Origin of the sequence: Treponema zioleckii, assembly GCF_014737315.1 — a bacterium.
Classification (GTDB): Bacteria; Spirochaetota; Spirochaetia; order Treponematales; family Treponemataceae; genus Treponema_D; species Treponema_D zioleckii.
Genome location: NZ_JPUF01000020.1, coordinates 1 through 55,897 on the forward strand (window position 1 = coordinate 1; position 55,897 = coordinate 55,897).

Here is a 55,897-nt window from a genome sequence, read left to right on the forward strand (position 1 = left end):
ATCCGCCCACCAAAGCGAAAGTTTTGCTTTGCAAAAGTTTCGGGAACCGCACAATCCAACTTAAATTTCAAAAGTCAACTTGCAACGGTTCCTTTTAAAACTATCTACAGATTTTGTTTACAATTCGGATTTGAGGGTATATAATTTGTCTTATGGCAGATTTATTAACTGATGCAGAATTTGATATGTTCCGTAAAGTCATTTATGACAAATCTGGAATCACATTTTCCGCTACAAACCGTTCTATACTTGATAGTCGCTTAAAAGAAAAGCTTCGTGAAAAGCAGCTCGGCTCCTTAGAGGAGTACTATCGTCTCATTATGTCAAACGAAGAGGAAATGAAGACGATGCTGGATTCCGTCACGACTAACTTGACGAGATTCTTTAGAAATCAGCCGCATTTTGATGCTCTCATAAATTACGTAATTCCTCATGTTCTTGAAAATAAAAAAAAGACTGGAGAAACAACAGTAAGAATTTGGAGTGCTGGTTGTTCGACTGGCGAAGAGCCTTATACAATTGCAATGATTTTGCAGGATATTCTTCCGCCGCCGTTTAAATTCCAGATTACGGCTTCTGATATTTCCTTAAAATCCTTAATGGTTGGTCAGCAGGGATTCTATCCAGAGTCAAGAATTTCTGGAATCCCGCAAAAATATTTGGACAGATATTTTACCAAAACCGATAAAGGATATCAGGTTACTAGTCAATTGATGTCTACTATAAAATTTGACTATCATAATCTGCGAAACGATTCTGGTGCAAGGAATCTTGATGTTGTATTCTGCCGAAACGTTTTGATTTATTTTGATGAGGCTGCTCAGAAAGCAACGATTGACCGATTCTGGAATTCGATGGCTCCTCATTCTTATCTTTTCATTGGGCACTCAGAGTCATTGTTTGGTATGGACACTAAATTTGAGTTCTTAAAGACGGACTGGGCTTGTCTTTATCAAAAAAATCTTTAGCCCTGAGTTCTAAAAAATTATTGAAAAATATTGCGAATATAGATGGCACTTGCGGGCTTTATTGTGTCAGCAAGTGCCATGTTTTTATATAAAGGTTTGCTTTCTTGTTGCTTGAATGTGGACTGTAAAAGGGAGGCTTTGAAATGTTAGATGGCAATGTAAACGGAAAAGAGGATATTTCGGTTCTTATTTGTGATGATTCCGCTTTGATGCGCAACTTGATTTCCCGCGTAATCGACGGTACCGAAGGAATGCACATTGTAGGAAAGGCCATGAACGGTCAGTTCCTCATTGATAAGATACCGTTGCTGAATCCTGATGTAATTATTCTTGATATTGAAATGCCAGTTATGAACGGTATTGAATTCTTAAAATACCGTAAAGAAAATCGAATTGACATTCCTGTAATCATCCTTTCAAGTATTGCAGAAAAAGGTGCTGCCGTTACTATGCAGTGTCTTGAGCTTGGTGCTGCCGATTTTATTACAAAACCGAACGGTTCTGTTTCTGCAGATATTAGTTCTGTTTCTGACACGCTCGTAGAGATGATTGCTTCGTATGGTGGTTCTTATGCGCGCCGTAAGCATCATAAAAATGTTTACGGAGAAGAATTTTTCCTTCATATCGTTTCTGACCGCGCAGAAGACCGAACAATCAGTAAAAAACTTGCGACTGTTATGGGCGAGGACAAGGCCAAGAAATTCCTTGAGTCTCAGCATCATGCGGCTCCTTCCGCTTCTTCTACTTTTGATCGCCCGCGATTTGATTTTAGCGCGCCTTCAAAACCGAAAGAGCCTGCTACGATTACGCCACTTCGTGAGCCTGGCCGAATCGAGGTTATCGCGATTGGAATTTCAACGGGAGGTCCTAATGCGCTTCGTGAAGTGTTCAAAAACATTGATCCGCACTTAAAACAGCCGATTCTTGTAGTTCAGCACATGCCTGCCGGATTTACAAAAGAGTTTGCGGGCAGTTTGAATAAGATTTGTGCGCTGTCTATAAAAGAAGCCGAAGATGGTGAGCCGATTGAGGATGGACACGTTTATATCGCTCCTGGAAACTATCATATTCTTGTTGAGCGCGGTGGGCTTGGAAAGAATGTCATCAGGCTTTCTCAGGAGCCTCAGAGAAACGGTCACAGACCTTCTGCCGACGTGCTTTTTGAGTCCGTCGCAAAGATTTACCAAAACAAGGCTCTTGGCGTAATTATGACAGGAATGGGTAAAGACGGTGCCGTGGAACTTGCAGAAATGCGAAAACAAGGCGCATGGACTTTGGGGCAGGATGAAAAATCTTCGATTGTTTACGGAATGCCTCGCGTTGCGTTCGAGCTTGGCGGTGTTCAAAAGCAAGTTAGCCTAGAAAATATGGCTGACGAAATTAGCAAAGCTGCCCGTGAGCATTTGAATTCATAAAATAAAGCGAAAAGCACCTTTTTGTAGCCTAAAAACGGCTGCGGAAAGGTGTTTTTTTATAGCACGCTTACTATTTCTGGTTTTGAAAGATTTAACGTGCTTCTGCTTAGAATAAAGACGATTAGCGATGAAAATAGAAAAAATCCTAACACGCAAACGAACCGACCTGTGTCGGAAAATCCAATTTTTAATTCACGGTGAATTTCCGGCGCAAAAAAGTAGCCAATAACCGAACTGACAATCGGGATGAGTAGCGAAAGAAATCCTTGAAAAAAATATTGGTACAGCGAGGGTTTTAGCTGAACTATGCAGCCTTCCTGGATTTGGATTCCGATTTTGTTCAGGACTTTGAACGGTTTTCCCTGTCGCGCGCACGAGTAAGTGCAATTGCTGCAAGCACTTGTAATCATCTGCACGGCATAGATTGTGCTTGTTTTTGAGTTCGTTGGTTTTTCGATTTTTACTATTTTTGCAAATTTATGCATTCTGTTTTCCGCTCTCTGAAACGTTTTTCATCTGCTCGATAATTTGGCGTTTTCCCACTTCATTTCCGAGTTCGTCGTAGGTGTCGCGCAGATTGTAAAGGGCATCGTAGTAATACGGATTGATTGTGATTGCGTGTTCAAAAGAATCAGCCGCCATTTCGTAATCATCCTGATTAAAAAAAATTACTCCAAGTGTGTTCCAAATATGGGCATTCATAAAATTTAGGCTAAGCCCTTCCTTGCAGTAGTAAAGGGCCTGTTCAATATCTCCGAGTGAAAAATAAACCAGAGCGATTGTCTCGATTACATCCTCATCTTCATCATTTATTTTATTTGCCTGCAAGAGTGCCGAAATTGATTCTTCGAGTTTTCCGGCATCGCGGTAAATAACGCCCAGATTGAACCAAAGAAGATAGTTGTATTTTTCGATTTCGATAGCTTTTTTTAAACAGGCAATCGCTTCGTCATATTCGCCACGGGATGCAAATTCAAAAGCCTGCCTGTTAAGTTTTTCTGGGGATTCTTCCATAATCTTCCTTTCAGTTTTTCAAAGTTGGCTTATTTTTTTGGAGCTTGCATTGAAGCAAAAAGTTCGTTTATGAGCGTTGCGCTTTCGCATTCGCCGTTGCCAAAAAAATCTGCCAGTTCGGAAGTTTTGTTGTGAATAATCATCACTCCGTAGCCTTTTGCCTTTTCAATCGCCCCGCTTTTTGTAAGAAGCTCGATACATTCTTCCACCGCAGGAGATTCGATTCCTTCTTTTTTGGCCTGTGCAAAATATTTGCAGATTACCTGAACGTCTTCTTTGTGGTCTTTTAGGTGCAAAAGGACAGGAAGACTTTTTTTGCCTTCAACAATGTCGTCTCCGCGTTTTTTTCCAGGATTTCCCGTTGTAAGGTTTGTAACGTCATCAAGAATTTGAAATCCTGTTCCAATGTCTTCGGCGATTTTTCCGCATTCATCGGCTTCTTGGGCAGTTCCGCCGCCCGCAAGAATTCCGGCTTTTACAGCGAGCCGTGCCAGCGTTCCTGTTTTATTTCTGACCATTGCGGTGTATTCTTCCTGATTCGGAATCAAATCCGCGTTTCGGTGCCAAAGAATGTCCATTGCCTGACCAAGGTGAAGTCTTCGGAGTTCCGTTGTAAAAAGCGTGTAGAATGTATTTTTGATTTTTGCTTTTTCTTCTTCCGTGCCTTCCAGCGGCAGATTTTCGATGCAGGCTGTTGCCTGAAAATAAAGCCACGAAGCTGCGTTTAGGGCAACGTCCAGTCCGTAGGAAAGATGTGCGGCCGGTTTTCCGCGCCGCGTGTCAGCGTTGTCTTCTATGTCATCGTGGATAAGGCTCGCGGTATGGGCAAATTCTACGAGCGGAGTGAGCGCGTAGGCGATTTCGCTTGAAGGCCTTTTTTTTGCGTCTGCGGCAAGTTCCGCACACAAAACCATGAGAAGAGGGCGCCAGCGTTTTCCGCCGAGAGAAACTAAAGTCTTGCAAGGTTTTATTAGGTTTGCAAAATGCGCGTCTTTTACGCAACTGTCAATGCTTCCGAACGAAAGGTTTTTCCATTCATCATTTGAGTTTTCTGGAAGAAATTGGTTTAGTGCTGATTCTATTTTTTCAAGTCTTGTCTGAAATTTGCTATTCATAAAAACTATTATAATGTAGAATTTTTGACTTTTCCATAACTATCTGCGACCAAGCACCTAAATCAGTTTGCAGATTTTTATACTGATTAAAAAACCTCGAAATTTGACCTAGGGATATATCAGCGTTCAATTTGCATTTGAAATCTGAATTTTACTTTTCGGAAATCAAAAAAAATTGTAGTATTTTTATGAAAATTATGAAAAAAATCTTTTTTCCGTTTTTGATTTTGTTTCTTGCTTTTCCGGCGTTCGCTTTTGATTGTTCTAAATTTTTTGAAAAACAATTCGTTCAGTTCGAATATTCATATTTTGCGGATTATGGAATTGAAGGAAATTCAGTGCTTTTTTCTGGAAATTATGGCATTTTTGGTGAAAATTATGATTTAAAAACCGGCATGCAGTTTTATGACGATGCTTTTGATTTTTCGCTCGGAGGAAATTATTTTTCTGCCAAAAAACTTAACTGGCGAAAAGCTCATAAAACTGTTCGACTTGGGCTTGGCGGAGTTTATCATTTTCAGGCGTACAAAAATATTTGCTCGGAGAATGATTTTTTGCTCGAAGCTGCGCTGGATTTTGTTCATGATTCTGGATTCAGGTTTACTTTTAAGCTGGGAGACGGATTTAAAATCTCGAACGTTTATGCACTCAATTCAGATTCCGGCTTGATAACTGACAATACGCTTTCTACGGTGATTCGTTTTTATAAAAAATGGCAGAGCGGCTGGGAAGCGTATTTTGAAACAGCATCGCACGATTTTTTTCGCTACCCGCTTTTTATGTCGCCCCAGCATGTGTTTGGCGTTGCCTATTATATAGAAGATTCTGTGCGTGTCGGCTTGGATTTTAAGCTTCGCATTTTTGACGAAATCATTACGGCTCCTATGGTCAGTTCGTTCGTAACAGCGATTTCTGTGGGATATTATTTTTGAAAAGCAAGTTTTAAGGAAAAATGAAAAAGTTATTTTTATTCAATCTGATTTTTTTGATTCTGATTCTTTATTCGTCTTGCTCGTTCGGCGCGTATTTTTTGCTTTTTGACGAGGATAATGTTGACACTCGTGCCGCGAGCGTTGAAAAACTTTCGGATTCACAATTGCCTTCGGTTTCGTTCGGAAACGTGTACAGCGGCGTTTTGATTACGGATGTTCATTTTGGAGCGCAGGAAAACGAGTGTGAAAAATTCCTTTCGTGGATTTCAGCTCAGTTTGAAAACGAAGATTCAACTTTGCGCCCGCGTTTTATTTTGTGTCTTGGCGATATTGCGAATTCCGGAAGTTCCAAAGAATATGATGAATTCAATTCTTTTTGCGAAGCCGTAAGAAAACTTGCCAGCGAAAAAATCGGGGATTCTGATTTTAAGATTTACTCGACAATCGGAAATCACGATTTGTACAATAATGGCTGGTCGAATTACAAGAAACAGGTTTTTCCGTATAAAACTGCGTATTATTTTGATTCGTCCAACTTTTCGCTCGGAAATTTTTCGTTTTATTTTTTGGATTCGGCGAACGGAACTTTTGGCGAGAAGCAGCGCGAGTCTTTTGCGAGTGTTGTAAAAAATGACCCGAATGCAAAAATCGTCTGCACGCATTATCCGATTTACGCTGGTGGCAACGCATTGATGACGATTCAGAACACGATGGAGCGGGCCACGTTTTTGACGATTTTTAAGAAAAACAACGTAAAGCAAGTTTTTGAAGGGCACGCCCACAGAACTTACGGCTTTGATTACAGCACGTTCAGGGAAGACGTGACCGCAAGCTTTGTAAGAAGATACACCTGGCGTCTCTTTACGGTTGACGAAGTGAATAAAACTGTGCATTCAACCGTGATTGAAAAGGAATAAGTTTTCTTTCTAAAAAATCTTAATAGCAGTCCCGTTTGTAAATGAGTTTGAGTTGCTTGCGGGAAGCGCCCAAAATCAACTTTCAGATTTGGAGTGGACTTTTCGCATTTTTACATGGTTTCTCGCGGTGCGCGAGAAACAAAATTTCCTTTACGAAACGTGGCTTTCCTTGTCGCCTCGTTTTGTGAGCCCCTGCAAGAGCGCCCACCAAAGCGCGAGTTTTTGGAAACGCGAAAAGCGGATTTTATGTTTTTTAAGCCAACCTGTACGTTTCCGAAAAGTCGCGGGAAACGCCAAAAATCAAGTTTCAGATTTGGAGTGGACTTTTCGCATTTTTACATGGTTTCTCGCGGTGCGCGAGAAACAAAACTTCCTTCACGAAACGTGGCTTTCCTTGTCGCCACGTTTTGTGAGCCCCTGCAAGCCGTCCTACCAAAGCGCGAGTTTTTGGAAACGCGAAAAGCGGATTTTATGGTTTTCAAACCAACCTGTGCGTTTCCGAAAACTCACGGGAAGCGCCCAAAATCACTTTCAGATTTAGAGTGAACTTGCGGCGCTTCCCTTTGCTCCCACACCACGTCCACCATGCGGTTCTCGATGTTCGGAATTCGCTGGAAGGTAAGGCACGTCGGTTTGTGAATCATAATTCCCTTGTTTTTGCTGGCGTATCCAACGATTGGGTCGCCTGGCTGCGGATGACAGCAACCTGCAAGCGTAAAGAGAACGTTTTTCGTGTTGTCGATTCGTACCTTTCCCGTAAAAAGTGAACTCTGAATGATTTCTGGGGAAACGCCTTTTTTTGAGCGGATTTTTCGTCTTTTTTCATCCTGAATCAGCTTTGACTTTTCGTTGTTTGCCGCTATGTCCGCCGCCCGTTGCATTTCTGCAGCTTTGTCCACAAAATTCGGGTCGTTCGCAATGAGCCAAGAGTGAATTTTTTGGCGGGCCTTTGAAGTTTTTACGATTTTTAGCTGATTTTCCGTCGGGTGCGCCTGTGGATTCGTAAGAATTTCGATAATTTCGGTATTTTTTAGCGGCACCGTAATCGGAATGATTTTTCCATCGGCCTTTGCGCCAACGATTTTCTCGCCGACCGCAGAGTGAACCTGATATGCAAAGTCAATCGCACACGCCCCGGCCGGAAGCTGAATAACGTCGCCGTTCGGAGTGAAGACAAAAATCTCGTCGCCCAAAATTTCGTCTTTGAGCTGGGCAAAAAATGCCTCGTTCGTAAGATTGTCGTTTTTGAGATTCTGGAGCTGATTGAAGATGCCTAAAGAATTCACATCAACAACGTCGTGATTCATGCCTTTTTTGTAAAGCCAGTGCGAAGCCACACCGTGCTCGGCCATGTCGTGCATCGCTTTTGTTCGAATCTGAATTTCAAGCGGTTTTCCTTCGCACACGACCGTGGTGTGCAGAGACTGATATCCGTTTGCTTTCGGCATTGCAATATAATCCTTAAAACGCCCGTCCATCGGCTTCCAAAGTCCGTGAACGATTCCAATCAGCGAGTAACATTCTGAAGTTCTGTTGCAGATGATTCTGAGCGCGAACAAGTCGTAAAGTTCGTCCGCTCCTTTGTTTCGCTTTCGCATTTTTTGATAAATCGAATAAAAATGCTTTGCCCGGCTCGAAATAGAAACGTTTAGCCCGATTTTTTCCGCCTCGTTTTTTATCGCATTAACGGCTTTTTCAAGATAAGCCGCGCGTTCGTCTTTTTTTTGCGCGACGATTTTTTTTATCTGCTGAAAAACGTCCGGGTTCGCATATTTTAGGCTCAAATCCTCAAGCTCGCTTTTTACGGACTGCATACCGAGCCTGTCTGCGAGCGGTGCCCAAATGTCGATTACTTCGTTTGCCACGAGACGCTGTTTTTTTTCGTCAATGTTTTTTAAGTTTCTCATGCGGTCAAGCCTGTCCGCAAGTTGCACGAGAATTACGCGAACGTCCTCGATCATTGCGAAGAGCATCTTTCGGATTGAGTCTGCCTGCTGAATCGTCTTTGAGTTGATTTTTAGGGAGTTGATTTTTGACGTGTCTTTTACGATTCGGTTTACGGCAGAACCAAACTGGCTTTCAATGTCAGTTTCCAAAACTCCGTCCACAGAATAAATTGAATGCAAAAGTCCGCAAATCACGCTGTCAATGTCAAGATTTGTGTCCGCAAGCAAAGCTGCTACACGCATTGGATGAAGGATATAAGGACGACCGCAGCTGCGTTTTAAGTCCCCGGCTTTTTGATTCAAGTAGTGCCATGCTTTTGAGAATTTTGCTTTTTCGTCATCAGTGAATCTTGGAAAAGTTTCAAAAAACGCCTGCTCAAGAATGTCTGGATTGAATTCCGTATTGTTTGTCCTTACATCAAACTCCATTACCTGCCTCCCAAAATGAATTTTCCGATAGTATAGCAAATTTTAAGCATTTCAAAAAAGTCGTTTTTTATGAAAAATAGGGCAAAATCCGCAGAGCAGACCCTTGTTCGGGCTGCATAATCCTTGCAATTTGTTTTTTTCGAATTGAAAAATTTACTTCAATACGGTAATAATAAACTGTTACAATTTTTAGTCAAAAATAGGCTCATGTAAAAAAAATGTCTGTATTTTTATTTCCTCCAACGTATCTTTTTTGGCAGTTCCTGCTGTGAACAGGAATGCGAAGAATTCGGTATTTGAAAGTGCCAATAATACTGCGGAGTTTTATAATGAACGATGATAAATTCTATTCATGGATTTCTTTTGCGCTAGGATTCAGCGGGCTTTTAGGTTTTGTAAGCCTTTGCTGTTTTTTATGGGGCTACAAAAAAAACGGTATAAGTTTCGGAAATCCTCCCTACTTATATTTTCCTGCCGTAATAATAATTAGTTTTGTTTGCAATATTTGTGCATGGAAAAAAATCGCCATAAAGGGCTGGACTTCAAGATTCGGTTTTTTCTTTGGAATCCTGTCGCTTTTGCCGCTGGCCCTGTTTTTGATTTCCGTTATCCTTGTTTTGATAATAGGACCGTTTCTTTTTTTGTGGACTTCTTTCTTTTAAGCGAATCACTCTGCTGTAGCGCTTCGCTTTCGCTGACAAGATTCCGCTGTTTATGCTAAAATAAAAAATTATGAAAGTAATTGCAAAAAAGACACGACTTTTCGGAACTGTAACAGTTCCCGGCTCAAAATCTCATACGATTCGTGCGTTGCTTCTTGCCACATTGGCAGACGGCGTTTCTCATATAAAAAATCCACTTCCAAGTGCGGACTGTCTTTCTACGGCTGCTGCAGTGCCGTTGATAGGCTCTGGGGTTGACCTGAACCTTAGTACCGAAGGCGAACCCGGAACGGAATGGATTGTTGACGGTGCCGGAAAAAACATCCACTTGCCAGACGATGTTATCAACGTTGGAAATTCAGGTTCTCTTTTGTATTTTCTTTCTCCGATTTCTGGAGTTTTTACTGGAACGAGCGTTTTTACAGGTGATGCTTCAATCAGAAAGCGCCCTGTAAATCACGTGGTTGATGTTTTGAATCAGCTTGGTGCCGAATGTTTTGTTACCCGACCTGGCAAAAATGGTTGTCCGCTTGTGATTCGCGGGCCGATCACAAAAAATTACGTAAAAACGGAAGGCTCGGTTTCTAGCCAATATATTTCAGGCTTGATGATGGCTGGAATCTTGCTCAAAGACGGAATAAAAATCGAACTCACCAATCCAAAAGAAACTCCTTACCTTGTGATGACGCAAAAATGGCTTGAAAAAGTGGGCGTTGAAGTTTCAATCAGCGAGGATTTTAAGCACATCGAAGTTAAAGGCGCAAAAAGCCTAAAAGCGTTCGAAACTGTAATTCCGAGTGACTGGGAAGCGGTTGCGTTCCCATTGGTCGGTGCGATAATCAGCGACAGCGAAATTACGATTGACCACATTGACGGAAGCGGAACGCAAGGTGACGACGCGATTGTTGAAGTGTTAAAATCTGTTGGTGCGGACATTGAATGGAATAAAACTGATGAACTTCTAAAAGTCCGTGGCGGAAAAAGACTTTCTACCGAAAATCTTCCGAACGGCGAGTTGCACGTGGCTCTCTCTCCGTTCCCGGATGCGGTTTGTGCGCTTGCTGTTGCCGCTTGCTTTATTGAAGGCACAACTGTTCTTGAGGATGCCGCAGTTTGCCGCCGAAAAGAGACTGACCGCTTAAAAGTTCTTAATGAAGAACTTACAAAACTCGGTGCAGAACTTGAAGAAGGCGAGGATTTCCTTAGAATTCACGGGCATTCTCCGATTCTTGCAGATGGAAGCAAAAATCCTGAATTCAGATTGCATGGCGGAAATGTTGAAAGTTACTTTGATCACCGAATGGCGATGAGTCTTAGTTGCATGGCGTTTGGGCTTCCTGAGGGCGAAAAAATCGTCGTGAACAATTCAGAGTGTTGCAGCGTAAGTTTCCCGCACTTTTATGAAGTGATGAATGGAATTAACGCAGGATTCGAAGCGGAGTAGTTTTATTTTGAAAGATATTTTGTTTCTTCTGGATTTTTCTGAGAGTGCTCAGAATAATTCAGATGAAATTTTTTACAAATTAAAGTTTTTTTTCTCTGAGATTCAAAAAAACAATAAAAAATCTAAAATCTCAAAGATTGCCTTTGCAAATCTTTCTGACCGGTCAAAAAACAGGGCAATTGATTTTATAAAGCTTGAAGATTTTGAGTTTCCTGAAAGCCTGCAAGAGCTTCCGGCGGCTGATTTTTCATCGGCAAGAACTTTTTTTGAAAACCGCGATAATTCTGCAAGCAGAAAAAACAATCGAAAATCTTCTATTTTAATTATAATTCTTTCTGAAAACAAAATTCAGAGCGTGCAGAATTTTATGGACTTATGCGCGTATAAAAGTTTTCTGCATAACCGAAAGTTCGTATGCGAGGTGGTGAGCAAAAAAAAGGCGCAGGGCGAACTTTATATTTTAAATCCCGATTTTAACGTCGTGCAGACTGATTTGGATTATTTAAAAGATTCTTTAAAATCTTCGCTAAAATTCTTGTATCCAAAAAAATCAAAAAAGTCATTTCTCAGAAAATCCATGGGCTTTATTTTGCGGAGTGCTTTTCTTGCGTTCGGCGTTGTGCTGTTTTTTCTTGCGATTACGATTGTTGGAAACGTCATAAAAGAAAAGCAGATGGCGATTGGAGTTGCTCCTGCGGTGATTTTTAAGGAAAATCCTGCAAAAAATCAGGCCGGAGACTCTGTTGAAGAAATCGAGACAAAGATTTTTAAGAAAATTGCGGATTTTAACGGCGAAGAGGCTTTTTTGCATTCAAAACGCATAAAAAACTCTCAGGAACAGAATTCTCGTGATGTGATTTTGCCGCTGCGGGAGGGAACGACCGTAGAGCTGGTTGATGAATACGAAAATTCGGCAAAAATCCGCTACCATGATTTTTTGGGTTACGTCGATAAAAAATTCCTCGCGGACGGCCAGGAGGAAGATTACAAAATTGAAGGCGCGATTTGTTCACTTGATTATGCCATTGCCTGCCTTAAATTCCCAAAACTTGTGACTGCAAATGCCGGCGAGTTGATTTTGAAGGCTAGCGAGGAAAATTCCGTTGGGGCGGTCTGGAAAGAAATCGAAATTTTGGAGGCGGCACCGAGTCCGGAAAATCAGGAAAAAATCGTTCCTCTGCTTAAAAAAATTGACGAAACTCTTGAAAGTGCCGAGGAAGTCGAAATCCGAAAATTGATAGAAAAATTTCAGTCGGCGATTCCTGAGTCAAAAATGTACGAAAATTATAAAGCCAGGCTCGAAAAGGCAGAATCCGATTTGAATGAGATTTTTGGCGGAGCTGCAAAACGCCTAAGCGAATATTATTTTTTGTCGGATATAAATCTTTCTTCAAAATATTATAAGCGTGCAATTGAATTTGGCGTTCAGCCCGACGGTGATTATATGTACAATCTTGCGACGGCTCTTTCTCTGACCGATGATGAAGGCGTTTTCTGGCTTACGCGGGCGAGCGAGGTTGGGCACCTTGAATCTACGATTTGCCTTGCGAAGCATTATTTTGACGAAAAAAATTATCTTTCGTCATTGGAATATTTTGAGCGTGCCGTGGAGCAAAATTACAAGGGCGCTTTGGCTCCGTATTTTGCGGCTATTTTGCTCACGGATTATTTGCACGATTCGGATTTGCAGCGGGCTTTGAATTATTTTGCACTCGCGGAGCAAGCCGACGACAACTCTGATGAATATTATTTAGCGTGCTACAGACTTGGTTTGTGTTACGAAAACGGAATCGGCGTTAAACCGAATAAAAAAACGGCTTTGCGCTATTACAAAAAGGCTCAGGAAAAAGTTCCCGAGGCCAAGCAGAGTGCGCAAAGCCTTAGCGGCTGGTTTTAAAAGCTTACCGCCAGATTGAAATGTCGAACGAACTTTCGGCGGCAGCTTCGGCGGAGTCTTCCAAAAGCGCGTACAAATCGATTCCAGTGCGCTTTTCAATTTCGTCGATTGAGATTGCAAAATCCCAGAATGATTTTCCTTTGCATTCGTTGTTCGGCAAGATGAATCCCAGGGCTGCAATCGATTTTGCATCTTCTGGCGAGTTTTTGTCTGTTTCGTCAGCGTAAAGCGGAATCAAAACGGCTTTATAATAATACTGCGGGATTACGACTTTGCTTTTTCCGATTGTCGCGTAATCTTTTGCATTTTTTTCGAGAATCGGACCTGAGACAACGTAAATCGTTCCGAATTTTTTTGCCCAAGTTCGGACTTGTGCTTCGAGCTGTTGCCAAATCCCGCGGTTGAATTGCGGGGCTTGCGGACTCATGTTGCTCATGTAAAAAGTTTCGCTCATCGCGCTTTTGTCAAAACTCATGTCGGCGGCCGGCGTTAAATGACCGCGGTCGTAGCCAGAGCCTTTGTAGTCGGCGAGAGTTGAGGAACAGGTAGTGATTTTTGGGTCGGGTCTAAAATCGTTCGTGCGGTCAGTGGTCTTTTTTAGCTCGTCTTTTGAGAGCTTGTAAGCTGACCATTCCGCCTGTTCGTAACTTTCCCTGTAGCAAAGTTCGTAATTTTTGAATTTTCGGCGTTCGTGGTCTTGAGCGTGTTTTTCTCCGGCGCAAATCGGATATTCAAGCTGGTCTGGCAATGCTATAAATCCGTCTTTCGCTGCGGGCGTGCTTTTTTGGCTGCCTGTGTTTTTGTCGGTCGAAAGCGGATTTTCGATTTTTATTTGCCCGTCTTCAAAACTGATTTTTCCTGTGCTTTTGCAATAAATAAGGAAAAGTCCTGCGAGAATCAAAAATATCAGCAAGAAGACGATGTTCGTTTGATTCCGGTTTGATTTCCGTCGTCTTGAAGTCTTCATTTTAGCCATTATTTCCTCCGGGTTAAAAATATTGGAACTTTCTCTGATTTTAAAACGGAAAACATCTTTTTTTCAATCCGACTTTTTGATAAAATCCTTTGCACCGAGGTTTTTTATTATGTCAAAAGTAGTATTTCCAGAAAACTATAAATCTCTCCTGAACAGCAGGGAGACAGAACATGCAATCGTTATGATTAAAGACTTTTTTCAGACTGAGCTTTCTACTGCGCTCAATCTTACGCGTGTAACAGCTCCGCTTTTTGTTGAGAGTGGAAAAGGTCTTAATGATGATTTGAACGGCGTTGAGAGGGCAGTTTCGTTTCCTGTAAAAGACATGAATGACACCAAAATGGAAATCGTTCATTCTCTCGCAAAATGGAAGCGCGTAAAAGTTACCGAAATGGGACTCTTGCCTGGTTTTGGAATCTACACTGATATGAATGCGATTCGTGCTGACGAGGAACTTGATAATATTCACTCGCTTTACGTTGACCAATGGGACTGGTGCGCTTGTATCGAAGAAAATGACCGCACCGTAATGTACTTAAAAGAAGTCGTAAAAAAAATCTATGCGTGCTTAAAGCGTCTGGAATTCTATATTTATGACCGATATGACCAAATAAAACCTTTTTTGCCGGAAGAAATCCATTTTATTTATGCGGAAGACCTCCAAAAAATGTATCCGACTTTAAGTCCGAAAGAGCGTGAAAATAAAATTTGTCAGGAATACGGTGCGGTTTTCCTCATCGGTATTGGCGGAAAACTTCCTGACGGCACGATTCACGACGGACGTGCGCCTGACTACGATGACTGGATTAGCGAGAGCGGAGACGGCCACAGAGGATTGAACGGTGACCTTCTCGTTTGGAATCCGGTTCTCAAAAGTTCTTACGAGCTTAGCTCAATGGGAATCCGTGTAAGCCCGGAGAGCCTTAAAGCACAGCTTGAAGAGCGTGGTTGTCCTGAGCGTGCAAATCTTGAATTCCACAAACGACTTTTGAACGGAGAACTTTCGTTTACGATGGGTGGCGGAATCGGGCAGAGCCGACTTTGTATGTTCTTCCTCCGAAAAGCCCACATCGGTGAGATTCAGGTTTCAATGTGGCCAGAACAAATGAAGAAAGACTGTGCCGCACACGGAATCCATCTTTTGTAATTCATAGGCTGATTGCGGTGGTTGGGGTTCGACTCCGCTCAACAACCAATAATATTTAGAGTTTGGTGGTTGAGCACTTCACAGCATAGCGATTTTCCGAAGCCACCTTCAGCCATGCCAAAAACCGACCGTGCTTTTCAAGGCAACTTGTATAAAAAATCAAACGCAGGGATTCTTAATGGAAAAAACATTTTCTTTTAAATCATCAGAAATAGAGTCGTCGATTGAAGATTTTAAAAATAAGGGAATCACCGAATTCACTTTGCAGGATGAAGAAATTTTGTCGCACAAAGGAAAACTCCTTAAATTCCTTAATTTGGTTGAAAAAAAATACCCTGAACTTTTCCTGACTCTTCCTGTAAATGCCGACGTACTCGATTTGGACGTTTGCAGGGCTGTTTCGAATCTCTATTGCACCCTTGAAATTCCGCTTTGTGGCACGAGCAAGGGCGGAACTTATCTTTTTGACAAAAAATTCTACTCGCGCCGAGCGCAGACTTTTAACAATTTGGGGCTGGTTTTTGGCTTTGACATGGATTTTGCCGCGGAAGACGGCGACAGCGTAAAACTTTTCCGTGACCGGCTTGATTTTGCGCTTTCGCTTTACCCGAATCATATTGATTTTCCTCAGCTCGAAAAAAACTCCGCCGCAAAAATGCCAAAACCGACGGCAACTTTTTCGACGCAAGACATTCAAAAAATGCGCGAGGTTTCATACGCAATCGAAACTTTTTATTCGTATGGGCGGGCAGTAACGTGGTTTCTTTCTATATTGAAGCCTTTAAAAATGAATGCCTCAAAATTCTTTCAGGATTTTTCCGAATGGCAGACATTGAACAATTGCGGGCTTGAAAGTTCATGGAACGTGGCGCTTGCTTCCCATTCAGAAATCGAAAAAATGCAGCTTGAATTCTTGAAGTTCAAGTACGAAGAGAAAAATAAGGCCGACCTTTTCACGGTGGTGAGCAATATCGTTCGGCTTAACGGTGCGCTGAGCCGCTGTTACGGCGAGAATCTTGAAGGCGAGGTTGAGCTTAACTATAATCCTGACGAACTTTTGGGCGGAGGTGCGTTCGATATTCAGTCATTTTTTGACAATTCAATCATTGAGAACAGTCGCGTAAAAGTTTTTATGGGCGGCGAAGGACCTGAATATCATTATGTTTAGGCTAAAAATCGAAAAAAAATCAAAAAATACTTCAAAATGAATAAAATTGAAAAAAAATAGTTGACGATTTAAACCGGATTTTATTATTTTACAATTAAAAGAATTTTATTAGGAAGAATCTAATGGCTAACAACGAAACAGAAAACGAAGAAATCAAAGAAGAATCTGCAAAAGCGGAGACTGAGAATACCGCACAGGCAGAGCCAGAGGCTACTTCTGAAACTCAGAATCCAGAAGAGTCTGAAAACAAAACTGAAAATACTGAATCTGAAAAAAAAGAGGAGACTCCTGAAGAAAAAATCGCCCGCCTTGAAAAAGAGAATGCCGAGCTTAAAGACATGTATCTTAGAAAGACAGCAGATTTTGACAATTACCGCAAGCGAATGATTCAGGAGAAGCAGGACGCTTTTGATTATGCGAATGCGAACCTTCTCAAAGATTTGCTTGACAGCCTTGACAATTTTGACCGCACTGTTGAGGCCGCTGCCACCGCGACAGATCCAAAAACAATTGCCGACGGCGTAACGATGATTAACAAATCTTTGGTAAGTATGCTTGAGAATAAATACAACCTCGTGAGCTACGGTGCCGTAGGAGACCCGTTCGATCCAGAAATCCACGAGGCAATTGGAATGCAGGAAGGCGACGTAAAGGAAGAGCAGCTTGCAGCCGTTTATTTGAAGGGATACAAACTCAAAAACAGAGTAATTCGACATGCCAAAGTAATGGTTTTAAAACCGAAGGCATAACAAAATGTGCAGGTGCTGTAAGGCGTTCTGCATAGCTTAAAACGAAATTATATACGCGAAAGACGATTTCTAGAGTTCACTAGCTTTGGAAATTGCTTTGCTGGAGGAAAATAATATGGGAAAAATTATTGGTATTGACCTTGGAACTACAACATCAGAAGTTTCTGTAATGGAAAACGGAACTGCAACTGTTATTCAGAATTCGGAAGGTGGACGAATCACTCCATCTATCGTTGGTTTTACTGCAAAGGGTGAACGAATCGTAGGTTTGTCTGCAAAGAACCAGGCAATCACAAATCCAAAAAATACTGTTTATGAGGTAAAACGACTTATTGGAAAGCGTTATGGCGACCTTCAGGACGAGTTGAGCCGCGTTCCATACGAAATCAAACAGAAGGGCGAGAACGTAGTTGTTTCTGTAACTGACAACGGACAGCAGAAAGAATATACACCACAGGAAATCTCTGCATTTATTTTGCAGAAAATGAAGAAGACTGCAGAGGATTACCTCGGCGAGACTGTAACAGACGCAGTTATCACTGTTCCTGCTTACTTTAACGATGCTCAGCGACAGGCTACAAAAGACGCTGGTACAATCGCTGGTTTGAACGTAAAACGAATCATCAATGAGCCTACAGCTGCGGCTCTCGCATTCGGTCTCAAAGAAGACAAAAATCAGGAGAAAGTTCTTGCCGTAATCGATGAAGGTGGCGGTACGCTCGATGTTACAATCCTTGATATGGCAGACGGTGTATTTGAAGTAAAAGCTACTAACGGTGATACTCACCTCGGTGGTGCTGACTGGGACAACGCAATTTCTGACTGGCTCGTAAACGCATTCAAAACTGACACTGGAATCGACTTGTCAAAAGATGCAATGGCTATGCAGCGTATCAAAGACGCTTCTGAGCAGGCTAAAATCGCTCTTTCAAACCAGACTACAACAGACATCAATCTTCCGTTCATCACCGCTGATGCAACCGGACCAAAACATTTGCAGAAAACATTGTCTCGCGCAGAGTTCGAGAGAATGACACAGAGTTTGTGGGACAGAGTTCTTATTCCTTGCCAGAACGCTCTCAAAGATTCTGGATACACAAAAGACCAGATTAACGAGGTTCTCCTCATTGGTGGTTCTTCACGAATGCCAAAATTCCAGGAAGTTGTTAAGAACTTCTTCGGAAAAGAGCCTTTGAAAGGAATCAACCCGGACGAAGCTGTTTCTATGGGTGCCGCAATTCAGGGTGGTGTTCTTGCAGGAGATGTAAAAGACGTTCTTCTTCTTGACGTAACTCCTCTTTCTCTCGGTATTGAGACTATGGGTGGGGTAATGACAAAACTCATTCCTCGCAACACTACAATCCCTACAAAGAAGAGCCAGATTTTCTCTACTGCGGCTGACGGACAGACTGCTGTAACAATCCACGTTCTTCAGGGTGAGCGCGAGATGGCTTCTGAGAACAAGACTCTCGGAAACTTCAACCTCGAAGGAATTCCTGCCGCTCCACGTGGCGTTCCACAGATTGAAGTTACATTCGACATCGATGCAAATGGTATCGTTCACGTTTCTGCAAAAGATATGGGAACTGGAAAAGAGCAGCACATTCAGATTACTTCATCTTCAGGACTCAGCAAGGAAGAAATCGAGCGAATGGTTAAGGATGCCGAGGCCCATGCCGACGAAGATAAAAAACAGCGTGAAGCAATCGATGTTCGTAACGAAGCTGACAGTTTGATTTACGCTACTGAAAAGAACGTTAAAGATCTTGGAGACAAAGTTTCTGGAGCTGATAAACAGGCAGTTGAAGACGCTGTAGCTGCATTGAAGAAGGCTCTTGAAGGCAATGACGTTGCAGACATCAAAGCTAAGACTGAGGCTCTCAAACAGGCTTCTTACAAAATTGCAGAGGAACTTTACAAACAGCAGGGTGCACAGGCTGGTGCCGCTGGAGCAGGTGCTCAGGGCGGAGCTGGATCTAATGCAAACGCTGGTTCATCATCTTCAAACAGCGGATTCGACAAAGGCAGCGCAGACGATGTTGAGTACGAAGTTCACGATGAGAAAAAATAATGGAAATCTCTAAAAATATCTAATTTTGGAGTTTTTAGAGAGACCATAATCTTTCAATAGAAAGATTTATTCGTTAAGATAGAGTTTACCTCCACTTTGCGGTGGGGGTAAATTTTTCTTACAGATTTCAAGAGCTGTTTTTGAGCATGTCGGAAAACTCGACGTGCGCAATGACCGTTTTTGTTATTTATTAGGAAGTAGAGATATGGTATCAAAAAGAGATTATTACGAAGTTCTTGGAGTTGATAAAGGAGCCTCTAAAGACGATATAAAAAAGGCTTACCGAAAACTTGCTGTAAAATATCACCCGGACAGAAATCCAGGAAACAAAGAGGCTGAGGAAAAATTTAAGGAAGCTACAGAAGCTTACGAAGTTCTTTCTGATGACCAGAAACGCCCGATTTACGACCAGTACGGATTTGCAGGTCTTGACGGCATGGGCGGCGGAGCGCAGGGCGGATACAGCCATGCCTTCCATGACTTCAGCGACTTGTTTGGCGGCGGCGGATTCAGCGATATTTTTGAAAATCTTTTTGGCGGCGGATTCGGTGGCTCTTCACGAAGACGTTCTGCAAGCGATCCTGCACAGGGCGAAACTCTCCGTTATGATTTGAATATATCGTTCAAGGAAGCTGTGTACGGTACAAAATCAGAAATTGTATTCAGACATCAGGAAACTTGTACTGAGTGTCATGGCACTGGGGGCGCGGCTGGTTCTAGTCGAAAAACTTGTCCGACTTGTAACGGAATGGGGCAGGTTCGTCGCAGCGCAGGTTTCTTTGCTGTTCAGCAGACTTGTCCTACTTGTGGCGGTACTGGAACTACAATCGACAAACCGTGTTCAAAATGCCGTGGTTCAGGCTTCGAGACTGTTACGAAGCGCATGACGTTGACTATTCCGGCCGGCGTTGACGACGGAAAGAGAATTGTTATTCCGCACATGGGAAATGCTGGTGCGAACGGCGGTCCTGCCGGTGATCTCGTTGTAATTCTTAACGTTGACAACCACGAGTGCTTTGAGCGCGACGGACAGGATTTGTATTGCGCTATTCCTGTAACATTTGCGCAGGCTGCAGTTGGAGTTACGTTAAAAATCACTTCTCTTGATGAAAAAGAGATTGAATTCAAATTGCCTGCTGGCACAGAGAACGGAAAGCTCTTTAAAATCCGCGGGGAAGGCGTTCCTGTAACAAATTCTTCACGAAAAGACGACCTTTACATAAAAGTTTTGGTTCAGGTTCCAACAAAAATGAACAGCGAACAGCGCCGTTTGATGGAAGAATATGCTCGCATCGAAAATGCGACAACTTCCCCAAAATGCGTTCGTCTTTCTTCTTTAAAATAAAAATCTGTTGGGCGGGAAAGAAACGGAAACGTACGAGTTAACTTTTTTAAGAAACTTGCAACGTTTCCTTTTTTTTATCTTCGAAACGGACGAGCAACAGTTTTTTGCCCTTGTACATGCTCGTTCTGCATTTCCTGCTCAATCTTACCGATAAAATATTATGGCTATTCCCGAAAAAATGCAGGCCGATTTTTTGGAGTACATTTCTCCTGATTGTGACCGCCTGGCTTTTCTTCAAAATTATCTTTTAAAAAATGGCGTAAAATCCACTGTGCTTCAAATTGAAGGAAAAAATCATCTTTACGTGAATTTCCCTTCAACCAGTTACGACCCGACTTTTAAAATCAAGACAGTCGTTACTCATTATGACCGAGTTAAGGGTACTCCTGCTGCGAACGACAACAGTGCGGCCAATCTTATGATTGCGGATTTCGCTGTTGAGCTTTCAAAAAATACGTTCAGAAATCACAACATCAGGATTATTTTTACTGACGGCGAGGAGCTTGGAGAGGGCGGCGTTACGGAGCAGGGGGCTTTTTCGCTTGCTGAGCGTCTCAAAAAGAATGGCCTTGTGACTGACAATGTTTTTGTGTTTGATTCGTGCGGGCGCGGAACTGTGGCCGTTCTCTCAACAGCGGGCACGGAATCAAAAATCAAGGGAAAATTCAAAAACGATTTTTTTGATTTGTATGAACGTGCTCAGGAACTTTTGAATTCTTCTTCGGCAACCGGGTTCAGTTCGTGGATGACGCTTCCGACTCCATATAGTGACAACGCGGGATTTCTTGCTTGTGGCGTACCTGCTGTTCTAATCACTTTTTTGCCAAAAGAAGAGGCTACTTTGTATTTTAAGAATCTTATGGCTGACAAAACTCTTGAAAAATTCGTAAAGAATTGTGATTCGGCTTTGTCGGTTGAAGATGAGATTTTTAAATTCAAGTACAAAGAAAAAATGCCTGTAACGTGGCGAATGTTCCACACCGAGATGGACAATCATCTGAGCCTTACCGAAGAAAGCTTTGATTTTATGCGAAAAATCCTCCTTTCCCTCGCATTCCGAAAAGATTTGGCATAGTGAGTGGCTGGCGCATTATAAAGTGCAGATTTTGGCAGTTACAAGTTCCTTCTGCGGAATCCCCGCTAAACTCTTAAGTTTCTATTGAATAAATATGTATAAATATGTATAATTTTTGCATATTTATTCAAAAAAATGCATTTTGCATGGGAGAACGCAATGGCTAAAGATAAAGTAATTCTTGCCTATTCAGGTGGACTTGATACAACCGTTATCATTCCGTGGCTCAAAGAAAACTATGATTATGATGTTATCGCAGTTTGTATTGACGTTGGTCAGGGCGATGACTGGGAATCTATAAAGGCTCGTGCGCTAAAAACAGGCGCGTCTGCTTGCTACGTTGTTGATGCCCGTCAGGAGTATATCGAAGAATACATCTGGCCTGCTCTCAAAGCAAATGCCGTTTACGAGGATGAGTATCTTTTGGGAACTTCTACTGCAAGACCTCTCATCGGAAAAATCCTCGTGGAATATGCTCGCCAGGAAGGTGCAGTTGCTATCTGCCACGGTGCTACGGGTAAAGGCAACGATCAGGTTCGCTTTGAACTTGCAATTAAGGCATTTGCCCCGGATTTGCGTGTAATAGCGGCTTGGCGTGATGACAAATGGAACATGGACAGCCGTGATGCTGAAATTAAATTCCTTGAAGACCGCGGACTTGAAGTTCCTATGAAGAAAGACCAGTCTTATTCGCGCGACGAGAACATCTGGCACATTTCTCACGAAGGGTTGGAGCTCGAAAAAACTTCTAACGAACCTAATTATAAGCACATGCTAAAAAATACGACCGTGCCTGAAGAATCTGGAGACGGCGAGTACGTTACGATTGATTGGGAAAAAGGAATTCCTGTGGCTCTTAACGGTAAAAAAATGAACGGCTTGGAGCTTATGGAAGAACTTAATAAAATCGGCGGACGAAACGGTGTCGGTCTTGTTGACATTTGCGAGAACCGTTGCGTCGGAATGAAGTCTCGTGGTGTTTATGAGACTCCAGGCGGAGCGATTCTTTATTTTGCTCACCGCATGATGGATCACATTTGTCTTGACCGCGACACTTACCACTACAAGCAGCAGGTTTCACTCAGACTTGCCGAGCTTATTTACGACGGAAAGGTTTTCACGCCGTTGTATGACGCTCTTATGGCGTTCGTCGATAAAACTCAGGAAACCGTCACCGGTTGGACAAAAGTTAAGCTCGTAAAAGGACAGATTCGTGCTGCTGGCTCTGATTCAAAATACAGCCTTTACAACGAAGACATCGCTTCATTCACGACAGGCGACCTTTACAATCATAAGGACGCTCAGGGATTCATCACTCTCTTTGGTCTTCCTCTCAAAGTTCGTGCGATGATGGAGCAGAAAGTTGGCGAAGGACGAGCGATTGCCGAAAGCAAGAATCTCAAAAAAAGACCGACTGAGTAAAATTGAATCAAAAAGTTATTTTTAGATGATTCTGAGCCGTTTGCGATTATTGCAAGCGGCTTTTTTTTGCAATAATCAGTGCGCGGCATGCAAAAATTGATGAAAAATAGCTTATGCCGTTTATAAAAGATTCCGATTTTTTAGTTAGAATGGATGGGAAAAATATGAATAATAATGAACGCTACACAACTGACATTTACACAATTGCAAAAGTCGTTTCTGGGATTTTTGCTGTTTTGGCCGTCGTACTGTTTCTTTCGCTTTCCGTTGTAATTTACAGGTTTTCGGAGGAACGACCAGACCTTTATCAATATAACTATGAAGGACTTAGCAATGTCGGACAGGCTGTTGCAACCGGTATGAGAAATACCGGAAAAGTCGAAACTGATATTGCCCGTTCTGTTTCTGGTAGCGGTCGTATGAAAAATACTTCTGGCTACAATATTTTTGATGATATTTCTGACAGGCACACAAAATAACAACTTACCGCTGAAAAAAATGCTGATTAACGCCCTGAATTTTTTGGAGAGTGCTAATCAGCATTTTTTTGTTTTGCAATTTGCTAAAAAAGTTTTTGTATCGGGCTTTGCCCGATAAGCTATGCCTATTTTTAACTACTTGTTAATTTGATTTTCACAAGATTCGCCGTTAATAATCGAACGGACGCTCTTTAAAGTTGTGAGTGATATTTTCTCCAAATTTTCCTGTGTAAGATATGCTTGGTGTTTTGTAAAAAGCACGTTCGGCAACTGAATCAATTTATTTTTGAATTCTTCAAGAGATTCTTCTTCGTCCCAATCGATTGCATCAATATTTTCTTCTTCCTCGTAAGAGTCAAAAGCTGCGCCTTTTATTCTCTTTGAAACAAGTGCGTCCAAAAGGGCCGTGGCATCAATAAGCGCGCTTCGTCCGATATTTACGATAAGAACGTCTTTCTTCATCAATGAAATGCATTGCTTGTTGATTATGTGCCGGCTCTGCTGCGTAAGAGGGCAGCTGATGAATATGTAGTCGGAATTTTTAAAAAGACCTTCAAGATTGATGTATTCTGCGCTTATGCGGTTTGCAAAATTCTGGTCAGCGGTAGAGTCGTTCAAAAGAATCTTTGCGCCAAATCCTTTAAAAATTTCCGCAAGATTTTTTCCGATGTTCCCAACACCGATAATTCCTACTGTGCGCCCAAAAATCTCCGTTCCGACGAATCCGTCCAAATAGAAATTTTCTTCACGCACGCGATTGTAGGCTTTGTGAATTTTTCGGTTAAGAGACTGCAAAAGCGCCACTGCGTATTCGGCAGTTGCGTGCTCTGAATATGCAGGAATTCTTACGACCGCGAGTTGTGCTGGAATTGCCGACAAATTGATGTTTTTTACGCTTGTGCAGCGGAGCGCAAGGATTTTTACGCCATTTGCAACAAGTTCGTTCGCAATTTCTTCTGTGATAACGTCATTTTCAGAAATACAGACGACATCATGTCCGTTTGAAAGGGTTGCAGTTTTTTCTGTCAGATTATTCTCAAAAAAATCAAAAACAAATTCGGTGTCATCAAATTCTTCTGATTCCGCGCATTTTGAGAAAAAATATTCGTCATAGCTTCTCGCACTAAAAAATGCAACGTGAATTGTTTTAATTTCTGACTCCATAGAAGAACCTCTTTTTTTAAGTTATATTCAATAATTATACTACTTTTTTTGGTTTGTATGTATATCTTAAATAAAATTTTTCTAAAAAAACCTTTATAACTATGCTGAATTCAAATTTAACAATCAATAGCTTTTTACGACATTTTCCGCATTATAAGTTGTTGAATGCAAAAATCTGCTCTGGAGTCCGCTACGTCGCCTAAAAAATTGTCGTCAGACCGAATTTATTTCGGTATCTGCGCTATCTGTAGTGTAATAGACCTAGAATTAAGTTCGGGGTGACACTAGAAAATTCAGTTTTCAGACATTCTGAGTGGAGGTTCAGTACACTTGACAATTCCATATAATAAATTGAAAATCAGCATGGTTTACAAATAAAATGAAAAATTTTTCGATAAAATCAGCCGAAAGACAGCGTTTGGACGAATTTTTACAAAAAAAAGTTCCCGAATTGATTCAAAAAGATGTTTCAAAATCAAAAATCCGCAGAATGATTATAGCCGGAAGCGTGAGCGTAAATGGAAATCAGGTTAGGATTCCGGCCTTTGTTGTTCGGGAAAATTCTAAAATCTCTATTTTGATTGATGAAGACAAGCTTTTTTATGAAAAAACTCCTGATGACATAAAATTTGATTTGACAAAAAAAGACGTGCTTTTTGAGGATGAATCGATAATTGTCGTTAACAAACCTGCTTTTTTCCCGACCGAGGCGGGAATGGTCGGTTCTCGTGACAATCTTCATGCCGCAGTCGTGCGTTATCTTTGGAGCGAAAACCCGACTCTCCGAAATCCGCCGTATGCTGGCATCATGCATCGATTGGACAGAGAAACCAGCGGCGTTATTCTCTTTACAAAAAAACGCGACGCGAATGCCCCTTGCCACGAAATGTTCGAAAAGCACACGGCCACAAAAATTTACCGTGCCGTGGTTTCTGCTGAGCCTTCTGAGTCAAAATTTTCTGTAAAAATGTTGATGGGAAGAATCAGTCCCAAAAGCCAGGCTGCAAAATGGGGAAAGTTGACTAAAGACGGTCTTCCGTCAGAAACCGATTTTTCTGTCGTCGGAAACGGTTTTATTGGCTCCAGAAAAGTATTCTTCGTAGAATGCAGACCGCTTACAGGACGAACTCACCAGATTCGAGTTCATCTTTCGTCCGTTGGCTTACCGATTCTTGGCGATGAGCTTTACGGCGGCAAGAATCATACTCGAATAATGCTTCATGCAAAAACTCTTACTTTTCCGCATCCTGTTACCGGAGAAAACGTAACGGTGAGCGCGCCCCTTCCGGAAGGTTTTTACTAGACCAAATTTCGAGTTTTCTGTCATGGTGCAAAAAAAAGATTCCGAACCAGGTTCGGAATGACAAGATTGTTGTTCCGAATGATAGACTTTGTAAAAATTCGAATTTGAATTTACTAAAAAAAATCCCTGCCGTATCTGCACGGCAAGGACTTTCGGTTTTAATTCACTTTGAATCCTGTAATCATTGAAGCCACGTTATTTGTGGCGTCGCAGGTGGTTTTGCTTGCAAGAACGGCTTCTTCAGCCGCGTGCTTCATTTCTTCTATATTGTTTGCCGCGTTTTTCGAATGGTCCAGCGTGTTTTCCGCAAGTTCTTGCAGATTGTTGATTTCCGTAAATACGCGTGAACTTTCTTTTTTCATTGTTGAAGACGCTTCCGTAATTGCTATTGTCGTCGTGTCGAGTGTCTTCATCGTCTGCAAAATATTTTCGACTCCCGCATTCTCTTCTTTCATTCCTGCCTGAATTTCACGCATCAGTTTGTCCATCTGTCCGATTTTTGAGCCGACGTTTTCGAATGCGAGAGAGCTGTTGTTTGAAGACGTAACGATTTCTTGAATCGCTATCGAAATTCCTTCGAGCAAAGTCCTGATTTCTGCTGACTGGGTTGCGCTCGTTTCGGCAAGGGTTCGAATTTCGTCCGCAACTACGCTGAATCCTTTTCCCAGTTCCCCGGCGTGCGCGGCTTCGATTGCGGCGTTCATGGCCAAAAGGTTCGTCTGCTCCGCGATTGCCGAAATTGCCGCGTTTGCTTCGTTCAGGTTCTGCGACTGCAGGGAAATTTCGTTAATCTGGTCGCTGACTTCGTTTTGGATTCGGCTTCCGTTTCTTGCCTCTTGAACGAGACTGTCGTACTGTGCGCTGATAAGCGAAACGTTTCGGTTTACGGACTGAATGTTTGCAGAAATTTCTTCGATTGCCGAAGAAGACTGTTCGATTGCGTATGTCTGGTCGTTGATTCTTGAATCAAGATTTTTAATTTCTTTTTCTACGATTTGGATTCCGTCAGAAACCACGTTTATTTTGTCGGTTTGCGAAAAAACTCTGTCGTTGATTTCGTGCACTGAATTTGCCGTTGAACTGATTGTCTGAATGTGGCCGTCCATTCTCCTTGAAAGCTGAATGCTCGTCGTGCTCAAAACCTGCGTTTCGTGCTGCAATTTGTCCATGAGAGACGCGAGGCTCTGAATTACTTTGTTACAGTTTTCGGCAAGATTTCCGAGCTCGTTCTTGCTTTTTACGGGGATTCTTTGCGTTAAATCTGCCGTTCCCTGCGAGATTTTTTCCATTGCCAAAGAAATTTCTTTCATCGTGCCAAAAATCGTGTTTGAGAACAGATGGATTATTATTCCTCCGAGAATAACGAACGCAATACTGATGATTGAAAGCGTGATAATCTGTTTTTTCATCGTGGACACAAATTCTGTAAGGTCATAGTCGCATCCCACGAATCCTATCGCAGTTCCGGCCGAATTTCGTATTGCTTTGTAAGAACTTACTTGCCAGCCCCATTCGTTCTGGTTTGTTATTCCTGAACAAGTGACATCGTGGCTTTCCATTGCTTCAAAAGGAGCGCTTCCCCAGGTTCCTATGTCTTCGTCCGTGCCCATCGGCGAAAAATTTTCTGTGTCGCTCGGATCACAACTGCCGTCAATAATGTATTTGTAAGTGGTTCCGGAACTTGGAATCATCGTAAAAAGATATTGGCAGCCTACTGATTCTTTTAAATCTAAAAGTCGCTTTCTGAGTTCTTCCGTGTCTGGATCCGAAGCGTCCTGTTTGGTCGCAATTTCCTGAAAATCAAATTCCTGAATGATTGATATTGCTTTGTTTACGGCAGGGGTGCCCTGCGATTTTGCGATTTCCTCACCGATTTTTACGATTTTTGTTGCGGCTATTACCGAAATTATTACGCAAGATAGCAAGGTGAATATTGAAAATACAAAAATAAAACGAATTTTTAAAGAATGCACTTTTTCCTCCTGAAGGATTCGGAAAATATTATAACATTGAATGAGACTGAAAAAAATAAAAATTCTGTTTGTTTTTCATTTTAAAATTAAGATGATTTTAATAAATAATCAAGAGTTTGAACTTAAAAGTTTTTTAGATAGTTGATGAATTTCTGATTGACAAATCTGTCTTTTGGAGTTATTGACTATCAGCCTTAAAAACTGTATAGTTTAGATTCGATTCTACTATTTTCAATTGATAGATTATATTTGAGGACTTGCAAAAAGCGAGTCCTTTGGAGGAATAAAGTGGTCAAAATCAGACTCAAGAGATCCGGTACAAAGGCAAGACCAACATACCGCATCGTAGTGCAGGATGCACGCAAACCTCGTGATGGTACAACTGTCGAGGAAATTGGAATTTATCAGCCAATCGCTGGTGAAGAATCTCAGATTTCATTCAACGAAGATCGCGCTAAGTACTGGATTGGAGTTGGAGCACAGCCTACAGACACTGTTCGCAAAATCTTTAACAAGAAAGGCTTTACTTTAAAATAATTTATCGGGAGTAGCGGGGAATGGAAAAAGACCTGATTGAATATATAGCAAAATCATTGGTCGATGACCCCAGTGCAGTTTCGGTAAATGAAGCCGAAGGCGAGCGTGGAACCATTTTGGAACTTCGCGTAGCCCAGGGTGATATCGGTAAGGTTATCGGCAAATATGGCCGTATTGCTAAAGCATTGCGCACGGTATTGAGTGCTTCTGCCAGTAAGGACGGTAAACGCTACAGCCTGGAAATACTGGACTAAGTGAACTGTGGAAAAATCGAATAATCAGAAAATCGATACGCAGACGTTTGCAGAAATGTCTTTTGCAGGAATGTTTATCGTAGGTTTTGTCAGAGGTTCCCATGGAATTTCTGGTGAATTCAAAATTGAAAGTGCTTCTGGATGTTACGAACATTTTTCGGAAATGACCGAAGTTACTTTGAGGAACGGCAAGACTGAGGAATCTAAAAAATTCTCTGTCGAATACGTAAAAGACGGTGGCCGTGACTTGTATATGAAACTTAAGGGAATTGACTCCCCGGAAGTTGTGCAAAAGTACAACCGCTGGGAAATCCTCGTTCCTCGTGAAAAGGCTTGTCCTTTGGGCGAAAATGAGTGGTATGTTGAAGACCTTAAGCAGTGCGCTCTCGTTTATGAGGGCAAAGACGGATTTGGACCACAAAAAGTGGGAACAATCACAAACGTAATGGAAGGCGGTTCTGGTGACCTCCTTGAGGTTGTCCTGGCCGAGGATTGCAATCTTCTTGCGGATAACGTCAAATATGATTCCGACGGAAAACTTAGAACGGTTTATGTGCCGTTGAAAGGCGAAGCCGGTTTTATTGGAAAAGTTGATGTTAAAAATAAGAAGATACAGTTGATGCACCTCTGGATTCTGGAGTAATTCCATGAAATTTACTGTGCTGACCTTATTTCCTGAGATTCCGCGGGCTTTTTTTGAGACCTCAATCATGGCAAAGGCGGTTGAACGGGGAATTATTGCCTACGATTTAGTGAATATCAGGGATTTTGCCTTTGATAGACACAAAACATGTGATGACAAACCGTATGGGGGCGGAGCCGGTCAATTGTTGATGGCTGAGCCTCTCGGGCGTGCTTTGGATAGTGTGAAGGCTTATAAAAAACACGTGATTTACGTCACGCCGAGTGGAAAGCCCTTTACACAGAAAAAAGCGCAGGAACTTAGTCAGAAAGATGAACTCGTTCTGATTTGCGGGCGATACGAAGGTATTGACCAGCGAATCATTGATTCTTACGTTGATGACGAAATTTCCATCGGAGATTACGTTATGTCGAGCGGAGAGGTTGCGGCAACGGTTGTTATCGATGCTGTTTACCGACTTGTAAAAGACGTTATAACGCAGGAGTCATTGGAAGAGGAAAGTTATTCTGACGGACTTTTGGAATATCCTCAGTATACGCACCCGGCTGTATACAAGGACTTGGCTGTACCGGAGGTTCTTACTTCTGGAAACCATGAACTTATTCGGAAGTGGCGGCTGAAAAAGCGACTTGAAAAAACGCTTGCGAATCGCCCTGATTTAATCAGTGCGGCAAGAATGACAGGTTCGTTGACTGCAGAAGCTGAAAAGATGATTGAGGAAATTACGAATCATGTTTCGTTAAAGCGTGTTCGTAAAAGAAATTGATTTAAGGAAAATAATCATGGATTTGATTAGAACTATTGAAGAGCAGCAGAAGAATGAGCACGCGCTCAACTTCAGCGTTGGTGATACAGTAAAAGTTCACTTCGAGATTATCGAAGGTAAAACTAAACGTATTCAGATTTATGAAGGAATCGTACTTTGCATCAAGAACGAAGGTATTCGCAAGACATTCACAGTTCGCAAGACATCTTACGGTGTTGGTGTAGAGCGTGTGTTCCCGGTTTACAGCCCACGTGTAATCAAAGTTGAGGTTGTACGTGTTGGTAAAGTTCGCCGCTCTAAGCTTTACTACCTCCGCGACAAGATTGGTAAGGATGCAAAAGTTAAGGAGCTTGTTGGTCAGCAGGCAGTTGACTACCTCAAGTGGTCACGCGATTTGACTAAGGCTGCGGAAGCTGTTGAGGCTAAAATTGTAGCTGAGGCAAGAGAAGAGAATGCAGCTAAAGAAGCTGCAAAAAAATAGTCAGTAAAATTAATATTACAAAAAGGGCACTTCAGTTTTGGGGTGCCTTTTTTGTTTTAAAGAATTTGTAACTGTTAAGGAAATTAGAGTTTTTAGAGTTTTTAAAACCGAATTTCTTTAATAATGTTAAATTCCGTTTATACTTTAAGATATGTTATATTGAATTGGCTAAAATAATGGTATAATCCAATTCTGATAATGAGAATCTCTGAATACTTTTTAGAGATGTGTTTGTTAGCGTTTTTTTTCGTTCCAACAAATAGCTAAGGGGCTAACTATGAGAAATTTTAACAAAATATCCTGCGACGAAATTAGATTAGGAATGCGTTTCTCAGCGCCAGTTTTCTTTGATGATGGTGAAAATATGTTTCTTGCGGAAGGCAAGACTGTAAAATTGTATCATATGACAGCATTGACACGTTAGCATATTCCTTTTTTGCTTACTTTTGGGCATGTTATTACTGAGCCCGTTATTCCAACAGACGGTGAAGAAGTAGAAGAACTTGTTGGTGTTGATGAAGTAGAAGATTTGGAGTCGGTTTTTTAGGAGACGGTTGTTTTTGAACGTTTTGACCGCATGATTAATGGATAAGTCTAATCACAATACGAAAGTTGTCGGTAATTTTGGGGAGGATAAGGCCGCTCGCTATCTTTTTAACAATGGTTATAAAATAATAGCAAGAAATTGGCGGACAAGACATGGTGAAATTGATATAATAGCGATAACAAAAGATATTCTTGTTTTTGTTGAGGTGAAGACACTGCCCAGCGGGAATGCCGAAACATTAGCACGTGAACTTGATAAAAGAAAACAAAAAAGAATTATCGAAACGTCTAAATTTTTTCTGTTAACTAATCGAGAATATAGTAACAGAAAAATCCGTTTTGATGTGGTGGTAGTTGATATGCCCGGATTTGATTCTGTTTATCATATTCAAGATGCATTTTCGGAGTTCGTATGACTTCTTCTTCAAAAACAGGCGCTGCCATATTAAATTGTTCACCAAGAATTTTGGAATTACGGGAAAAAATAAAAAATCCTAGGTATGTTAATTCTGCCATTTCAAGAATTGCGCAGGTTTTAAGCAGGCGAATAGTTGAGGATAGTGAACCTTCTTTTGTAAGGAGAACTCGTGAGTCGAAGTGATAATAGTTCATATCGCCGTGAAAGGGGCGAGAAGGATTTAAGAGATTCGAGGGATAACCGACGGAATCGTGGATGGGGAAGTGGCTTTCGGCGAAATCGTGGCGACATGGATCGGGAGCGAGAAAAAAGTCGCCGTTCGTCATCGAGACAGTCTCAGTTTCAGCATTCCTCAAGAAGTTCCTATATAGAAAATATGAATGCTGTCAAAGCGTTCAAAGCTAATTTGCCGGTTTGCGAGATTTGTGGCAATAGAATTGATGAAATCGAGAATGCAATAGCCAATAAAGGCTCTGGAAATCCTGTTCATTTTGGTTGCGTGTTAAAGATTTTGAAGGATTCTGAGAAAGTCGAGGCGAACGAAAATATTACTTATATTGGTCAAGGTCGGTTTGCAATCTTGCATTTTGACAATCCCCATGATTTGAGGCGTTTTAGAATCGTTAAGATTATTGAGTGGGAGAATCGTGAAAAGCGTGGTGAGTGGCGCGATACGATGGCCAGTTTGTATAGTCAGGTAAAATAGATTTAATAGCGTTTTCTGTGATTTTGATTGCGGGAAACGCTTTTTTTTGTGTGTCTGGAATTGTGTTGTTAGAATTGCTGTCGATTTGAGTTTTTATTGTGCGGGCAAAAAAAAATTGCCAGGAACCGGAATCGAACCGGCACGACGGTATTAGCTGTCGAGGGATTTTAAGTCCCTTGTGTCTACCTATTCCACCATCCTGGCAACATGTCTTGCGACAATGAAATTATCTTATCATAAAATTAATGGAAATTCAAGAGCAATATATAGGTTTGAAAAAAAATCCTTTGCATTTTTGAAAGGTGATGTTTTTTGTTGCGATTTTTCGTCGTTTCTTATTTTGTATTTGTTTTCAGGTATATTTTATGATATTATTTTAAGTGAACCTTAGTTTTTAAGGACGTTTTTAATGTTTGCTGAGTTTTAGGACGAGAATTAATAGGTGCCTGATTTGTTGTGGCATTTATTCACGGAGGAATTTATGACAAAGAAAATTATTTCAGCTATTTTGATTCTTTTTCTTACATCGGCAATGAGTGCTGTTTTTGCGGCTCCGCAACAGACAAAGGCTCTGAGTGCTGATGATGAAAATTATGTTTGGTATGAGTTTAATGCGAAACAGTTTGGAAGGTCTTTGAAGATTTTTGCTTTTAAGACCGAGACCCAGCGTAATAATCGTGTTAAACAGATTTTGAATAAAAATGGTTGGGGTATAGGTCCTCAAGAGACGATAACTGAATATTTCAATGTTGGAAATTTTGAAAAAACAGTTCTTTTCGATGAGGAGTTGAAGCCGATTATGAAGAAGGAAGGGTATACTTATGCCTTGACGATTCGTAAAAATACGACAAAGGATTCAACGACGACGCATCTTTACACATTTTTGTACGACAAGGATTCTGATGTGCTTTACGTTCAGCACACGTCAAAATAATATGTGAATAAAAAAAGCCTAAAAATCAGTCAACTTTTTTTGAAAAGTGATATTTTTAGGCTTTTTTTGTTTTTATCCTAGCATCATTCTGTCGTTCAATTCGCCTGCGGCTCCGAATTTTGCAAGCAAATCTTCAACTTTAAGATTCTTTTTTTCTTCTCCACGGACATCGTATATAATTTCGCCTTTCATCATCATTATCAGGCGGTTGCCGTAGTGGATTGCGTGACGCATGTTGTGCGTGACCATGAACGCCGTAAGGTGGTCTTTTCGCACAAAATGGTCCGTAAGTTCCAGGACTTTCTGCGCCGTTTTTGGGTCGAGCGCGGCTGTATGTTCGTCTAGAAGCAAAAGTTCAGGTTTTTGCAGGGTTGCCATAAGCAATGTGAGAGCTTGTCTCTGCCCGCCGCTCAAAAGACCTACCTTGCTGTTCATTCGATTTTCAAGCCCAAGCTCCAAAAGTGCGAGCTTCTTTTGATACAAAGCTCGTTCTTCGTTTTTGATTCCCCATGCAAGGGTTCGTTGTTTTCCGCGTCGGTAGGCCATCGCCAGGTTTTCTTCGATTTCCATATTTGCGGCCGTTCCCCACATTGGGTCTTGAAAAACTCTTCCGAGATATTTTGCTCGCTTGTATTCTGGCATTTCTGTTATGTCTTTGCCATTCAGCTTTATAGTTCCGGTGTCGCAGGAATGTACGCCGGCAATCAAGTTGAGCAACGTGGATTTTCCTGCTCCGTTACCACCGATTACGGTTACGAAATCTCCGTCTTCGAGTGTAAGGTTTATGTCAAGAAGGGCTTTTTTTTCAGTAATTGTGCCAGGATTGAAAGTTTTTGATACGTGTGAAATTTCGAGCATTTTATTTTGCCTCCGGCATGGCTTTTCGTCGATGAGCCACATGTTTTTTTATGACAGGAATTGAGAGGGCGAGGACGACGATTACGGCCGTGAGCAATTTTAAGTCGGTTGATTTTAGGCCAAGCTGCAAAACTACCGCGATTATGATTCTGTAGACAACGGATCCGAGAAGAACCGAAATCAGCGTAAACCAGAACGGCATTTTCTTGCCCAAAGCTCCAAAAATCACTTCTCCTAAAATTATTGAGGCAAGTCCGACCACGATGGTTCCGGTTCCCATTCCGACGTCGCCGTACCCCTGGCTTTGTGCTACAAGCGCCCCGCTCATGGCGATGAGGCCGTTTGAAATCATCAGACCGATAAGCTTCATTTTGTCAGTGTCTGCGCCCATTGCTCTTACTACGTGCTCATTGTTGCCCGTTGCGCGTAACATTGAACCGATTTCTGTTCCGCAGAACCAGTATAATGCAATCACTAAAACAATACAGAATATGATTCCGATTATTAACGTTGCGGAATTAATCGAAAGGTTGAATTTATCTTTCAAGTTTGAAACTACGGTTTTTACGCCGAGCAGAGGAATGTTTGAGCGCCCCATAATCCGAATGTTGATTGAGTAAAGTGCAATCATCGAGAGAATCCCGGCTAGAATCTCGTGGATTTTGAGTTTTGTGTGCATTAGTCCTGTGATGAGTCCTGCAATCGTTCCGACCATGAACGAGATTACAATTGCAAGAAGCGGGTTCATTCCCTTTGAGATTAGGGTTGCGCACGTTGCGCCGCCAAGAGCGAACGAGCCGTCACAGGTCATATCTGCGATGTTGAGAATACGAAATGTAAGATAAACGCCCAAGGTCATAATTCCCCAAAGTACGCCTTGCGCGACGGCACCATGCATGGCACCTAAAATAGCTAAGAAATTCATAGTGCAAAATTATAATTTACAAAATGATGTATGAAAAGACCAAAACTGATTTTGCAGGTGGATTTTTGCAGGCGTTTTAACGGTCTCAAAATCATTTGTAAATAGAACTCCTCCGTAAAATTCATTAGAATCATAATTTATGAAAAACTATAAAAATAACTTTGCTTCGCAACTTTTGGATTTCATTCAAAAAAGTCCGAGCTGCTTCCATGTGATACAAAATCTTGCAGAAGAGCTTTGTGCAAGAGGTTTTGAGAGGCTTGACGAGCGCGAAAAGTGGTCGCTCAAAGCCGGCGGAAAATATTTTGTTACGCGAAATGATTCTTCCATTATCTCCTTTTCGATTCCCAGGTCTGATTTTTTGGGATTTATGATTTCTTCAAGTCACAGCGATTCTCCTTCGTTCAAGGTGAAGGAAAATCCTGAGATGAAGGCAGCAGGATGTGTGCGGTTGAATGTTGAAAAATACGGCGGAATGCTTTTGAATCCGTGGTTTGACAGACCGCTTTCTCTTGCCGGGCGGGTGATTTTAAAAGTCTCTAATGCCGACGGAAAAATCGTTCTGGAGCAACGTCTTGTTAATTTTGATAAAAACCTCCTTATGATTCCAAACCTTGCAATTCATATGAATCGCGAGGCTAATGACGGCCACAAAATAAACGTTCAGGGCGAAATGATGCCTGTTATGACGATGAATGATGGACTTTCCCTAAAATCTATCATCGCCGAATCTGAAGGCATTTCCGAGTCTGAAATTATTTCTTACGATTTGTTCCTGTACGATCGCTCGGAGCCAGCTTTTTGGGGGGCTGAGAGCGAATTTATTTCGAGCCCGAAAATTGACGACCTTGAATGTGCATATACAACGTTCAGGGGATTCCTCAATGCCGAAAACGAATCCAATTGTATAGTTCATTGCGTCTTTGACAATGAGGAAGTCGGAAGCGAGTCTCGTCAGGGGGCTGCTTCTACGTTCTTGAGTGACACGTTGAGCCGAATTAACGATTCTCTTGGCCGAACCCGTGAGGAATATCTCACTGCCCTTGCAAACAGTTTTAATGTTAGTGCGGACAACGCACATGCGGTTCACCCAAATTATATCGATAAAGCGGATCCTGTTAACCAGCCGAAAGTTAACGGCGGAATCGTCATAAAATTCAATGCCGCACAAAAGTACACGACTGATTCTGTAAGCGCGGCATTCTTTAAAACAGTCTGCGAAAACGCACAGGTGCCTTACCAGATTTTTACGAACAATTCCAATGTTGCTGGCGGTTCGACTTTAGGAAACATAAGCAACACTCAAGTTTCCATTCCTTCCGTTGACATTGGGCTTGCTCAGTGGGCAATGCATTCACCGTATGAAAGTGCGGGCTCAAAGGACCCTGAGTTTATGTTCAAGGCAATCCGCGAATTTTATGAAAGTAGCTTTCAATTAATCTAGTACTTTTATACTTGTCAAATTTAGTCATAATGTTAGATTATACGCATTAATGTGATTTGACAAGTATTATTTTATAAAAATCTGACTAAACATTTGATATTTTAACTTGACTAATTACTATTCATAATTTACTCTTAGGATTATGAATATGGCAACTTATACTTTAACGGCGACTTGTCGCGATCAAAGCGGTCTTATATCGGCTATAACTTCTTGCATAGCCCAGAATGATGGAAATTTGCTCAATTTGGCGCAGCACACTTCGGTTGATTTGGGAATGTTCTTTTGCAGAATAACGTTTGAGGCGCCTGCGATTTCTGTTTCTTCGAACGAATCTAAGGGGGGTGAGCCAGTGCGGATTTTTTCTCCCGCAAAGTTTATGGCAGAATTTTCTGAAATCGCTCAGAAATTTGATATGGAATGGAAGCTTTACGACAAGTCTGTAAAACAGCGGATGGCAGTTTTGGTGAGCAAAACTTCGCATTGTCTTTACGAAGTTCTTTTGAAACATGCTGACGGACAGCTTGACTGCGATATTCCTGTCATTATTTCGAATCACCCTGATTTGTGTTCGATTGCGACTGAATTTCATATTCCTTTTTTTCAGATTGACACGTTAAAAGGAAAGCCTGCTTGCGAGGCCGACATTCAGGCTCTTCTTGACCAATACAAGATTGATGTGGTTTGTATGGCTCGTTACATGCAGATTCTTTCGCCGGAGTTTACGAGACGCTGGGACAACAAAATTATAAATATTCATCACGGATTTTTGCCTGCGTTCAAAGGTGCGAAGCCTTATGATCAGGCGTGGAGAAAGGGCGTAAAGCTTATTGGCGCCACTGCTCATTTTGCGAACGAGGATTTGGATCAGGGGCCTATAATCTATCAGGACGTTGTGCGCGTAAAAGATACGAATTCAATCCATGAATTTGTTGAAATAGGCAAGGACGTTGAAAGACGGGTTTTGGTTGAGGGCTTAAAAAAATATTTCAATCACAATATTTTTATTCACGATGGTAGGACGTTCATTATTGAACAATAAAACTGTTGTGAAAGCTGGGATTTGCTAGGTTTTGCGGATAAAAAAAATGTCATTACCGGGGTGCCCGATAATGACACGTAATTGCTGTTAACTGCAATTTTATTTGCAAAAATTACAAATCTGCAGGAACTTCGATACCGATTTTCTTTGCGACTTCTTCGTTAACTTTGAGTTCGCAGTTCTGAAGGTATTCGATTGGCATGTCGGCAGGTTTTGCTTCGCCTTTGATGATTTTTACGGCCTGAGTTGCAGTCTGTTTTCCGAGTTCGTAGTAGTTGATTCCGTATGTTGCGAGACCGCCATTGTTTACCATTCCGGATTCACCGCAAATTATAGGAAGTTTTGCTTCTGTTGCGACCATGGCAACGTTTGCGATTCCTGCGGCAAGCATGTTGTCTGTCGGAACGTAGAATGCGTCAACTTTGCCTACGAGACTCTGAGTTACTTGCTGAATTTCGTTTGAGTTAGAAACCGAGCCTTCGATGTATTCGAGACCGTTTTCTTCGCAAGCTTTTTTTGCAAGGTCAATCTGGAAAACAGAGTTTGCTTCGCTTGAGCAGAAAAGGAGGCCTACGGTCTTTGCGTTTGGAGTGATTTTTTTAAGGAGTGAAATTTGAGCGGCAACTGGCGTGAGGTCACTTGTTCCGGTAACGTTTGTTTCCGGTTTTTCATTTGATTTTACAAGATTTGCTGTTAATGGGTCTGTTACAGCAGTAATAAGAATCGGAATGTCTTTTGTGAGGTTTGCGACAGCCTGTGCAGCCGGAGTTGCGATTGCAAAAATCATGTCGCACTTGTCGTTGATGAATTTGCTTGCGATTGTTACGCAGTTTGCCTGCTCATTCTGGGCGTTCTGAAAATCAATTGCGATGTTTTCGCCGTCAACATAACCTGCGGCTTTAAGACCGTCTATAAATCCGTTGCGGGCAGCGTCGAGGGCTTCGTGCTCAACAAGCTGGATGATTCCGATTTTTACCTGATTGTCAGCTTTTTTTGACGAATTCTTTTCGTTACAGCCAGACAATGCGATTGCACAGCTCAATATTGCTGCGGCTACAAAAATGATTTTTTTCATTTCGTTCCCCTTGAAATTAAAAATATTCTTTATTCTATAGAAAAGGAGGAAAGTAAGAAATATAGAAAATTGAAAAATACATAATAAAAACGGTATGAATTTGATTTTTTTTGAGATTTGCTATTGAAATTCACAGCGGTGTTTTTGATATAATCTTTTTATGGCAATTTCGAGACAACAGAAATACGAATCTATCGAAAAATATCATAAGATTTTAAGTCCTGATTATCCTGATTTTTTGGATGAGTATGTTTCGCTTTCAATTTTGCAGCGTCTGGAAGGTGTTGGGCTGCTTTGCGGAACCGATTGGACGAATCTTTATGACAACAATTTTTTTTACACGCGTCTCGACCATTCAATAGGCACTGCTTTAGTTACATGGCATTTTACTCATGATAAAAAACAGACGTTGGCATCGCTTTTTCATGATGTGGCAACTCCTGCTTTTAGCCATGCTTCGGATTTTAGAAAAAATGATGCGCTTACCCAGCAGACTACAGAGGAGCTTACAAGCGAGATTTTGACGTTTGATTCAGACCTTGCGGAAATAAATGCGCGTTCGGGAATTAATGTTTGCGAAATTCGGGATTATCACATGTACCCGATTTGCGACAACGGGATTCCTCGTCTGTCTTCTGACCGGCTTGAATATATGTTTCCGAGTGCTATGGCGTTGTCAAAAAAACTTCCGAATCCTACTTGGACTTTGGATTCAGTAAAAGCGACTTACGAGAATATCGTTGTTTTGAAAAACGAGGAAGGAATTGACGAACTTGGTTTTGAGTCGCTTGAGGTTGCGGAAGATTATGCTAGCAAATTCAACGATGTTGCGTTGATTCTGCAAAAAAACGAAAACAAGCTTTGCTTGAATCTTATTGGTGATATTTTGAACATGGCCGTGACGAAAAATATCGCGACAGAAGCGGATTTTTACAACATGAGTGAAAAACGACTGCTGGAAGAATTCTTTGATTATTCGGTGATGAATCCGAATGACGAGTTTTCGACTCTGTTTGAAACGTTCTTAAAAATGCGGGAAATAATACGTTCCGAGACTCCGCTCAAAAATTGCTATTGCGTAAGTCTTGACGTAAAAAAACGTTACATAAATCCGCTTGTCCGAACAAAAGACGGCGCAAAAAGAGTTTCGGAAATTTCCGGGACGGCAAAGGATAAAATTGAGAATCTTTTGAATTTTAAGGATTCAAAATTCGGCTGCGTAAAACTGATTTCTTACTAGCTGAGTAGATAATAATTAATCGTCATTTGAGAATCTGGTTCGAAACATGGCGGTTATTTACTATAAAAAAATCCAAATCGTTAATTAAAGGAGAAAAACAAATGGCGATTTCTTGGGAAAATCTTGATAAGCTTCAATCTTTTAAGAAGCTCCAGTCACTTAAAAATGCTGTTAGTCTTGTAAAAGAGCTTGGAGATGCAAATGGTGCGGAGCGCGTAAAAAAATACAACGTTCCGATGGGAGCTGGGCTTACTTACAATTATGCTGCAAAACAAGTTAACGAGCAGGTTCTTGCTGTTCTTACAAGCCTTGCGGATGAGGCTCAGCTCGTTGAGAAATACGAGGAGCTTTACAACGGTGCTGTTATTAACACTGGAGAAAAGCGCATGGTTCTTCACCAGCTTACCCGCGGTCAGCTCGGAAAAGATGTTATGGCTGACGGAGTTAACAAGCGTGAATTCTATAAAAAAGAACAACAGAGAATCGCTGAGTTTGCTGAGAAAGTTCACTCTGGAAAAATTGTGAATGCAAACGGTGAAAAATTCACGACCGTAGTTCAGATTGGTATTGGCGGAAGCGACCTTGGTCCTCGCGCAATGTACCTTGCTCTTGAAAATTGGGCAAAAGCAAACGGTACGTTCAAAATGGACGCAAAATTCATTTCGAATGTTGACCCAGATGATGCGACTGCTGTTTTGAAATCAACAGACCTTGCTCACTCAATCTTTATTCTCGTTTCAAAATCTGGAACGACTCTTGAAACCCTTACAAATGAATCTTTCGTAAAAGATGCTCTCAAAAAAGCCGGGTTGAACCCTGCAAAACACATGATTGCCGTTACAAGCGAGACTTCTCCGCTTGCTCACAATCCTGACTATCTTGAAGCGTTCTACATGGATGACTACATTGGCGGACGATATTCAAGCACTTCTGGCGTTGGCGGAGCTGTTCTCTCGCTTGCCTTCGGACCAAAAGTGTTCGCAGACTTCCTTGACGGTGCCGCTGAGGAAGACAAACTTTCGGCTGAGAAAAATCCTTTGAAGAATCCAGCTCTCCTTGACGCGTTGATTGGCGTTTACGAGCGAAATGTTCAGGAATATCCTTCTACGGCAGTTCTTCCGTATTCTCAGGCTCTTTCAAGATTTCCTGCGCACTTGCAGCAGCTTGATATGGAGTCGAACGGAAAGAGCGTTAACCGCTTCGGCGAGGCTATAAATTATCCTACAGGTCCTGTAATTTTTGGTGAGCCGGGAACTAACGGTCAGCACTCATTCTATCAGCTTTTGCATCAGGGAACGGATGTTATTCCGCTTCAGTTCATCGCTTTCCGCGAGAATCAGGCTGAAAATGACGTAGTGATTGAAGGCTCTACTTCTCAGAAAAAACTTTGCGCCAACGTTACGGCTCAGATTATGGCTTTTGCTTGCGGAAAGAAAGACGAGAATCCGAACAAGGCTTTTTCCGGCGAGAGACCTTCTAGCATTATTTATGCCGACAGGGTTACTCCAAAAGTTTTGGGTGCGCTCCTCGCTCACTACGAGAACAAAGTTATGTTCCAGGGATTCTTGTGGAACGTTAACAGTTTTGACCAGGAAGGCGTTCAGCTCGGAAAGAAACTTGCAAAGACTGTTTTGTCTGGCGAGGCTTCTGGTGCTTTGAAGGCTTATACAGAATTGTTGGGCTTGTAAAAATCAAAAAGCTGGTGAACTTTCACCAGCTTTTATTTTGAGTGCGTCTTAAACGTGAAAAAGTTTTTTAATATTTTTATCGACTGTTTCGCTTAAGTTTGTTGGCGTAACTCCGCGGGCGGCTGCGACAAAATTGTAGACGTATTCCACGAGGACAGGTGTGTTCACTTGCCCTCGGAATGGAACTGGAGTAAGGTACGGAGAGTCTGTTTCCATTAAAATTCTGTCGTCGGGAACGAATCTTAAAAGCTCGTTCATCGCGTCGAGTTTTGTTTTTTTGGCGTAAGTGACGGCTCCTCCGAACGCGATATACCAGCCCAAATCAAGAAATTTGCGGGCTTCATCTTTGCCGTATGAGTAGCAGTGGATTATTCCGTTGTGGTAGCCCATGTTTTTTAGCACGTCGAGAGTGTCTTCGAATGCATCTCGCGAGTGGATTATCACTGGTAAATCGAGTTTTTTTGCAAGTTCGAGTTGCATCTCAAAAAGTTCACGTTCTCCTTCAAACATTGCTTTGTCAAAATCTTCGGCACATCTTCCGTCTGCACCGCTCGGATTCCAGTGGTGGTCAAGGCCGCATTCTCCGATTGCGAGAACCTTTTTTGAGTCAGAAGAATTCTTTTCGTTGAATTTTGTGATTTTGTCTTCAAGAATTTTTATCCGCTCGCCACGATTTTTAATTTCTTCTGTGTCTGGCCAGATTCCGGCGGAGTATTGAATCATATTCTGGATTTTAGCCTGCTGTTCCGAAGTGAGTTTTTCGGAAGATTCGTCAACGTAGTTTTTTCGCTCGATTAGGTCGTCTGCTTCGGTTCCAATGTCCAAAGCAAAAAATGTGTTTCGCTCGCAAAGTTGTTCAAGTATCTGCGTGCCGTCAAGTCCGCGGTCGCGAACCAAGTGTCTAAAATGGAAATGTGTATCTGAAAACATGCGGACAGTATATCATAAAAGTCATTTTGCTTGCAGTGTTGGTGACATTCATCTTCATTTGTGATATTCTTCAAGTAATGAAACACATCGCAAAAACTCCGAATTAGTATTTTCCTCATTTTTTACCTTTCTTTTTATTTTTCAAAAAATTTTCTAGGAGTTAATCATGTCTCATAAAAATAGGGCGTACGTCGCTTTGTGCGCGGCGGAATTTTTTAACAGCCTTGTATTTTTTGCGCCGGTCGCGCTTCTTGTGCGTACTCGCTGCGGAATTACGTCGGGCGAGTTTTTTGTGTTGCAGGCGATTCTTTCGCTTTGCATTTTTGCCTTTGAAATTCCTTGCGGATTTTTGACCGACAGAATCGGCTTTAAAAATTCCCTCGTGATTTCGCAAATTTTGCTTTGCGCCGTGTGGTTTCTTTTTTGGCTTGGCGGAAATTTTGTTCTTTTTGCCGTTGCGGCAGTTCTTCAGGCTTTTTCAATCTGCTTGCAGTCTGGAACGATGGATTCGTATGTTTACAAAATTTTTGGAAGTGGTGAATTTGTTTCAAAAACTTCAGTAATCGAGAATTTTGCGACCGCAGGATTTATTTTGAGCACGCTGATTTTTGTTCCGCTCAACAATTCTTTTGGAATCGGTTCGTTGATTTTTGCGACTCTTTTGGCTTCTGGAGGCGGGATGATTTTTCTTGCCCTCTTGCCAAAAGAAGATTGCAGTTCAGTTTTGGGCGAAGAAAAACGGATTTCGGTCAAGAAGTTTTTTTCGGAAGTTCTTTTAAAAATGCTTTCAAAAAAAATGATTTCTATTTTTGTGCTTTCTAGCATTTTGTCACTCGGCGTGTTCATTACGAATTTCTTTTTTATCATAAAAATTACTGAATCAGGACTGAGCAAGAATCTTATGGGATTTGTGATTATTGCCTATTCGGCGGTGCAGCTTTCAGCTCCGCTGATTTTAAGGCGGCTTTCCGGGGCGAACGTTAGGCTTGCGCTGTTTTTGGAGTTTTCTTTTATCGCCATCATGCTTTTTGTGCTTTCATTTGCACGCGGATTTTTCGTGCTTTTTCCGATGCTCGTTTTGCCTCTTCTTATGCGTCTTCCTGCTGTGCTCTTGTTGCGTGAGCAGAATCTTCTTGTTGATGAAATGGGGATTTCTGATGAGCGGGCGACGGTCCTTTCGGTTTTGAATCAAGGGAAGAATGCCACAGATGTCGTGTTTCTTTTTGCAGCGAGCGCACTTCCGTCTTCTAATGTGAATCTGCTTTTTTTGCTGACGGGTGTAGTTTTTTTTATGAACGCGATTCTTGCATTAAAGGTTGTCCGATATTCCGCGTTATGAGTAGTGGTCTAAAAAAGTGACTGCAAATTTTTTTAATGCGGACGCCCCGGCAAAGATTTTTTGCTACGTTGAAAAATAGTTGTCGATTCATTAAAATATAAAGACTTGTCTTTAAATTTTTAACATTTTTTTTAGAGGAAATATACATGGAAAACATTAAAGAGGTTCGTGTACGTTATGCACCGTCTCCGACGGGATTGCAGCATATTGGCGGAGTGCGCACTGCATTGTTCAATTATCTTTACGCAAAATCTAAGGGCGGAAAATTCATTCTCCGACTCGAAGATACAGACCGCACACGTTTTGACGAAAAATATGTTCAGAATCTTTACGATACAATGGCTTGGCTCGGCCTTGAATGGGACGAAGGCGGCGACAAGGGCGGTGAGTATGGCCCTTACGTTCAGAGCGAGCGTTTTGACCTTTACAAAAAATACGCCCAGCAGCTCATTGACAACGGCGAAGCTTACTATTGTTTTTGCGATGCTGAGAGACTTGAGCGAATCCGAAAAATTCAGAGCGAGAACAAAATGGCTCCTGGCTACGACAGAAACTGCCGTCACCTTACGCCGGAGGAAGTAAAAGCTAACCTCGACGCCGGAAAGCCTTACGTTATCCGCTTGAAGGTTCCGCTTGAAGGCGAGACAAAATTCCACGACCACCTTTTGGGCGATATCGTCTGGAAAAACGAGGATATTTCTCCTGACCCTGTTCTCTTGAAGTCAGACGGATTCCCGACATATCACCTTGCAAATATCGTTGATGACCACTTGATGCACGTGACTCACGTAATGCGTGCTCAGGAGTGGATTCCTTCAACCCCGCTTCACGTTCAGATGTACCGCTCGTTCGGCTGGGAGCATCCAGAATTCTGCCACCTTCCGATGGTAAATGGTTCGGACGGAAAGAAACTCTCAAAACGCCACGGTTCAACTTCTTTGAACGAGTTCCGGGCACGCGGTTATCTTCCGCAGGCAATCATCAACTATGTTGCATTGCTCGGATGTTCGTACGAGGAAGGAAAAGAATTCTACACTCTCGAAGAACTCGGAAAGGCATTCAAACTTGAGCATTTGAACAAAGCCCCGGCTGTTTTTGACTACAAAAAACTTGAATACTACAATGGAAATTACATCCGTCAGCTTTCAATCGAAGAACTTTACAAGTGGACTCTTCCGTTCATTACGGGAACTGGCGATGCAACGCTCGACATTAACCCAGAGAACCCGCAGCCAAAGCCAAAAGTTGGTCCTGAATATTCAGGCGTTGCTCTTGGCGCAGACGGTGAGCCTTACTGCGTAGACGAGTCGATGAACATGACTTCTGCACAGGTAAAAGAGACTTTGATGGGACTTATGCCACTCATTCAGGAGCGACTCAAATTCCTTACGGAAGCTGCCGAAATGGTTCACTTTATGTTCACAGAACCTGCTGTTTTGCCTGCTGACCAGATTGTTCCAAAACGACTTGACCTTGAAAAAACAAAAGAGGTTCTTGAAGTCGCAAAGGAATTCGTTGCAAAAGTATTCGAGCTTGATCATGAAGGCGCAGAGAATTTTGCCCGCGAAAAATCTGAGGAAATGGGAATTAAACTCGGAGACTTTATGATGCCTGTTCGAATGGCAGTTACCGGTAGCCGAGTTTCGCCACCGCTCATCGGTTCAATTCACGTTCTTGGAAAAGAGCGTAGCCTTGCCCGAATCGAACGAACTTTAAAATCACTCTAGCAGACTGATATACGCCCGCGACTTTTTTGTTTGCGGGCATTTTCATTTTTGGAATTTGTGATGAATAAAATCAGAAAATATTTTTTGACAGCGATCGTTTTTTTTGTTCCCTTTTTTTGCTTTGCAGATTTGAGCCATCTTTTTAACGAAAAAGCAAAGAAAACTGATATTGAAAAGCTTGAAAAAGAAAATACGATTTTACGGAGTATCGGCTCAATCAAAAAAATCATAATGAAGGAAACGCCAAAGTCAAAACTCGTTATAGAACCAATGCGTCGCTGTAAATCTGGGTATATGGTGGAAATAATCAATGTGCGCCCGTATGAAGGCAACGAAGATTTGATTGAAAGAATCAACGTTGCTGTTTCTGATGTTTTGAGTTACGAAGAAATTCCGTTTTATGATGCTCGCAACAAAAACTGGGAGCCACTTTATGATTCGGCGGAGCTTGTAAGCTCAAACACGGTCGGAAATAAAACTGTGATTATTGAAAAACTTACAATGAAAGGGTTTGGAGATTTTAAAACAGAAATCACGCTCCAGAATTTTGGGGAATATTTTGTTTACCGAATGCGCAATCTTGAAAAATTAAAATACAAGGGATTTTTTACAGTCTGCGACCCTGGCGAGATGGATTCTGTGATTGCAGTTTACCGCGACGGCGACAATTGGGTGGTTTACGCGATTGGCGGAGCGAACATTATGCGCGTTCCGATTGTCTCATTCGCGATAGAACCGGAATTTACGGGGCGCGTAAAAGCGTTCAGTGATTTTGTTTTTGCAAAAATTGAAAAATTACAGAAGAAGTGAGGATTTTTATAAATAATGACTGTTGAAGAAAAAGAAAAATTGTTCGGCGATGTGGATTCGCTTTTGGAAATTTATAAAAAGCATGACCCGATAAATGCAATCGGAAAATTTACGATTGAAGAAGTAAAGGCAACTACAATCGAAATGCTTGATTTTATCGTAGAAGACAAAATCGAACTTGAAAATTTAAAAAATTGGATGAACACCCACGACTTCTGGGCTTCTCCCGCAAGTGCGCGCTATCACGGAAACGTAAAAGGCGGTCTTGCTGCACACTCTCTGCTTGTTGCAAAACAGGCATTGTCGTATGCAAAAATGCTTGCCGAAAATTTTATGGAGTCCAAAAATGCCGAAAAATTTTCTTTTACGGCGGAAGAAGTTTTGCTTGCCGCAGTTGCGCACGATTTTTGCAAAGCCGGGAGCTATTCGACCGAATCCCGAAAAACCAAGGATTACATGGGAAACTGGACTTACGAAACTTACTACAAAGTTCGCTCGGACTGGAGAAATCTTGGGCATGGGAACGAGAGCGTCCTTTTGCTGCTTGAAAGTATGCCGTCAATCATAAAAAAACGCCACGTAATCGAAGCTGTGAGCCGCCACATGGGATTCAGCGATTTGTCCGACATGGAGCGGATGAACTACTCGAATTTCTTGCAGAATCCGCTGGTGGTTCTTATTCAGATTGCCGACGAAACGGCTGCCCAGTGGTGGGACTTATAATCTTGTAGGCATCGCTTGAAAGTTTCCAGTAATGCCATTTTGATTTTTTGTTGTTTTTTCCTTCTGGATAGGTACAATTTTTTGCACGTTCTTCAAGCATTTCGAGCGTATTTGAAAAACCCGTGTTGTAGGCTGTGGAAATTATCTTGATTTTGTAGTCAACGGGTTTTCCTGCAAGATTGAATTTCTTTTCGCAAGATTCAATGAACGCTTCCAGATACAAAATTTGGTAATCCACGTCCCGAAGTCGTTTTATTCGTTCGTAACGTGAATCCCTTGTGTCATCTTTGCCGTAAAAATTGATTTTTGCGTATTTTTTCTGCATGTTTTCGTCTTTTGCAATAAGCATTTCCATGTGACTCGCAAAAGACGGCTTCATCTGAAAATATCCGATTGAACAAATCAGACTGTCTTTTCCGAGAGTGTACATTATTTCGGTGGTGTTTGCTTCAATTGAATCCTGAAATTCTGAATAACGCATGATTTCTGGAAAAACGATTGCAAGTGCGAATCGTTCGTTCGTGAATCCAGCGCTCTTAAAACGTGATGAACACTCTTTCGTAATTTTTAGCGCATGTTTGTATTCTTTTTTGTGCGTCTCTGCATAGGTTTCGAGTTCTGTCTTTTCACTTGATTTGGCAAAAAGACAGCTCGCCGCGAAAAAGAAAATTATTAAAATCATAGGAATTTTTAAATTTTTCATACGCCCCCCTTTACGCGGCGGATGTCGGCTTAAAACTCAAGTCTATTTTGCATCCGTGTACGAAAGTGTTACGAATTCTTTTTTGTAATAATAATCATCTGTATTTTTATCATATTGCGAAATTAAAGTCGCGTATCCGGTAATTTTTCCTTTTGAATTGAATTTTAAAGGATTTTCCTCAAAAAGATTTGGCCTTGAGCCGTTTTCAAAAGAGAGTTTTTCATAAAAAGACTGTTTCATGGTCGTTGCGTCGCTTTCGAGAATCTTCAGGCTTCCCCGCGAGTTTTCCCGTTCGTAGAGGGCGAGTGTTTTTCGGTCTTTTGAAATCACAACTCCGTAATTGCTGTAATCCTGGCCGTAATCATAATTCTTGAAGACAAAATTGTTGTACCTGTAATCTTCCGAACTGATTGCGATTGAGCCGTCTTCGTAAAAGTTTACGGTCTTTTCGTAATCTTCTTCGCCGTACATATTTTTTTTGAGCGAAAAAGTGAACGCACCGTAGCTAAAATCGCCTGCATCCGTTACGACGCTTTTTACTTTGCCGTCTTCGTAAAATGTGATTGGACTTGAGCTTTTTGTAAAAATCAAATTTGAATCAGAATTAATCATGCACATGTCGTCCGCTATGATTGATTTGATTTGACCGTTCGCATAAAGGTAAATTTCTGTATCTTCTTTTGGATAAACGTTGCCTACCGAAGTCTTGAGTGGATGCGATTCAGAAACAGTGAACGAAATGAGCGCACCGTTTGAGTCAAAATAGATTCTGTTGCGCCCTTTTGCCGTCATTTTGCCTGCCGCAGACTGAAATTCAATATTTTCTTTTAGGCTGAATGACGAAGGAATCCAGTTGTCATAAAAATCAACTGTGCCGAATGCTGCCTGCATGGTTCCGCACGGCGTGTTTATTGTAGATTCTCGGCTGGTAAACGTTTTTATTGCGCCTGATTCATAGAATTCAATTGTGTCATCATCGTAAGAAAGTGTCCCGATTTTTCCTGTGTAGGAACCTTGTTCTGCTGGCGTGATTTTTTGAATCTTTCCGTTTTCAAAAAAATAAACATCTCCCGTGGCTTTTACTGAGCCAATCGGTGTGTTCAGGTCTGTTTTTTCGCGAAGATGCACGTAAGTGATTTTTCCGTTCGTCTGTTTTACGTCTGTTATGCGTGCGTCCGTTCCGTCTGGAAGCGGGATTGCGAATAATGAGGCTTGTGAAAATACAGAAAAAGAAATTAATAGTGTCGCTAATTTTTTCATAATGTTCTCCATAAAAAGTGCTGAAAGTTTTGATTCTAAAACGGTGGTTCGCAAGTGAAAGTCATCGTTTTGCCTGTTGTCGGATGGGTAAAACTTATGAACTTTGCGTGCAGCATGAGTCGTTCACCCTCATCGCAGTGGCCGTAAAGCGTGTCCCCGATAATCGGCACTCCAAAACCGTGTTCGTCTGCGCTCGCAAGCCGTAATTGGTGCGTGCGCCCCGTGTGCGGAATGAATTCCACGCGCGTCACGTTTTTTGTGCTGCCGTCCGGTGCGTGATACCGCTCCACGTTCAGAATCTGCCACTCTGTAACGGCTTTTTTTCCGTTCTGGGCGTCCCAAATCTGGTGCGGGCGGTTTTCTACGTCGAGCCGAAAGTACAGTTCGGTTTCTCCGTGCTGAGCGATTCCTTTTTTTGCAAGAACGCCGTCCAGCAACGCGATATATTTTTTTTGCACTTTGCCTTCTTCAAATTGTCGGCAAAGATTTCTGTGGGCTTCTTTTGTAAACGCGAGGATTAAAAGCCCCGAAGTTTCCATGTCGAGTCTGTGAACGGAAGGCTGCTCAATGCAGTCCGGAAAGAGCGCCTTGACCCGGTTCACGATGCAGTCCTGTTTTTCGGGTCCGCGTCCTGGAACTGAAAGCAAACCGCTCTGCTTATTAACAACAATTATATCTTCATCTCGATACAAAATTTCTATTCCGAGCATTTCCGGAAGAATGATTCCGCATCGCTCGTCGCACGGAGGAATCAATTCAACTTCTTGCGGAAAAGTTTTGCTTTCTGGCGAAAATCTGCATTCTGCCATTGAGAGCGGTGCAAGGTGATTTTTGAACGCATAGTCCAGCAATTTTGGCGCAGAGCAGTCTCCTGTTCCCGTCGGCGGATTTTTGAATTGGTGTGCAGGATGATTTTTTGTGCAGATTTCCTTGAGCGAGCGCAGTTTTCCGTCAGCGCAGTTAAAAAAATAGAGTTCCTGAACTTTTGACAAGGATTCTGCGCACATTGTTTTTAGACGGCCGTTCAAATCATCGTATTCTGGGCCGTATTTTTTTGTTGTAGTTTTTTTATTCTATCTGTAATCTCATGAATTTCGAGGTCATTTTTTTTTAGGGCGGACTCAATTTGCTCGCCGGTTACGATTGAGTCCACAAAAATGAATTTGGTTCGGTTTGTTTCGCCGTTGTTTTGGTCTGTTTTGCGGAAGGCGAGTTTTTTTGCGTTCCCAGAATTTGCTGCCAGCACGACTTCTTCGCCGTCGCGGTTTTTGCAAACCAAAATGCCGAGAGTTACGCCCTGATTTTTGCGTTCTTCGCTTTCTTTTGCGACTTGTAAAAGTTCGATTTTCCCGCACTGGATTTTTTGCAAAAGTTCTATGAGAAATATTTTTGCTTTATCTTCAATAAATGGTGGAAACATTTTGCAAAGTTTACCGTTTTGAGGCGGTATCTGCAAGGTTACGCGGAGCGGCGAAGTGAACTTCCAACAGATTTTTTGTCAACTGTCACTCTCAATAATTGCGAGCGGAAGCGAGCAACAAAACTGCCCTCACGAAACGCGGCTCTGCTTGCCGCCGCGTTTCGCGAACACCTGCAAGCTAGCCCACCAAAGCGCGAGTTTTGGGAAACGCTAAAAGCTCTTTTTTTTGTTCAGAAAATTTTACTTGAGCGTTTCCGAAAACTTGCGGGAAACGCTGGAACAGAGTTTTAACTCTAAAAAATAAATTTTAGCGTTTCCGTGTTTCCTTGTTGACATTTTTTCTCTTATACGCTAGGTTGTGAATCCTAAACGTCAAACGAGGAGGAAAAAACTGTTATGCAAAAAAATAGAACAAAGTTTCTTTCAGCTTTTCTTGCATTCATTTTGTTTTTTTCTTTCCTGCTGAGCGTTTGTGCCTCTTCTCATCATATTGAGCACGAGTGTTCTGGAGAGGATTGTCCTGTCTGTGCGATTGTTCAGATTGCAAACAGCAACATTCACAATCTTCTTTTTAAGACATTTAACGTGGCTCAGGTTCAGAGTTTTCCTCTGAGCTTAATTTCTTTTACATTCGTAACAGTTTTTTTTGTCCTATCAACTCCTGTTACAAAAAAAATCAAACTAAACAATTGAAGTCTTCTCTAATTTTTATTCGGCTCTAAACATTAAAAAGAGTCATTTTTCAATCATCAAAATAATTAGGGAAGGAATCTATGAAAAAAAATCATAAAAAACCGGTTGTGCTCATTACGGGCTATTTGGGCTCTGGAAAAACCACGCTTTTGAACAATCTTTTAAAGCAAGAGACCAGACGCATCGCATTGATTGTAAATGACATGGGAAGCATAAACGTTGACGCGGAAATCCTCAAGAAAGAAGGCTGGAACGTTGCCGAGTGCCCTATGTACGAATTGCAGAACGGCTGCATCTGCTGCACGCTCCGCGATGAATTCATAAAACAGCTGGAAAAGATTTCTGAGATTGATTCGGTAGAAGTTGTTTTTGTTGAAGCTTCGGGCATTAGCGACCCTGGTGCCGTTTCAGCAAGTTTTTTGGCTTACGAAGAAGACAATCCCGACACGAATGTTTACCTCACTTCTGTTGTGACCGTCGTTGATGCGGACAGAATCTACCGTGAGTTTTTGAGCGACCTAAAAAGAATCAAGGAAAATGATGAGACTGTTGATTCGAACAATCTTAGCAATCAGGAAATTTCGACTCTCATTGTTGACCAGATAGAATTCTGCAATTTTATCGTCCTGAACAAATGCGATTTGCTGAGCGAAAGGGAACTTTGCGAGGTGGAGAAACTTGTGCGTGAATTCCAGCCGAAGGCACCGATTTACAGGAGCGTTGACGGAAAAGTCGAGCTTAAAAAAATCGTGACGGAAAAACCTTTTGATTTTGAGCAGATTGATTCTTCGTCAGCGATTCAAAAAGCGATTAATTCGCTTGACGGCACGAAAGGCTGCACTGACGAATACGGAATCACTTCTTTCGTTTACGAGGAAAAGCGTCCGTTCAATCGCGAGCGTTTTTTGAATTTTGTGAACGAGCATTATCCAAAATCTGTGATTCGTGCGAAAGGATATATTTGGTTCTCTGATTCTTCGCAGGACATTCAGCTTTTTGAGCAGGCCGGCAGAAATTCCTCTGTTATGGAAGTTTCTTATTGGGTAGACGCCCTTGAAGACGAGCAGAAGAAAAACATTCTCGAAAACAATCCTGACTTAAAAGAAGCCTGGGACGAAGAATTCGGGGACAGAGAAAATCAGATTGTGTTTATTGGAAAAGGCTTTAACCGAACGAAAATTGAATTGCTGCTCGGAAAATGTCTTGATGAAAAAGCAATTGCCTAAAAGGTAAAAATTATGGGCGTTAGAAAGCTTTAGTTTTTCGAACGCCTTACATTATTTGGAGATGAAAAAATGAAATTGAATAAATTGTTTGTTTTGGCAGGAGTTTTGTTCACTCTTGCATCTGCCGCTGTTTTTGCGAAAGCAAAATCAAATTCTGATGGCGAAAAAATCAAAGTCGTTGCGACAATCTTTCCTGAATATGATTGGGCCAAAGAAATAATCGGGGCAAAGGCGGACAATGTTGAGCTGACTCTTCTTTTGAACAACGGAACCGACTTACATAGCTATTCGCCAAGTTTTGATGACATTGCGAAAGTCTCGAATGCCGACATTTTTATTTATGTTGGCGGTGAAAGCGATGAATGGGTTGATAAAGTTTTGAAAAATGCAAAAAATCCAAAAATCCGCGTAGTGAACCTTCTTGAAACTTTGGGCAATCGTGTAAAAAACGAGGAAGTTGTTGAAGGAATGGAGCATGAGCACGACGATCATGATGAACATGAAGAGCACGACGAACACGACGAGCACGACGAACACGAAGGTCATCATCACGATGAGGAAGAGAAAGACGAGCACGTTTGGCTTTCCCTCAGAAATGCAAAAATCCTCTCTTCTGCGATTTTCGACGCACTTTGCGAGAAAAATCCTAAAGACGCAGCAGCGTACAAGGCAAACCTTGCTTCTTAACGAAAAAAAACTTGACGCATTGGATTCAAAATATTCTGCTGCCGTTAAGAATGGAAGCAAAAATACGCTTTTGTTCGGTGACAGATTCCCGTTCCGCTATCTTGTTGACGATTACGGCTTAAAATATTATGCAGCCTTCGTCGGTTGCTCTGCAGAAAGCGAAGCCAGCTTTAAGACCGTTGTTTTCCTTGCTCAAAAATTGAATGAGCTTGGCTTGAATTATGTTCTTCAAATCGAAAGCAGTGACGGTAAGATTGCAAAAACCGTTATTTCGGCAAGACAAAAAACAAAAAAGCAAAAATCCTGACGATGGATTCAATGCAGGCAACAACGGCAAAGCAAATTAAGAAGGGCGAAACTTATTTAAAAGCGATGGAAAGAAACCTTGAAGTTCTAAAAACCGCTTTGAAGTAAGGGCTGGTCTGAAAAATTAAAATTAGAACATTTTGAAGATATCTGCGAGTTTTAGGTGCTGGAAATATCAGAGCTTAAAACTCGTAGTTTTTTAGACTCAGATAGGATACAGATACTGAAAAACAGGAATAACACTACAATGCCAGCTAGAACGTACTCGGAATGAGCGTTTTTGTCACCCCAATCAAAAGTCGAAATGACTATTTTCTTGTCACCTCGAGCGTAGTCGAGAGGTCTACAAGTCGATAGATTTACCCACTCCGCTATTGTCCGGGACCGGAGATGTCTCGACTTTGCTCGACATGACAGAGTGGAACGCTCGACATGACAGAGTGGAACGCCCGGAATGACAACTTGCAAGTATTCAACGTAGATGAATACCAGCTTTCACTTTTTAGATGCAGATGAACACGGATAGGATACAGATACTGAAAAACAGGAATAACATCGATTCTTCGCGCAGCCGTGGCCCATCACCGTTTATCATCGTTTATCTGCGTTAAAAATCTGCATACCGACTTCTATGGATTTTTACACCGTACTATTGCAAGGGCTTTAATCAACGTATAAACTTTTCGCTATGAAATATTACACAACATTTTCGGTGCGCACTTACGAGTGTGATTCTTACGGTCACGTAAACAATGCGGTTTACCTAAATTATCTTGAATATGGGCGAATGGACTTTCTTCAGCAGATTGGTTTTGACTACAACGGAATCGTAAAAGCTGGCTATGCCATTTATGTTTCGCATATCGATATTCATTACAAAGGCTCAGCCTTTTTTGGCGATACACTCACAATCGAAACGGAGCCTACAAAAACGGGTGCCGTATCTGGCACGATTCATCAGAAAATCTCAAAGCAAGATGGCACAGTCTGTGCCGAGGCCGATGTAACTTGGGCATTCGTAACTTCTGACGGAAAACTGCATCGCATTCCGGATGAATTTATGGTTGACGGTTTGCGGCCGGAATTTGAAGGTGTGAAAAAATGACAATTGATTTAAAAAATCTCGAAAAATGCTACAGAAAGATTTCTGATTCCAATGCAGAGTCAGAAAGCGTACATGCAGTTGATAAAGTTAGCCTTCATATTCCGTCAAACGAAATTTTTGGAATCATCGGAAAGAGCGGTGCCGGAAAATCAACTTTGGTTCGGCTCATAAGCTTGCTCGAAAAACCTGATTCCGGCGAAATTCTTTACGATGGCGTGCGGGTTGACAATCTCAGCAAAAAAGCTCTCATAAGTCAACGTCGAAAAATCGGAATGATTTTCCAGAATTTCAATCTTTTCTCTTCGAGAAATGTCGCTCAGAACGTTGCGTATCCGCTTGAAATTTGCGGAACTCCAAAAAAAGAAATTGAAAAGAGGGTAGAGGAACTTTTGAATCTCGTAGGCCTTTCAGACCGCGCAAAATCGCCCGTAAGCACTTTGAGCGGCGGACAGAAACAGCGCGTTGCGATTGCGCGTGCACTTGCCCCGCGGCCGGACATTCTTTTTTGCGACGAGGCAACGAGCGCGCTTGACCCTCAGACAACGCTTTCAATCCTAAATCTTATCCGCGAGCTTCAGAAAAAAATGAACCTTACGGTCGTAATGATTACCCACCAGATGGAAGTTGTTCGTGATGCCTGCAAGGAAATTGCGGTCGTAAGCGACGGAAAAATCGTGGAAACAGGAAGCGTAGAAAATATTTTTATGAATCCACGCTCTGAAATCACGAAGGATTTTTTGGCAAATATTTCTGTTCAGAAAATCCCGGAAAGTGATTCTGTCGTTCAATGGAGTTCTACCGCCGGAAAGTATGTTTTGCATTTTAACGGTTCCCTTACGGACGCACCTGTTTTGAGCCGGCTTGCAAAAGAGTTTGATGTGGAAATAAACGTTCGTGCGGGCGGAATCCAGTCAATTCAAGGAAAAAAAGTCGGTACGATGCACATTGATATGCTCGGTGCCGACATGGAAATAAAAAAAGCCGTCGCATATCTGAAGACTAACGGAATCGTGGTTGAAACTTTGGAGGCTGATTAATTTATGAATGAACTTGATTTTGTGGAGCTTGAGGAATCCGTTTCGCTTTTTGAGACAATTGCCGATGAAGCTTCGATGCTTTTGCAGCTTATAGGACCGGCTCTCGGCGAGACGCTCATAATGGTGTTTTTTGCAACTCTCATGGCCGTGATTATTGGTTTTCCGGTTGGCGTTCTGCTTTTTGTTACGGGACCGGGCGGGTTTATAAGAATGCCGATTTTGAACCGATTTTTTGGCTGGATAGTTGATGTTTTGCGTTCTTTTCCGTTCGTAATTTTGATGATAGCCATTTTACCGCTGACTCGCTTGATTGTTGGCACTGCGGTCGGAACTGCGGCTACGATTTTGCCACTTTCCCTCGCGGCGGCTCCGTTTGTTGCCCGCGTAATCGAAACCGCGCTGATTGAGATTGACCCTGGCGTAATTACTGCGGCAAAAGCGATGGGGTCTACCAACTGGCAGATTATTTACAAAGTTCTTGTGCCAGAAGTTATGCCTTCGGTTGTTTCTGGAATCACGCTCACGATAATCAATTTGATTGGCTACTCCGCAATGGCTGGAATTCTTGGCGGCGGCGGTCTTGGGCAGCTTGCGATTGCTTACGGCTACAACCGCTTCCGCACTGATGTTATGGTTTCGTCTGTTCTTGTCATAATTGTTCTTGTTGTACTGATTCAGTTTGTAGGAACAAGGCTTAGCACAATGCTTTTGAAGCGACGCTAGTGATTTTGGCAAAAAAAATGTGGTCGATTCGTTTTTGAAT

The 55,897-nt window shown here is 41.9% G+C and carries 54 protein-coding genes and 1 tRNA gene; 39 read left to right on the forward strand and 16 right to left on the reverse strand.

What is annotated here, in order from left to right:
- The first annotated feature begins 152 nt into the window (after positions 1 to 152).
- Positions 153 to 968 carry a CheR family methyltransferase gene (locus JI65_RS06810; RefSeq protein ID WP_191014627.1) on the forward strand — a complete coding sequence of 272 codons (816 nt, stop codon included), beginning with the start codon at positions 153 to 155 and terminating at the stop codon, positions 966 to 968.
- Positions 969 to 1,111: 143 nt separating this feature from the next.
- Positions 1,112 to 2,383, forward strand: coding sequence for a protein-glutamate methylesterase/protein-glutamine glutaminase (locus JI65_RS06815; protein ID WP_191014628.1), 1,272 nt, complete (start codon positions 1,112 to 1,114; stop codon positions 2,381 to 2,383).
- A 56-nt stretch (positions 2,384 to 2,439) separates the two neighbouring features.
- Here the strand turns inward: JI65_RS06815 and JI65_RS06820 are convergent, their stop codons facing one another.
- The 3 genes from JI65_RS06820 to JI65_RS06830 are packed head-to-tail and all read right to left on the reverse strand — an operon-like array spanning position 2,440 to position 4,512.
- Entirely contained in the window at positions 2,440 to 2,868 is a 429-nt protein-coding gene (locus JI65_RS06820) for a SoxR reducing system RseC family protein (protein ID WP_191014629.1), read from the reverse strand.
- Positions 2,861 to 3,397, reverse strand: coding sequence for a tetratricopeptide repeat protein (locus JI65_RS06825; protein WP_191014630.1), 537 nt, complete (start codon positions 3,395 to 3,397; stop codon positions 2,861 to 2,863). Before JI65_RS06825 ends, JI65_RS06820 begins: the two co-directional genes overlap by 8 nt.
- A 29-nt stretch (positions 3,398 to 3,426) precedes the next feature.
- Positions 3,427 to 4,512 carry a polyprenyl synthetase family protein gene (locus tag JI65_RS06830; RefSeq protein WP_191014631.1) on the reverse strand — a complete coding sequence of 362 codons (1,086 nt, stop codon included), beginning with the start codon at positions 4,510 to 4,512 and terminating at the stop codon, positions 3,427 to 3,429.
- 188 nt (positions 4,513 to 4,700) lie between these two features.
- On the opposite strand from JI65_RS06830, the gene JI65_RS06835 reads away from it, so the two are divergent.
- The gene (locus tag JI65_RS06835; RefSeq protein ID WP_191014632.1) at positions 4,701 to 5,444 is read left to right on the forward strand and encodes a hypothetical protein; all 744 of its coding nucleotides are present in this window, start codon (positions 4,701 to 4,703) and stop codon (positions 5,442 to 5,444) included.
- Between the two features lie 20 nt (positions 5,445 to 5,464).
- Positions 5,465 to 6,361, forward strand: a complete 897-nt coding sequence (locus tag JI65_RS06840; protein WP_191014633.1) for a metallophosphoesterase family protein — start codon at positions 5,465 to 5,467, stop codon at positions 6,359 to 6,361.
- 506 nt (positions 6,362 to 6,867) lie between these two features.
- Here the strand turns inward: JI65_RS06840 and JI65_RS06845 are convergent.
- Positions 6,868 to 8,736: a RelA/SpoT family protein gene (locus tag JI65_RS06845; RefSeq protein WP_191014634.1), complete on the reverse strand. Its 1,869-nt coding sequence runs from the start codon at positions 8,734 to 8,736 to the stop codon at positions 6,868 to 6,870.
- A gap of 329 nt (positions 8,737 to 9,065) precedes the next feature.
- Between JI65_RS06845 and JI65_RS06850 the strand changes: the two genes are divergently transcribed.
- The 3 genes from JI65_RS06850 (at position 9,066) to JI65_RS06860 (ending at position 12,739) form a co-directional block, all read left to right on the forward strand.
- Entirely contained in the window at positions 9,066 to 9,398 is a 333-nt protein-coding gene (locus tag JI65_RS06850; RefSeq protein WP_191014635.1) for a hypothetical protein, read from the forward strand.
- Positions 9,399 to 9,468: 70 nt separating this feature from the next.
- Positions 9,469 to 10,842, forward strand: a complete 1,374-nt coding sequence (gene aroA, locus JI65_RS06855; RefSeq protein ID WP_191014636.1) for a 3-phosphoshikimate 1-carboxyvinyltransferase — start codon at positions 9,469 to 9,471, stop codon at positions 10,840 to 10,842.
- A gap of 7 nt (positions 10,843 to 10,849) precedes the next feature.
- Complete coding sequence (locus tag JI65_RS06860; RefSeq protein ID WP_191014637.1) at positions 10,850 to 12,739, forward strand: tetratricopeptide repeat protein; 1,890 nt, start codon at positions 10,850 to 10,852, stop codon at positions 12,737 to 12,739.
- Positions 12,740 to 12,743: 4 nt separating this feature from the next.
- Here JI65_RS06860 and JI65_RS06865 read toward each other — a convergent pair whose 3' ends face one another.
- The gene (locus tag JI65_RS06865; RefSeq protein ID WP_242457187.1) at positions 12,744 to 13,715 is read right to left on the reverse strand and encodes a DNA/RNA non-specific endonuclease; all 972 of its coding nucleotides are present in this window, start codon (positions 13,713 to 13,715) and stop codon (positions 12,744 to 12,746) included.
- 109 nt (positions 13,716 to 13,824) lie between these two features.
- On the opposite strand from JI65_RS06865, the gene asnA reads away from it, so the two are divergent.
- The 8 genes from asnA to JI65_RS06905 all read left to right on the forward strand — a co-directional run bounded on the left by asnA (position 13,825) and on the right by JI65_RS06905 (position 23,171).
- Positions 13,825 to 14,862 carry an aspartate--ammonia ligase gene (asnA, locus tag JI65_RS06870; RefSeq protein WP_191014638.1) on the forward strand — a complete coding sequence of 346 codons (1,038 nt, stop codon included), beginning with the start codon at positions 13,825 to 13,827 and terminating at the stop codon, positions 14,860 to 14,862.
- A 178-nt stretch (positions 14,863 to 15,040) separates the two neighbouring features.
- The gene (locus JI65_RS06875) at positions 15,041 to 16,030 is read left to right on the forward strand and encodes a hypothetical protein (protein WP_191014639.1); all 990 of its coding nucleotides are present in this window, start codon (positions 15,041 to 15,043) and stop codon (positions 16,028 to 16,030) included.
- A gap of 122 nt (positions 16,031 to 16,152) precedes the next feature.
- A complete protein-coding gene (locus JI65_RS06880) occupies positions 16,153 to 16,779 on the forward strand; it encodes a nucleotide exchange factor GrpE (protein WP_191014640.1) in 627 nt (208 codons plus the stop codon).
- A gap of 115 nt (positions 16,780 to 16,894) precedes the next feature.
- The gene (gene dnaK / locus JI65_RS06885; protein ID WP_191014641.1) at positions 16,895 to 18,850 is read left to right on the forward strand and encodes a molecular chaperone DnaK; all 1,956 of its coding nucleotides are present in this window, start codon (positions 16,895 to 16,897) and stop codon (positions 18,848 to 18,850) included.
- A 205-nt stretch (positions 18,851 to 19,055) separates the two neighbouring features.
- A complete protein-coding gene (gene dnaJ, locus JI65_RS06890; protein ID WP_191014642.1) occupies positions 19,056 to 20,195 on the forward strand; it encodes a molecular chaperone DnaJ in 1,140 nt (379 codons plus the stop codon).
- A 160-nt stretch (positions 20,196 to 20,355) separates the two neighbouring features.
- Positions 20,356 to 21,270 carry a M28 family peptidase gene (locus JI65_RS06895; protein WP_242457188.1) on the forward strand — a complete coding sequence of 305 codons (915 nt, stop codon included), beginning with the start codon at positions 20,356 to 20,358 and terminating at the stop codon, positions 21,268 to 21,270.
- A 159-nt stretch (positions 21,271 to 21,429) separates the two neighbouring features.
- A complete protein-coding gene (locus JI65_RS06900; RefSeq protein WP_191014643.1) occupies positions 21,430 to 22,692 on the forward strand; it encodes an argininosuccinate synthase in 1,263 nt (420 codons plus the stop codon).
- A 164-nt stretch (positions 22,693 to 22,856) separates the two neighbouring features.
- The gene (locus JI65_RS06905; protein WP_191014644.1) at positions 22,857 to 23,171 is read left to right on the forward strand and encodes a hypothetical protein; all 315 of its coding nucleotides are present in this window, start codon (positions 22,857 to 22,859) and stop codon (positions 23,169 to 23,171) included.
- A 135-nt stretch (positions 23,172 to 23,306) separates the two neighbouring features.
- Here the strand turns inward: JI65_RS06905 and JI65_RS06910 are convergent, their stop codons facing one another.
- The gene (locus JI65_RS06910) at positions 23,307 to 24,335 is read right to left on the reverse strand and encodes an NAD(P)-dependent oxidoreductase (protein WP_191014645.1); all 1,029 of its coding nucleotides are present in this window, start codon (positions 24,333 to 24,335) and stop codon (positions 23,307 to 23,309) included.
- 379 nt (positions 24,336 to 24,714) lie between these two features.
- Between JI65_RS06910 and JI65_RS06915 the strand changes: the two genes are divergently transcribed.
- Positions 24,715 to 25,638 carry an RluA family pseudouridine synthase gene (locus JI65_RS06915; RefSeq protein ID WP_191014646.1) on the forward strand — a complete coding sequence of 308 codons (924 nt, stop codon included), beginning with the start codon at positions 24,715 to 24,717 and terminating at the stop codon, positions 25,636 to 25,638.
- Between the two features lie 158 nt (positions 25,639 to 25,796).
- Here JI65_RS06915 and JI65_RS06920 read toward each other — a convergent pair whose 3' ends face one another.
- Positions 25,797 to 27,611, reverse strand: coding sequence for a methyl-accepting chemotaxis protein (locus JI65_RS06920; protein ID WP_191014647.1), 1,815 nt, complete (start codon positions 27,609 to 27,611; stop codon positions 25,797 to 25,799).
- A gap of 288 nt (positions 27,612 to 27,899) precedes the next feature.
- On the opposite strand from JI65_RS06920, the gene rpsP reads away from it, so the two are divergent.
- The 7 genes from rpsP to JI65_RS06955 all read left to right on the forward strand — a co-directional run bounded on the left by rpsP (position 27,900) and on the right by JI65_RS06955 (position 31,962).
- Complete coding sequence (gene rpsP, locus JI65_RS06925) at positions 27,900 to 28,148, forward strand: 30S ribosomal protein S16 (protein ID WP_191014648.1); 249 nt, start codon at positions 27,900 to 27,902, stop codon at positions 28,146 to 28,148.
- Between the two features lie 20 nt (positions 28,149 to 28,168).
- Positions 28,169 to 28,402 carry a KH domain-containing protein gene (locus JI65_RS06930; RefSeq protein WP_191014649.1) on the forward strand — a complete coding sequence of 78 codons (234 nt, stop codon included), beginning with the start codon at positions 28,169 to 28,171 and terminating at the stop codon, positions 28,400 to 28,402.
- Positions 28,403 to 28,409: 7 nt separating this feature from the next.
- Positions 28,410 to 29,045 (forward strand): ribosome maturation factor RimM, encoded by a 636-nt coding sequence (rimM, locus tag JI65_RS06935; RefSeq protein WP_242457189.1) that lies wholly within the window; start codon positions 28,410 to 28,412, stop codon positions 29,043 to 29,045.
- A gap of 4 nt (positions 29,046 to 29,049) precedes the next feature.
- The gene (gene trmD, locus JI65_RS06940) at positions 29,050 to 29,811 is read left to right on the forward strand and encodes a tRNA (guanosine(37)-N1)-methyltransferase TrmD (RefSeq protein WP_191014650.1); all 762 of its coding nucleotides are present in this window, start codon (positions 29,050 to 29,052) and stop codon (positions 29,809 to 29,811) included.
- Positions 29,812 to 29,827: 16 nt separating this feature from the next.
- On the forward strand, positions 29,828 to 30,292 hold the full coding sequence (rplS, locus tag JI65_RS06945) for a 50S ribosomal protein L19 (RefSeq protein WP_422822278.1): 465 nt from the start codon (positions 29,828 to 29,830) through the stop codon (positions 30,290 to 30,292).
- A gap of 584 nt (positions 30,293 to 30,876) precedes the next feature.
- Positions 30,877 to 31,254, forward strand: a complete 378-nt coding sequence (locus tag JI65_RS06950; protein WP_191014651.1) for a YraN family protein — start codon at positions 30,877 to 30,879, stop codon at positions 31,252 to 31,254.
- Positions 31,255 to 31,632: 378 nt separating this feature from the next.
- Entirely contained in the window at positions 31,633 to 31,962 is a 330-nt protein-coding gene (locus JI65_RS06955) for a hypothetical protein (protein ID WP_191014652.1), read from the forward strand.
- A gap of 116 nt (positions 31,963 to 32,078) precedes the next feature.
- Here JI65_RS06955 and JI65_RS06960 read toward each other — a convergent pair.
- A tRNA-Leu gene (locus JI65_RS06960) sits at positions 32,079 to 32,166 on the reverse strand.
- Between the two features lie 277 nt (positions 32,167 to 32,443).
- On the opposite strand from JI65_RS06960, the gene JI65_RS06965 reads away from it, so the two are divergent.
- Positions 32,444 to 32,896 carry a 4a-hydroxytetrahydrobiopterin dehydratase gene (locus tag JI65_RS06965; RefSeq protein WP_191014653.1) on the forward strand — a complete coding sequence of 151 codons (453 nt, stop codon included), beginning with the start codon at positions 32,444 to 32,446 and terminating at the stop codon, positions 32,894 to 32,896.
- Positions 32,897 to 32,968: 72 nt separating this feature from the next.
- Here the strand turns inward: JI65_RS06965 and JI65_RS06970 are convergent, their stop codons facing one another.
- On the reverse strand, positions 32,969 to 33,754 hold the full coding sequence (locus JI65_RS06970) for an ABC transporter ATP-binding protein (RefSeq protein ID WP_191014654.1): 786 nt from the start codon (positions 33,752 to 33,754) through the stop codon (positions 32,969 to 32,971).
- 1 nt (position 33,755) lies between these two features.
- The gene (locus JI65_RS06975) at positions 33,756 to 34,679 is read right to left on the reverse strand and encodes an ABC transporter permease (RefSeq protein WP_191014655.1); all 924 of its coding nucleotides are present in this window, start codon (positions 34,677 to 34,679) and stop codon (positions 33,756 to 33,758) included.
- A 139-nt stretch (positions 34,680 to 34,818) separates the two neighbouring features.
- Between JI65_RS06975 and JI65_RS06980 the strand changes: the two genes are divergently transcribed.
- Both JI65_RS06980 and purU read left to right on the forward strand, forming a co-directional pair.
- Entirely contained in the window at positions 34,819 to 36,123 is a 1,305-nt protein-coding gene (locus tag JI65_RS06980; protein ID WP_191014656.1) for a M18 family aminopeptidase, read from the forward strand.
- Between the two features lie 148 nt (positions 36,124 to 36,271).
- Complete coding sequence (purU, locus tag JI65_RS06985; protein WP_191014657.1) at positions 36,272 to 37,165, forward strand: formyltetrahydrofolate deformylase; 894 nt, start codon at positions 36,272 to 36,274, stop codon at positions 37,163 to 37,165.
- Positions 37,166 to 37,277: 112 nt separating this feature from the next.
- Here purU and JI65_RS06990 read toward each other — a convergent pair whose 3' ends face one another.
- A complete protein-coding gene (locus JI65_RS06990) occupies positions 37,278 to 38,240 on the reverse strand; it encodes an ABC transporter substrate-binding protein (RefSeq protein ID WP_191014658.1) in 963 nt (320 codons plus the stop codon).
- 160 nt (positions 38,241 to 38,400) lie between these two features.
- Here JI65_RS06990 and JI65_RS06995 point away from each other — a divergent pair, with 160 nt between their 5' ends.
- Entirely contained in the window at positions 38,401 to 39,480 is a 1,080-nt protein-coding gene (locus tag JI65_RS06995) for a hypothetical protein (protein WP_191014659.1), read from the forward strand.
- 101 nt (positions 39,481 to 39,581) lie between these two features.
- Positions 39,582 to 41,168, forward strand: coding sequence for a glucose-6-phosphate isomerase (locus tag JI65_RS07000; RefSeq protein WP_191014660.1), 1,587 nt, complete (start codon positions 39,582 to 39,584; stop codon positions 41,166 to 41,168).
- 48 nt (positions 41,169 to 41,216) lie between these two features.
- Here the strand turns inward: JI65_RS07000 and JI65_RS07005 are convergent, their stop codons facing one another.
- Positions 41,217 to 42,098, reverse strand: coding sequence for a TatD family hydrolase (locus JI65_RS07005; protein ID WP_191014661.1), 882 nt, complete (start codon positions 42,096 to 42,098; stop codon positions 41,217 to 41,219).
- Positions 42,099 to 42,264: 166 nt separating this feature from the next.
- Here JI65_RS07005 and JI65_RS07010 point away from each other — a divergent pair, with 166 nt between their 5' ends.
- From JI65_RS07010 to JI65_RS07025, 4 genes are all read left to right on the forward strand, one after another.
- On the forward strand, positions 42,265 to 43,437 hold the full coding sequence (locus JI65_RS07010; protein ID WP_191014662.1) for an MFS transporter: 1,173 nt from the start codon (positions 42,265 to 42,267) through the stop codon (positions 43,435 to 43,437).
- 146 nt (positions 43,438 to 43,583) lie between these two features.
- Positions 43,584 to 45,164, forward strand: a complete 1,581-nt coding sequence (gene gltX / locus JI65_RS07015) for a glutamate--tRNA ligase (protein WP_191014663.1) — start codon at positions 43,584 to 43,586, stop codon at positions 45,162 to 45,164.
- Between the two features lie 60 nt (positions 45,165 to 45,224).
- Complete coding sequence (locus tag JI65_RS07020; protein WP_191014664.1) at positions 45,225 to 45,974, forward strand: DUF6675 family protein; 750 nt, start codon at positions 45,225 to 45,227, stop codon at positions 45,972 to 45,974.
- Positions 45,975 to 45,989: 15 nt separating this feature from the next.
- Complete coding sequence (locus tag JI65_RS07025; protein WP_191014665.1) at positions 45,990 to 46,697, forward strand: HD domain-containing protein; 708 nt, start codon at positions 45,990 to 45,992, stop codon at positions 46,695 to 46,697.
- On the opposite strand, the gene JI65_RS07030 is transcribed toward JI65_RS07025, so the two are convergent.
- The 4 genes from JI65_RS07030 to JI65_RS17375 are packed head-to-tail and all read right to left on the reverse strand — an operon-like array spanning position 46,651 to position 50,080.
- The gene (locus JI65_RS07030; protein WP_191014666.1) at positions 46,651 to 47,400 is read right to left on the reverse strand and encodes a hypothetical protein; all 750 of its coding nucleotides are present in this window, start codon (positions 47,398 to 47,400) and stop codon (positions 46,651 to 46,653) included. The genes JI65_RS07025 and JI65_RS07030 overlap by 47 nt on opposite strands.
- 42 nt (positions 47,401 to 47,442) lie before the next feature.
- Positions 47,443 to 48,660 (reverse strand): hypothetical protein, encoded by a 1,218-nt coding sequence (locus tag JI65_RS07035; RefSeq protein ID WP_191014667.1) that lies wholly within the window; start codon positions 48,658 to 48,660, stop codon positions 47,443 to 47,445.
- Positions 48,661 to 48,695: 35 nt separating this feature from the next.
- Positions 48,696 to 49,688 (reverse strand): RluA family pseudouridine synthase, encoded by a 993-nt coding sequence (locus JI65_RS17100; protein ID WP_242457190.1) that lies wholly within the window; start codon positions 49,686 to 49,688, stop codon positions 48,696 to 48,698.
- Positions 49,685 to 50,080, reverse strand: coding sequence for a hypothetical protein (locus tag JI65_RS17375; RefSeq protein ID WP_191014668.1), 396 nt, complete (start codon positions 50,078 to 50,080; stop codon positions 49,685 to 49,687). Before JI65_RS17375 ends, JI65_RS17100 begins: the two co-directional genes overlap by 4 nt.
- Before the next feature lie 396 nt (positions 50,081 to 50,476).
- On the opposite strand from JI65_RS17375, the gene JI65_RS07050 reads away from it, so the two are divergent.
- The 7 genes from JI65_RS07050 to JI65_RS07075 all read left to right on the forward strand — a co-directional run bounded on the left by JI65_RS07050 (position 50,477) and on the right by JI65_RS07075 (position 55,857).
- Entirely contained in the window at positions 50,477 to 50,773 is a 297-nt protein-coding gene (locus tag JI65_RS07050) for a hypothetical protein (protein ID WP_191014669.1), read from the forward strand.
- An 80-nt stretch (positions 50,774 to 50,853) separates the two neighbouring features.
- Positions 50,854 to 51,999: a CobW family GTP-binding protein gene (locus JI65_RS07055; RefSeq protein WP_191014670.1), complete on the forward strand. Its 1,146-nt coding sequence runs from the start codon at positions 50,854 to 50,856 to the stop codon at positions 51,997 to 51,999.
- 69 nt (positions 52,000 to 52,068) lie between these two features.
- Positions 52,069 to 52,686: a metal ABC transporter substrate-binding protein gene (locus JI65_RS07060; protein ID WP_277950591.1), complete on the forward strand. Its 618-nt coding sequence runs from the start codon at positions 52,069 to 52,071 to the stop codon at positions 52,684 to 52,686.
- Positions 52,676 to 52,993 carry a metal ABC transporter substrate-binding protein gene (locus JI65_RS17540; protein WP_277950592.1) on the forward strand — a complete coding sequence of 106 codons (318 nt, stop codon included), beginning with the start codon at positions 52,676 to 52,678 and terminating at the stop codon, positions 52,991 to 52,993. Before JI65_RS07060 ends, JI65_RS17540 begins: the two co-directional genes overlap by 11 nt.
- A 687-nt stretch (positions 52,994 to 53,680) precedes the next feature.
- Positions 53,681 to 54,097 carry an acyl-CoA thioesterase gene (locus JI65_RS07065; RefSeq protein ID WP_191014671.1) on the forward strand — a complete coding sequence of 139 codons (417 nt, stop codon included), beginning with the start codon at positions 53,681 to 53,683 and terminating at the stop codon, positions 54,095 to 54,097.
- On the forward strand, positions 54,094 to 55,134 hold the full coding sequence (locus JI65_RS07070) for a methionine ABC transporter ATP-binding protein (protein ID WP_191014672.1): 1,041 nt from the start codon (positions 54,094 to 54,096) through the stop codon (positions 55,132 to 55,134). Before JI65_RS07065 ends, JI65_RS07070 begins: the two co-directional genes overlap by 4 nt.
- Before the next feature lie 75 nt (positions 55,135 to 55,209).
- Positions 55,210 to 55,857: a methionine ABC transporter permease gene (locus JI65_RS07075; protein WP_191014678.1), complete on the forward strand. Its 648-nt coding sequence runs from the start codon at positions 55,210 to 55,212 to the stop codon at positions 55,855 to 55,857.
- The last annotated feature ends 40 nt before the right edge of the window (positions 55,858 to 55,897 follow it).

Coding starts and splice junctions, on each gene's coding strand:
- gltX (WP_191014663.1), top strand. CDS start 43,584: ATGGAAAACATTAAAGAGGTTCGTGTACGTTATGCACCGTCTCCGACG.
- rplS (WP_422822278.1), top strand. CDS start 29,828: ATGGATTTGATTAGAACTATTGAAGAGCAGCAGAAGAATGAGCACGCG.
- JI65_RS06815 (WP_191014628.1), top strand. CDS start 1,112: ATGTTAGATGGCAATGTAAACGGAAAAGAGGATATTTCGGTTCTTATT.
- JI65_RS06865 (WP_242457187.1), bottom strand. CDS start 13,715: ATGGCTAAAATGAAGACTTCAAGACGACGGAAATCAAACCGGAATCAA.
- JI65_RS06975 (WP_191014655.1), bottom strand. CDS start 34,679: ATGAATTTCTTAGCTATTTTAGGTGCCATGCATGGTGCCGTCGCGCAA.
- purU (WP_191014657.1), top strand. CDS start 36,272: ATGGCAACTTATACTTTAACGGCGACTTGTCGCGATCAAAGCGGTCTT.
- JI65_RS07050 (WP_191014669.1), top strand. CDS start 50,477: ATGCAAAAAAATAGAACAAAGTTTCTTTCAGCTTTTCTTGCATTCATT.
- JI65_RS07030 (WP_191014666.1), bottom strand. CDS start 47,400: ATGAAAAATTTAAAAATTCCTATGATTTTAATAATTTTCTTTTTCGCG.
- JI65_RS06965 (WP_191014653.1), top strand. CDS start 32,444: ATGACAAAGAAAATTATTTCAGCTATTTTGATTCTTTTTCTTACATCG.
- JI65_RS07075 (WP_191014678.1), top strand. CDS start 55,210: ATGCTTTTGCAGCTTATAGGACCGGCTCTCGGCGAGACGCTCATAATG.
- asnA (WP_191014638.1), top strand. CDS start 13,825: ATGTCAAAAGTAGTATTTCCAGAAAACTATAAATCTCTCCTGAACAGC.
- JI65_RS06990 (WP_191014658.1), bottom strand. CDS start 38,240: ATGAAAAAAATCATTTTTGTAGCCGCAGCAATATTGAGCTGTGCAATC.
- JI65_RS07000 (WP_191014660.1), top strand. CDS start 39,582: ATGGCGATTTCTTGGGAAAATCTTGATAAGCTTCAATCTTTTAAGAAG.
- JI65_RS07065 (WP_191014671.1), top strand. CDS start 53,681: ATGAAATATTACACAACATTTTCGGTGCGCACTTACGAGTGTGATTCT.
- JI65_RS06850 (WP_191014635.1), top strand. CDS start 9,066: ATGAACGATGATAAATTCTATTCATGGATTTCTTTTGCGCTAGGATTC.
- JI65_RS07010 (WP_191014662.1), top strand. CDS start 42,265: ATGTCTCATAAAAATAGGGCGTACGTCGCTTTGTGCGCGGCGGAATTT.
- JI65_RS06825 (WP_191014630.1), bottom strand. CDS start 3,397: ATGGAAGAATCCCCAGAAAAACTTAACAGGCAGGCTTTTGAATTTGCA.
- JI65_RS06845 (WP_191014634.1), bottom strand. CDS start 8,736: ATGGAGTTTGATGTAAGGACAAACAATACGGAATTCAATCCAGACATT.
- JI65_RS07025 (WP_191014665.1), top strand. CDS start 45,990: ATGACTGTTGAAGAAAAAGAAAAATTGTTCGGCGATGTGGATTCGCTT.
- JI65_RS06875 (WP_191014639.1), top strand. CDS start 15,041: ATGGAAAAAACATTTTCTTTTAAATCATCAGAAATAGAGTCGTCGATT.
- JI65_RS06820 (WP_191014629.1), bottom strand. CDS start 2,868: ATGCATAAATTTGCAAAAATAGTAAAAATCGAAAAACCAACGAACTCA.
- JI65_RS06880 (WP_191014640.1), top strand. CDS start 16,153: ATGGCTAACAACGAAACAGAAAACGAAGAAATCAAAGAAGAATCTGCA.
- JI65_RS06950 (WP_191014651.1), top strand. CDS start 30,877: ATGGATAAGTCTAATCACAATACGAAAGTTGTCGGTAATTTTGGGGAG.
- JI65_RS06970 (WP_191014654.1), bottom strand. CDS start 33,754: ATGCTCGAAATTTCACACGTATCAAAAACTTTCAATCCTGGCACAATT.
- aroA (WP_191014636.1), top strand. CDS start 9,469: ATGAAAGTAATTGCAAAAAAGACACGACTTTTCGGAACTGTAACAGTT.
- JI65_RS06835 (WP_191014632.1), top strand. CDS start 4,701: ATGAAAATTATGAAAAAAATCTTTTTTCCGTTTTTGATTTTGTTTCTT.
- JI65_RS07035 (WP_191014667.1), bottom strand. CDS start 48,660: ATGAAAAAATTAGCGACACTATTAATTTCTTTTTCTGTATTTTCACAA.
- JI65_RS06895 (WP_242457188.1), top strand. CDS start 20,356: ATGGCTATTCCCGAAAAAATGCAGGCCGATTTTTTGGAGTACATTTCT.
- dnaK (WP_191014641.1), top strand. CDS start 16,895: ATGGGAAAAATTATTGGTATTGACCTTGGAACTACAACATCAGAAGTT.
- JI65_RS06930 (WP_191014649.1), top strand. CDS start 28,169: ATGGAAAAAGACCTGATTGAATATATAGCAAAATCATTGGTCGATGAC.
- JI65_RS07055 (WP_191014670.1), top strand. CDS start 50,854: ATGAAAAAAAATCATAAAAAACCGGTTGTGCTCATTACGGGCTATTTG.
- dnaJ (WP_191014642.1), top strand. CDS start 19,056: ATGGTATCAAAAAGAGATTATTACGAAGTTCTTGGAGTTGATAAAGGA.
- JI65_RS06995 (WP_191014659.1), top strand. CDS start 38,401: ATGGCAATTTCGAGACAACAGAAATACGAATCTATCGAAAAATATCAT.
- JI65_RS06955 (WP_191014652.1), top strand. CDS start 31,633: ATGAATGCTGTCAAAGCGTTCAAAGCTAATTTGCCGGTTTGCGAGATT.
- JI65_RS06810 (WP_191014627.1), top strand. CDS start 153: ATGGCAGATTTATTAACTGATGCAGAATTTGATATGTTCCGTAAAGTC.
- JI65_RS06830 (WP_191014631.1), bottom strand. CDS start 4,512: ATGAATAGCAAATTTCAGACAAGACTTGAAAAAATAGAATCAGCACTA.
- JI65_RS07060 (WP_277950591.1), top strand. CDS start 52,069: ATGAAATTGAATAAATTGTTTGTTTTGGCAGGAGTTTTGTTCACTCTT.
- JI65_RS06905 (WP_191014644.1), top strand. CDS start 22,857: ATGAATAATAATGAACGCTACACAACTGACATTTACACAATTGCAAAA.
- JI65_RS07070 (WP_191014672.1), top strand. CDS start 54,094: ATGACAATTGATTTAAAAAATCTCGAAAAATGCTACAGAAAGATTTCT.
- trmD (WP_191014650.1), top strand. CDS start 29,050: ATGAAATTTACTGTGCTGACCTTATTTCCTGAGATTCCGCGGGCTTTT.
- JI65_RS17375 (WP_191014668.1), bottom strand. CDS start 50,080: ATGTTTCCACCATTTATTGAAGATAAAGCAAAAATATTTCTCATAGAA.
- JI65_RS07020 (WP_191014664.1), top strand. CDS start 45,225: ATGAATAAAATCAGAAAATATTTTTTGACAGCGATCGTTTTTTTTGTT.
- JI65_RS06915 (WP_191014646.1), top strand. CDS start 24,715: ATGAAAAATTTTTCGATAAAATCAGCCGAAAGACAGCGTTTGGACGAA.
- JI65_RS07005 (WP_191014661.1), bottom strand. CDS start 42,098: ATGTTTTCAGATACACATTTCCATTTTAGACACTTGGTTCGCGACCGC.
- JI65_RS06910 (WP_191014645.1), bottom strand. CDS start 24,335: ATGGAGTCAGAAATTAAAACAATTCACGTTGCATTTTTTAGTGCGAGA.
- JI65_RS06900 (WP_191014643.1), top strand. CDS start 21,430: ATGGCTAAAGATAAAGTAATTCTTGCCTATTCAGGTGGACTTGATACA.
- JI65_RS06840 (WP_191014633.1), top strand. CDS start 5,465: ATGAAAAAGTTATTTTTATTCAATCTGATTTTTTTGATTCTGATTCTT.
- JI65_RS06980 (WP_191014656.1), top strand. CDS start 34,819: ATGAAAAACTATAAAAATAACTTTGCTTCGCAACTTTTGGATTTCATT.